Annotated in this window: 49 protein-coding genes (2 of these 49 running past the window's edge); 27 read left to right on the forward strand and 22 right to left on the reverse strand. The window is 71.7% G+C overall.

Features of this window, described 5'->3' with window-relative positions; all coding sequences use genetic code 11:
- The 9 genes from QSK37_RS19185 to QSK37_RS19225 form a co-directional block, all read left to right on the forward strand.
- Positions 1 to 321, forward strand: the 3' end of a protein-coding gene (locus tag QSK37_RS19185; protein ID WP_285622817.1) for a transketolase. 531 nt of this gene lie to the left of the window's left edge; only the last 321 of its 852 coding nucleotides appear in the window; its start codon lies beyond the left edge, outside the window; it ends in the stop codon at positions 319 to 321.
- Complete coding sequence (locus QSK37_RS19190; protein WP_285622820.1) at positions 318 to 1,235, forward strand: transketolase family protein; 918 nt, start codon at positions 318 to 320, stop codon at positions 1,233 to 1,235. Before QSK37_RS19185 ends, QSK37_RS19190 begins: the two co-directional genes overlap by 4 nt.
- Positions 1,236 to 1,275: 40 nt before the next feature.
- A complete protein-coding gene (locus tag QSK37_RS19195; protein WP_285622822.1) occupies positions 1,276 to 2,679 on the forward strand; it encodes a trehalose-6-phosphate synthase in 1,404 nt (467 codons plus the stop codon).
- Positions 2,676 to 3,467, forward strand: coding sequence for a cupin domain-containing protein (locus tag QSK37_RS19200; RefSeq protein ID WP_285622824.1), 792 nt, complete (start codon positions 2,676 to 2,678; stop codon positions 3,465 to 3,467). Before QSK37_RS19195 ends, QSK37_RS19200 begins: the two co-directional genes overlap by 4 nt.
- Entirely contained in the window at positions 3,464 to 4,105 is a 642-nt protein-coding gene (locus tag QSK37_RS19205) for an SIS domain-containing protein (RefSeq protein WP_285622826.1), read from the forward strand. Before QSK37_RS19200 ends, QSK37_RS19205 begins: the two co-directional genes overlap by 4 nt.
- 355 nt (positions 4,106 to 4,460) lie before the next feature.
- Entirely contained in the window at positions 4,461 to 4,835 is a 375-nt protein-coding gene (locus QSK37_RS19210; RefSeq protein ID WP_285572838.1) for a helix-turn-helix domain-containing protein, read from the forward strand.
- Positions 4,825 to 5,016 carry an aroma-sacti cluster domain-containing protein gene (locus tag QSK37_RS19215; protein WP_285622828.1) on the forward strand — a complete coding sequence of 64 codons (192 nt, stop codon included), beginning with the start codon at positions 4,825 to 4,827 and terminating at the stop codon, positions 5,014 to 5,016. Before QSK37_RS19210 ends, QSK37_RS19215 begins: the two co-directional genes overlap by 11 nt.
- A gap of 1 nt (position 5,017) precedes the next feature.
- Positions 5,018 to 6,805: an AfsR/SARP family transcriptional regulator gene (locus QSK37_RS19220; protein WP_285622830.1), complete on the forward strand. Its 1,788-nt coding sequence runs from the start codon at positions 5,018 to 5,020 to the stop codon at positions 6,803 to 6,805.
- Between the two features lie 339 nt (positions 6,806 to 7,144).
- Positions 7,145 to 8,329: a glycosyltransferase gene (locus QSK37_RS19225; RefSeq protein WP_285622833.1), complete on the forward strand. Its 1,185-nt coding sequence runs from the start codon at positions 7,145 to 7,147 to the stop codon at positions 8,327 to 8,329.
- A 101-nt stretch (positions 8,330 to 8,430) separates the two neighbouring features.
- On the opposite strand, the gene QSK37_RS19230 is transcribed toward QSK37_RS19225, so the two are convergent.
- The gene (locus QSK37_RS19230) at positions 8,431 to 9,816 is read right to left on the reverse strand and encodes a TfuA-like protein (protein ID WP_285622836.1); all 1,386 of its coding nucleotides are present in this window, start codon (positions 9,814 to 9,816) and stop codon (positions 8,431 to 8,433) included.
- Complete coding sequence (locus QSK37_RS19235; protein WP_285622838.1) at positions 9,813 to 10,943, reverse strand: YcaO-like family protein; 1,131 nt, start codon at positions 10,941 to 10,943, stop codon at positions 9,813 to 9,815. Before QSK37_RS19235 ends, QSK37_RS19230 begins: the two co-directional genes overlap by 4 nt.
- Positions 10,944 to 11,178: 235 nt before the next feature.
- Between QSK37_RS19235 and QSK37_RS19240 the strand changes: the two genes are divergently transcribed.
- The 8 genes from QSK37_RS19240 to QSK37_RS19275 all read left to right on the forward strand — a co-directional run bounded on the left by QSK37_RS19240 (position 11,179) and on the right by QSK37_RS19275 (position 21,724).
- Complete coding sequence (locus QSK37_RS19240) at positions 11,179 to 12,366, forward strand: radical SAM protein (RefSeq protein ID WP_285622840.1); 1,188 nt, start codon at positions 11,179 to 11,181, stop codon at positions 12,364 to 12,366.
- 2 nt (positions 12,367 to 12,368) lie between these two features.
- On the forward strand, positions 12,369 to 13,283 hold the full coding sequence (locus QSK37_RS19245; protein ID WP_285622842.1) for a DUF6895 family protein: 915 nt from the start codon (positions 12,369 to 12,371) through the stop codon (positions 13,281 to 13,283).
- Positions 13,283 to 14,632 (forward strand): MFS transporter, encoded by a 1,350-nt coding sequence (locus tag QSK37_RS19250; RefSeq protein WP_285622845.1) that lies wholly within the window; start codon positions 13,283 to 13,285, stop codon positions 14,630 to 14,632. Before QSK37_RS19245 ends, QSK37_RS19250 begins: the two co-directional genes overlap by 1 nt.
- A complete protein-coding gene (locus QSK37_RS19255) occupies positions 14,629 to 17,769 on the forward strand; it encodes an ATP-binding protein (protein ID WP_285622847.1) in 3,141 nt (1,046 codons plus the stop codon). The genes QSK37_RS19250 and QSK37_RS19255 overlap by 4 nt, the downstream gene beginning before the upstream one ends.
- Entirely contained in the window at positions 17,762 to 18,652 is an 891-nt protein-coding gene (locus tag QSK37_RS19260; protein WP_285622850.1) for a S8 family serine peptidase, read from the forward strand. The genes QSK37_RS19255 and QSK37_RS19260 overlap by 8 nt, the downstream gene beginning before the upstream one ends.
- On the forward strand, positions 18,642 to 19,277 hold the full coding sequence (locus QSK37_RS19265) for a GAF domain-containing protein (RefSeq protein ID WP_285622853.1): 636 nt from the start codon (positions 18,642 to 18,644) through the stop codon (positions 19,275 to 19,277). Before QSK37_RS19260 ends, QSK37_RS19265 begins: the two co-directional genes overlap by 11 nt.
- Entirely contained in the window at positions 19,270 to 20,301 is a 1,032-nt protein-coding gene (locus QSK37_RS19270) for an ATP-grasp domain-containing protein (protein WP_285622856.1), read from the forward strand. The genes QSK37_RS19265 and QSK37_RS19270 overlap by 8 nt, the downstream gene beginning before the upstream one ends.
- A 793-nt stretch (positions 20,302 to 21,094) precedes the next feature.
- Positions 21,095 to 21,724, forward strand: coding sequence for a TetR/AcrR family transcriptional regulator (locus tag QSK37_RS19275; protein WP_285622859.1), 630 nt, complete (start codon positions 21,095 to 21,097; stop codon positions 21,722 to 21,724).
- A 24-nt stretch (positions 21,725 to 21,748) separates the two neighbouring features.
- Here the strand turns inward: QSK37_RS19275 and paaE are convergent, their stop codons facing one another.
- From paaE to QSK37_RS19305, 6 genes are all read right to left on the reverse strand, one after another.
- Positions 21,749 to 22,840, reverse strand: a complete 1,092-nt coding sequence (paaE, locus tag QSK37_RS19280) for a 1,2-phenylacetyl-CoA epoxidase subunit PaaE (protein WP_285622862.1) — start codon at positions 22,838 to 22,840, stop codon at positions 21,749 to 21,751.
- A 205-nt stretch (positions 22,841 to 23,045) separates the two neighbouring features.
- Entirely contained in the window at positions 23,046 to 23,555 is a 510-nt protein-coding gene (gene paaD, locus QSK37_RS19285; protein WP_285622865.1) for a 1,2-phenylacetyl-CoA epoxidase subunit PaaD, read from the reverse strand.
- A complete protein-coding gene (paaC, locus tag QSK37_RS19290) occupies positions 23,552 to 24,469 on the reverse strand; it encodes a 1,2-phenylacetyl-CoA epoxidase subunit PaaC (protein ID WP_285572054.1) in 918 nt (305 codons plus the stop codon). The genes paaD and paaC overlap by 4 nt, the downstream gene beginning before the upstream one ends.
- A 10-nt stretch (positions 24,470 to 24,479) precedes the next feature.
- Entirely contained in the window at positions 24,480 to 24,773 is a 294-nt protein-coding gene (paaB, locus tag QSK37_RS19295) for a 1,2-phenylacetyl-CoA epoxidase subunit PaaB (RefSeq protein ID WP_285622867.1), read from the reverse strand.
- A complete protein-coding gene (gene paaA / locus QSK37_RS19300) occupies positions 24,770 to 25,732 on the reverse strand; it encodes a 1,2-phenylacetyl-CoA epoxidase subunit PaaA (protein ID WP_285572061.1) in 963 nt (320 codons plus the stop codon). The genes paaB and paaA overlap by 4 nt, the downstream gene beginning before the upstream one ends.
- 124 nt (positions 25,733 to 25,856) lie before the next feature.
- Entirely contained in the window at positions 25,857 to 27,413 is a 1,557-nt protein-coding gene (locus QSK37_RS19305; RefSeq protein WP_285622870.1) for a GMC family oxidoreductase, read from the reverse strand.
- A gap of 136 nt (positions 27,414 to 27,549) precedes the next feature.
- Between QSK37_RS19305 and QSK37_RS19310 the strand changes: the two genes are divergently transcribed.
- Complete coding sequence (locus tag QSK37_RS19310) at positions 27,550 to 28,032, forward strand: GbsR/MarR family transcriptional regulator (RefSeq protein WP_285622872.1); 483 nt, start codon at positions 27,550 to 27,552, stop codon at positions 28,030 to 28,032.
- A 7-nt stretch (positions 28,033 to 28,039) separates the two neighbouring features.
- Here QSK37_RS19310 and QSK37_RS19315 read toward each other — a convergent pair whose 3' ends face one another.
- Positions 28,040 to 28,519, reverse strand: coding sequence for an Lrp/AsnC family transcriptional regulator (locus QSK37_RS19315; protein WP_285572068.1), 480 nt, complete (start codon positions 28,517 to 28,519; stop codon positions 28,040 to 28,042).
- 150 nt (positions 28,520 to 28,669) lie between these two features.
- Between QSK37_RS19315 and pdhA the strand changes: the two genes are divergently transcribed.
- The 3 genes from pdhA to QSK37_RS19330 are packed head-to-tail and all read left to right on the forward strand — an operon-like array spanning position 28,670 to position 32,119.
- Positions 28,670 to 29,773: a pyruvate dehydrogenase (acetyl-transferring) E1 component subunit alpha gene (gene pdhA, locus QSK37_RS19320; RefSeq protein ID WP_285622875.1), complete on the forward strand. Its 1,104-nt coding sequence runs from the start codon at positions 28,670 to 28,672 to the stop codon at positions 29,771 to 29,773.
- A 1-nt stretch (position 29,774) separates the two neighbouring features.
- Positions 29,775 to 30,791 (forward strand): alpha-ketoacid dehydrogenase subunit beta, encoded by a 1,017-nt coding sequence (locus QSK37_RS19325; protein ID WP_285622878.1) that lies wholly within the window; start codon positions 29,775 to 29,777, stop codon positions 30,789 to 30,791.
- Positions 30,788 to 32,119, forward strand: coding sequence for a dihydrolipoamide acetyltransferase family protein (locus QSK37_RS19330; RefSeq protein WP_285622881.1), 1,332 nt, complete (start codon positions 30,788 to 30,790; stop codon positions 32,117 to 32,119). The genes QSK37_RS19325 and QSK37_RS19330 overlap by 4 nt, the downstream gene beginning before the upstream one ends.
- 104 nt (positions 32,120 to 32,223) lie before the next feature.
- Here QSK37_RS19330 and QSK37_RS19335 read toward each other — a convergent pair whose 3' ends face one another.
- From QSK37_RS19335 to QSK37_RS19375, 9 genes are read right to left on the reverse strand one after another with little or no spacing between them, the layout of a single operon-like run.
- On the reverse strand, positions 32,224 to 33,249 hold the full coding sequence (locus QSK37_RS19335) for an ABC transporter ATP-binding protein (protein ID WP_285622882.1): 1,026 nt from the start codon (positions 33,247 to 33,249) through the stop codon (positions 32,224 to 32,226).
- Positions 33,246 to 34,292 (reverse strand): ABC transporter ATP-binding protein, encoded by a 1,047-nt coding sequence (locus QSK37_RS19340; protein ID WP_285622884.1) that lies wholly within the window; start codon positions 34,290 to 34,292, stop codon positions 33,246 to 33,248. Before QSK37_RS19340 ends, QSK37_RS19335 begins: the two co-directional genes overlap by 4 nt.
- 16 nt (positions 34,293 to 34,308) lie before the next feature.
- Entirely contained in the window at positions 34,309 to 35,193 is an 885-nt protein-coding gene (locus QSK37_RS19345; protein ID WP_285622886.1) for an ABC transporter permease, read from the reverse strand.
- Entirely contained in the window at positions 35,190 to 36,116 is a 927-nt protein-coding gene (locus tag QSK37_RS19350; RefSeq protein ID WP_285622889.1) for an ABC transporter permease, read from the reverse strand. The genes QSK37_RS19345 and QSK37_RS19350 overlap by 4 nt, the downstream gene beginning before the upstream one ends.
- Positions 36,116 to 37,201, reverse strand: a complete 1,086-nt coding sequence (locus QSK37_RS19355; protein WP_285622892.1) for a LacI family DNA-binding transcriptional regulator — start codon at positions 37,199 to 37,201, stop codon at positions 36,116 to 36,118. Before QSK37_RS19355 ends, QSK37_RS19350 begins: the two co-directional genes overlap by 1 nt.
- 19 nt (positions 37,202 to 37,220) lie before the next feature.
- Complete coding sequence (locus QSK37_RS19360; RefSeq protein ID WP_285622895.1) at positions 37,221 to 38,768, reverse strand: ABC transporter substrate-binding protein; 1,548 nt, start codon at positions 38,766 to 38,768, stop codon at positions 37,221 to 37,223.
- Between the two features lie 13 nt (positions 38,769 to 38,781).
- Positions 38,782 to 39,153 carry a hypothetical protein gene (locus QSK37_RS19365; RefSeq protein ID WP_285622897.1) on the reverse strand — a complete coding sequence of 124 codons (372 nt, stop codon included), beginning with the start codon at positions 39,151 to 39,153 and terminating at the stop codon, positions 38,782 to 38,784.
- Between the two features lie 11 nt (positions 39,154 to 39,164).
- Complete coding sequence (locus QSK37_RS19370) at positions 39,165 to 40,100, reverse strand: DUF6772 family protein (RefSeq protein WP_285622900.1); 936 nt, start codon at positions 40,098 to 40,100, stop codon at positions 39,165 to 39,167.
- The gene (locus QSK37_RS19375) at positions 40,097 to 41,203 is read right to left on the reverse strand and encodes an exonuclease/endonuclease/phosphatase family protein (RefSeq protein WP_285572100.1); all 1,107 of its coding nucleotides are present in this window, start codon (positions 41,201 to 41,203) and stop codon (positions 40,097 to 40,099) included. Before QSK37_RS19375 ends, QSK37_RS19370 begins: the two co-directional genes overlap by 4 nt.
- 288 nt (positions 41,204 to 41,491) lie before the next feature.
- Here QSK37_RS19375 and QSK37_RS19380 point away from each other — a divergent pair, with 288 nt between their 5' ends.
- Positions 41,492 to 42,148, forward strand: coding sequence for a hypothetical protein (locus QSK37_RS19380; RefSeq protein ID WP_285622902.1), 657 nt, complete (start codon positions 41,492 to 41,494; stop codon positions 42,146 to 42,148).
- A gap of 42 nt (positions 42,149 to 42,190) precedes the next feature.
- Here QSK37_RS19380 and QSK37_RS19385 read toward each other — a convergent pair whose 3' ends face one another.
- The 4 genes from QSK37_RS19385 to QSK37_RS19400 form a co-directional block, all read right to left on the reverse strand.
- On the reverse strand, positions 42,191 to 44,185 hold the full coding sequence (locus QSK37_RS19385) for a serine/threonine-protein kinase (protein WP_285622904.1): 1,995 nt from the start codon (positions 44,183 to 44,185) through the stop codon (positions 42,191 to 42,193).
- A 227-nt stretch (positions 44,186 to 44,412) separates the two neighbouring features.
- Positions 44,413 to 45,342 carry a sugar phosphate isomerase/epimerase family protein gene (locus QSK37_RS19390; RefSeq protein ID WP_285622906.1) on the reverse strand — a complete coding sequence of 310 codons (930 nt, stop codon included), beginning with the start codon at positions 45,340 to 45,342 and terminating at the stop codon, positions 44,413 to 44,415.
- Between the two features lie 25 nt (positions 45,343 to 45,367).
- Positions 45,368 to 46,984: an OmpL47-type beta-barrel domain-containing protein gene (locus QSK37_RS19395; protein WP_285622908.1), complete on the reverse strand. Its 1,617-nt coding sequence runs from the start codon at positions 46,982 to 46,984 to the stop codon at positions 45,368 to 45,370.
- 91 nt (positions 46,985 to 47,075) lie between these two features.
- Positions 47,076 to 51,056: a ThuA domain-containing protein gene (locus tag QSK37_RS19400; RefSeq protein WP_285622910.1), complete on the reverse strand. Its 3,981-nt coding sequence runs from the start codon at positions 51,054 to 51,056 to the stop codon at positions 47,076 to 47,078.
- A gap of 420 nt (positions 51,057 to 51,476) precedes the next feature.
- Between QSK37_RS19400 and QSK37_RS19405 the strand changes: the two genes are divergently transcribed.
- From QSK37_RS19405 to QSK37_RS19425, 5 genes are all read left to right on the forward strand, one after another.
- Positions 51,477 to 52,436: a multicopper oxidase domain-containing protein gene (locus QSK37_RS19405; RefSeq protein WP_285622913.1), complete on the forward strand. Its 960-nt coding sequence runs from the start codon at positions 51,477 to 51,479 to the stop codon at positions 52,434 to 52,436.
- Between the two features lie 13 nt (positions 52,437 to 52,449).
- A complete protein-coding gene (locus tag QSK37_RS19410) occupies positions 52,450 to 53,631 on the forward strand; it encodes an ROK family transcriptional regulator (protein ID WP_285622915.1) in 1,182 nt (393 codons plus the stop codon).
- A gap of 179 nt (positions 53,632 to 53,810) precedes the next feature.
- Positions 53,811 to 54,998, forward strand: a complete 1,188-nt coding sequence (locus QSK37_RS19415) for an ROK family transcriptional regulator (RefSeq protein WP_285572117.1) — start codon at positions 53,811 to 53,813, stop codon at positions 54,996 to 54,998.
- A 29-nt stretch (positions 54,999 to 55,027) separates the two neighbouring features.
- Positions 55,028 to 56,545, forward strand: coding sequence for a sugar ABC transporter ATP-binding protein (locus QSK37_RS19420; protein ID WP_285622918.1), 1,518 nt, complete (start codon positions 55,028 to 55,030; stop codon positions 56,543 to 56,545).
- Positions 56,542 to 57,539 carry the 5' portion of an ABC transporter permease gene (locus tag QSK37_RS19425; RefSeq protein ID WP_285622921.1) on the forward strand. Its footprint extends 112 nt past the window's final position, so only the first 998 of its 1,110 coding nucleotides appear in the window; it begins with the start codon at positions 56,542 to 56,544; the stop codon falls past the right edge of the window. Before QSK37_RS19420 ends, QSK37_RS19425 begins: the two co-directional genes overlap by 4 nt.

Genomic DNA, 57,539 nt, shown 5'->3' on the forward strand with positions numbered 1-57,539 from the left:
CTGGTGGCCATCATCGACCACAACGACAGCCAGAGCGACGGGACGGTCGGCGACACCCTGCCGCTGCGCCCGCTGCCGGACAAACTACGCGCGTTCGGCTGGGACGTCGCCCAGGTGGACGGCCACGACCACGGGGAACTGCGCGACGCCCTGCGGCGGCGCGACCCCGGCCGGCCGTCGGTGATCATCGCCCACACGCGCAAGGGCAGGCTCGGCCCCGGACGGGTCCTGCTGGACGGCAGCCACAGCGACCTCCCCTCTCCGGCGGAGTACGCGGCCGCCGTCGACTACCTCGAAACCCTTCTCGAGTGCGGCGCATGAGCTCCACACGGGACTGGTTCGGGGCCGCGCTGGTGGAGATCGCCCGCGAGTACGACCACGTGGTGGTGGTGAACTGCGACCTCGCCAAGGCGACACGGACGCTGCCGTTCAAGGAGGAGTTCCCGGACCGGTTCTTCGAGTGCGGCATCGCGGAGGCCAACGCCATCGGCGTGGCCGCCGGGCTGGCGCAGGAGGGGTTCCGGCCGTTCGTCGCCAGCTTCGGCCACTTCCTGACCGGCAAGTTCCTGGAGATCTTCCAGTCGGTGGGGCTCAACGACGCGGGCGTGGTCCTGGTCGGCACCCACGCCGGGCTGGCGATCGGGCGGGACGGGCCGACCCAGATGGGGCTGCGGGACGTGGCGCTGATGCGCACCCTGCCGAACGTCCGGGTGTTCCAGCCCGCCGACGGCGCCGAGGTCTGGCAGATGATGGAGCACCTGGCGACCGACCGGCACCCGAGTTACCTGCGGCTGTGCCGGCAGCCGCAGCCGGAGGTGCACGCGGACGGGTACCGGTTCCGGTTCGGGGTCCCGCACGTGGTCCGCGAGGGCGGCGACGTGGTCGTCTTCGCGATGGGCGGTACGGTGCCGGTCGCGGTGGAGGCGGCCGGCCGGCTCGCCGTGGACGGGATCACTCCCACCGTGGTCAACGTGTCGTCGTTGCCGGTGGACCGCGCGGCGGTGGCACGGCTGGCCGGGGCGCACCGCCGGGCGGTCGTCGTCGAGGACCACTATCGCGTCGGCGGCCTCGCCGACGAGATCGGCCGGATCGTGCTGGGCCTGCCGGACCGGCCCCGCTTCGACGTGCTGGCGGTGCCGGACTACGGGCAGGCGGGCCCGCCCGAGGAGCTCTACCGCCGGTACCGGCTGGACGCGGCGGGGATCGCCGCCTTCGTACGGGAGGCCGCGAGGTGAGCCCGCCGTGGCCGATGCCGACCCGAGGACGGCGACCGGTTTGAGACTGATCGTTTGCAGCAACAGCGCACCGCGGTGGCAGGACGGCGCCGGCCTGCTCCCCCGTTCGCCGGGCGGCCTGGTGCCGCTGCTGGCCACGCTGCTCGGCCGGCACGGGGGCGACTGGGTGTGCACGATGCCGCCGGATGACGCCGCCGCGGCCGGCGACGGCCCCGTCGACGTGACCGGGCTGCCCGGCGGCGTCACGCTGCACCGGCTGCGCCTGCCCCGGGCGATGACCGACCGGCACTACGAGACGGTCGGCGTACGGCTGCTGCTGTGGCTGTTCCACTATCTGCTCGACACCGCGCGGCAGCCGGAGGCGGGGCTCGCGGAGGCGTGGCCGGCCTACGAGGCGGTCAACCGGGCGTACGCCGACCGGCTCGCGAGCCTCATGACGGGGTCGCCGGACGAGTTCGTGCTGGTCAACGACCACCACCTGTTCCTGGTGCCGGAGATGCTCGGGCGGCGGGCGGAACGCCGCGGCCGGATCGCGTTCTTCCAGGGGCTGCCCTGGTGCGAGCCCGACTACTTCGGCGTCCTGCCCGCTCACATCCGCGACCGGATCCTCACCGGCCTGCTGTGCGCCGACGTGGTCGGTTTCCACTGCACTCGGTGGGCACGCGCGTTCCTGGGCTGTTGCGCGCGCTTCCTGCCCGGCTGCGCGGTCGACGACGGGAGCGTGACGTACGACGGGCACCGGACCCGGGTGACCGTCGCCCCGTTCCCGCTGGACGTTGCGATGGTGGAGCGGCTGCGCGACGAGCCGGCCACGGCGCGGTGGCGGGCGCGGCTGGCACGGGAGGCGGGCGGACGCCGGGTGATCGCCCGCGCCGACCGCATCGACCTGTGGAAGAACCTGCCGCGCGGCTTCGCCGCGTACCGGAGCGTGCTGGAGCGCGAGCCCGGGCTGGCCGGAGAGTGGTGGTTCTGCGCGGTGGCCACCCCGCCGGGCCGCCCGACCGAGCGCACCCGGGAGCTCCAGAGCGAGTGCGAGGGCCTGGTGGCCGGCCTCAACGAACGGTTCGGCGCCCCGGGCCGGCCGGCCGTCTCGCTGGTCTACCCGGACCTGCCCACCACGCGTCACTGCGTGGTGGCCGCCCTGTCCGGCGCCGACCTGGCGCTGGTGAACCCGACGTTCGACGGGATGAACCTGGTCGCCAAGGAGGCCCTCTACCTCGGCGAGCGCGCCCGGCTGCTGCTCTCGGTCAACGCGGGCGCGTACGAGCAGCTGGCCGGCCATGTGACGCCGGTGCATCCGTTCGACGTCGAGGGCACCGCCTCGGTCCTGCGCGAGGCGATGGCCTCCGGGGCGGCCCCGGCGGAGCGCGCGGCGGCACGACGGCTGCTGCGCGAGCAGGACGCGAACCACTGGCTGGACCGGATGATGGGAGTGGAACGATGAGGACGACCGAGGTCACCACCGATTACGGGCGCAGCAGCCGGCTCGCCGATCCGGCCGCCGACGGCGCCTATCTGTTCGCGGAGCACACGATCGAGGCCGGGCGGGCCACCCCGTTCGGTTCCCACCCCCGCGACCACCGGAGCTTCGTGGTCATCGCGGGCCGGGTACGGCTGGAGACGCCGCACGGCGACGAGCCGCCGAGGACGTACGGGTACCTGGGCGGCTGGCACACCCTGCCGGGATGCGTCCACCGGATCGTCAACGCCGGCGCCGAACCGGCGGTCCTCGTCGAGGCCGGCTCCGTCCGGGGAGAGACGGTGACCGGCGCCGGCCTTCGGGCGGTGCCCTGCCGCTGCCCGGACGTCTCGGACTACACGGTGCACAAGCCCTGGGGCGACGAGGTCTGGTACACCCGCAACCTGCCCGACGTCCCGTACGCGCTGAAACGCATCCGGATGGCCGAGGGGCACCAGTCGTCGTTGCAGTCCCACCGCCGGAAGCTGGAGACGAACTACGTCATCGAGGGCGAGGCCACGGTGCTGAGCGGCGCGACCGCGCCGGACGACCTCGACGCGGTGATCGACGTGGGCGGCCTGACGACCACCGTCCACCGTCCACGCTCGGGCTGGACCAACCCGCCGAACGATCTCCATCGGGTGATCGCGCGAACCGACTACACCTCCATCGAGGTCTCCACGCCCGAACTCGACGACGTCATCCGTTGGCAGGACGACGCCGGGCGCGGGCACGGCCGGATCGAGTCCGAGCACGCGGGAGGCCGGTCGTGACCCTCGCCGAGACCATCGGGCTCTACCTCGCCGAGAAGCGCCGCATCGTCGATGAGTTCCCGGTGGCCGTCCTGGAACGGGCCGCCGAGATGCTGTTCGAGACCTACGACGAGGGCGGCACCGTCTACGCCATGGCCAACGGCGGGAACGCCGGTACCCTCGACCACTTCTACTGCGACTTCAAGCACCACCCGTTCGTGACGGAGGACAAGACCCGGCCGCTCCCGCCGGACGTGAGACGCCTGTCGTTCGTCAACCTGTGCTCGTCGGCCGCCGAGCTGACCGGGCTCGTCAACGACATCGGCGCCGACGACATGTTCGCCGCGTCCCTGGCGCCCTTCGTCACTTCCCGGGATCTGGTGATGGCCTACTCCGGCAGCGGCAACTCGCCGAACGTGGCGAAGGCCCTCCAGGTCGCGGTCGACGCGGGCGCGCGGACGTTCGCCATGACCAAGGGGGACGGCGGCACGTGCAGGGAACTGGCCGAGGTCTGCCTGGTGGTGCCCGGAACCTCCCGTTTCCCCGGGCAGGTCGGCAAGAACGACAACAATTTTCATTTCGAGGACCTCATGCTGTCGGTGAACCATATGCTCGTCGGCCTTCTCAAACAGCGCGTCGCCGAACGCGGAACGGACTGACCGAAAAAGACCTGTGGGTGATTCGCCGCCATGGACGGCGCGCCCTGCCGCGTACCCGATGGCCACCACCGGCCGACAAAAGGTACTTATCGGGACTACGTAACTTACGGAACTATGTGGACAATCAGGGTCTGGTAGCGATGTCAGCATCGTTGGCCTCGACAAGGACGGAGGCGCGGATGTGACGGCGGAGAACTCGCCCCATGGCCCCCGCGGTTAGCCTGGCCACCACCTCGGCGAGTGGTGAAGATGCCTTGATGACCGCCGCGTCGAAGATCGACTTATCTTTCCAGCCCCCGCACCTGCGGCACGTGATTCGATGACGGCCGGGGACGCGCACCACCGGCCCTCGCGAATGAGAACGGGGCCATGCCCGGCCTGTGGCTCGTACCAGCGGCCCGCGCCACCCCAGCCGCTGGCAGCGGCGCTGTCACTCACGCGGACGCTCACGCCACGGGAGCTCGCGGTCTTTCAGTTACTCGGTTTCGGCTACGACAACCGGTCGATAGCGCGCGAACTCAAAATCAGTGAACGCACCGTCAAACGGTATGTCACCGCCATACTCACGAAGCTGGAACTCCGGTCCCGGCTGCAGGCCGGACTGTCCGCATTGATCCTTTCGTGGTCCGCGGCCGCGGATGCCCAATGGCCCGAAGGTCTTATGGATTCGGCACTGACCGCAGGTGACGATGTTCCGGCACACGACCGTGGAGGGGACCATGACCTTTGACGCGCTTGCCGCCCTAAGGCAGGCCGGAAACCCGGTGGATCTGCTCACCGCGGCACAACGCGATGTGCTCGCCGACCTCACCGAGCAAGAGGTGGCCGTTCTCAACTCCGTCAAACAGCGTCTGGACAGCGTTTCGGACGCCGAAGTCGAAGGGCATTCCCTAGTAATCAAGATAGCGTGAGATGAACGCCGGTTTCGGAATTCTCGGCCCCCTGCAGGTGGTGGAGAACGGCCGTTCCGTCGATCTCGGATCACGGAAGCAACAGGTCGTCCTGGCCGCCCTGCTGAGCCGGGCGAACTCCCTGGTGTCGTTCGACGCGCTGGTCGAGGCGTTATGGGACGAGGCACCCCCGCAGACGGCGCGCAAGAACATCCAGGTGTACGTGTCCGCGCTGCGCCGGCTGGTCAGCGAGGGTTCCGGCTCGCGTATCAGCTACCAGACCGGCGGATACGTGTTCCACGCGGCCCCGGCCGAGCTCGACTCGCTGCGCTTCGAGCAGCAGGCCCGATCCGGGGCGCCGGCCGAGGCCCTCGGCCTGTGGCGCGGACCCGCGCTGGACGGGTTCCAGGACGTACCGCTGATCAGTGCCGCGGCCCAGCGGCTGGAGCGGCGCTTCCTCGTCGTCTTCGAGGACTGGGCGGAGGCGGAGATCGCCGCGGGCGGCGGGTCGGCCACGATCGAGCGCCTCACCGAGGTCGCCCAGCGGCATCCGCTCAGAGAACGACTGCGGATGTTACAGATGACCGCGCTGTGCCGGGCCGGGCGGCGTTCGGAGGCCTTGGCGGTCTACGACGAGCTGCGTCAGGCGCTGGCGCACGAACTCGGCCTCTCCCCCAGCCAGGCGCTGGTCGGCTTCTACCAGTCGCTGTTACGGGAGCCGGAGCCGACCGCGCCGGAACCGGACGCTCCCGCGCGCGGCAGGGCGCCGAGCCTGTTGCCCTGGGACCCGCCGGCGTTCACCGGACGGACGGCGGCGGTCCGGCGGCTGCGGGACGCGCTCGTCCGGGACGGAAACCGGCTCACCGTGGTGACCGGCCCGCTCGGCGCGGGCAAGACCGCGCTCGCGGTGCACCTCGCGCACCGGCTCGGTGACCACTTCCCGGACGGCCGCCTGTTCGTCCGGCTGCGCGGCGAGGACGGGACACCGCGCCCGTTCGAGGACGTGGTGTCACAGCTCCTGCCGGTGGACTCGCCCCGTTCGCTGCCGGAGGCGCGGCGCGCCTGGCAGCTCTGGCTGGCCGAGCGCCGGGCGCTGGTCGTCATCGACGATGCCCGCCGGGAGTCCGAGGTCCGGCCGCTGCTCCCCGAGTCCGGCGACAGCGCGGTCATCGTCACGGCCCGATCCCGGCTCGCCGGGCTGGAGGCCGGTTACCGGCTCCGGATCTCCTCCTTCGCGGTCGACGAGGCGGTCGCGCTCCTCGGGCGGACGATCGGCAGGGAGCGGGTCGCGGCGGACCGGCGCTCCGCCGAGCTGATCGTCACGGCGACGGGCCTGCTGCCGCTCGGAGTCCGGCTCGTGGCCGACCGGCTGGCGCTGCTACGGCACGTGCCACTACGGGAGTACGCCGAGCGGATGGTGGGCGCCCGAGCCCTGCTGGACGAGCTGACCGCGGGGGACGTGGCGATCCGGGCCCGGCTGGCCGAGGCCATCGGCGAACTGCCGGAGCCGGCGCACCGGGCGGTGCCGCGGCTCGGCATGCTCCCCGAGCCGGTCTTCACCCTCGAACAGGCCGCCGCCGTCCTGGACGCCGACGAGAACACGGCGGTACGGGTGCTGGAGAGCCTGCTGGAGGCCAGCATCATCACCGTCCCGGGCGTGGAAATGCTCGCGCACACCGTGCGTTATGAGATTCCGGTGCTGCCCTACGCGTACGCGCGGGAGATGGCGGCCAGCGCGAATCCGCCATTTACCACTATCAAACCAGTGGCTAATCATCTCCATACCGCGCGTCATTACCCTTCTTTCTAGAAATGGCGCAAAAGGCGCCAGCAGCGCGCAGGAGGACGACATGACCGAGCCCGAGGACAAGGCCCCAGAGCCCGCCGACACCGAGACCGAAGACGTCGAGGTCGTCGCGCACGGCGAGGACGGCGAGCTCAGCACCGGCTGCGTCATCAACTGACGCCGTCCACGACGAGCTCGACGCCGGCCTCGCCGGCGGTGGGCTCGCCACGACTTGACGACGGGCGGGACATCCGGTCCTCTCCGCCAGGTCACGCCGGTCCGGGGGGCCGGGTGACCGCCCGCCATCAGGGAGCACTCAGTGAGATCCGCCGTGAGGCCATCGCATCACCGGGCGCACGCCCCATGAAGGTCCTGCTCTGCCCGCTGAGCGACGGAGGGTACCTGTATCCGGCGATCGCGGTCGGGCGTGAGCTGCGCCGCCGGGGGCACACCGTGAGCGTCCTGGGCCGGTCGACGGCCGCTCCCGTGCTGGCCGAGGCCGGCCTGCCGTTCGCGGCGGCGGAGGACTTCGGCGAGCGGCGCGGATTCTCCGCGACCTGGTGGGGCACCACCGGACCGGCGCAGTACCGGGCGACGCTGCGCGCCGCCACGCAGGCACGGGCCGACCTGCTGATCACCTCGGTGCTGTGCAACGGTGCCCTGCTGGCCGCCGAGGTACTGGACATCCCGGTGGTGGTGCTGGGGCTGTCGGTCCACCTGTGGAACTACCGGGCCGGCGGCGAGGGCGAGCCGCACCTGGGCCGGGCCCGGGACGACCGGACCCGCGAGTCTCTCCGGCTCTACGCCGCCGTACGCGAGCAGGCCGGGCTGGGTCCCCGGCGGCCGGAGAATCCGCTGCTGGGCGACGCGCTCCTGCTCCGCGGCGACCCCGCGCTGGAGTACCCGGGCGCGGTGCTGCCCGAGCGGGTGCGCCACGTCGGGCCGCTGGCCTGGGAGCCGGCGGCCGACCCTGCCGAGATCGAGGCGATCGAGGCCCGGCTGGCCCGGTCCGGCAAGCCCGTCGTCTACGTTCACCTGGGCCGCTTCTTCGGCGGGACCGATCAGTGGCCGGGCCTGAACGCCGCCTTCACCGGCGGCCCCTTCCAGGCCGTGGTCGAGCAGGGACGGTCGACCGACCCGCACCCGGCTCCCGGCGCCGACATCCTGGTCGTACGCAAGCCGTGGATGGGACCGCTCATCGACCGCGCCGGGCTGGTGCTGACCAGCGCCACGTCGGCGCCGGTACTGTCCGCTCTGCTGCGCGGCCGGCCGCTCGGCGTCTCACCCAACGGCTCCGAACAGCCGCTGCTGGCCGGGGCGTGCGTACGGGCCGGCGTGGCGGTACGCGTACCGAGCACCGCGACGCCGAACCCGTCGCCGATCCTGGAATCGGCGTGGCGAGACCGCGGACTACGGGCACGCGCCGGCGAACTCGGCCGCAGGCTGGCCGCGACGGACGGCGCCACCCGCGCCGCCGACCTCGCCGAGCACGTGACGCGCGGACCCGTGCAGGAACTCACCACGACCGCAGCCACGCAGCGTTCGTGACAGGGCCCCCGCCCGCCCGAGTCGGCGGAGGGCCGCACACCGCGACGCCGGACTCAGCCGCAGGCCGACCACGACGGACGGTTCGCGACCTGCGGAGGAACTCACGGCAAGCGCGGCCAGGCGACGTCCGTGACACGGTCGCCGCCCACGCCGATCGTGCCCGTCGGTCGGCTCTTCAGCAGGGCGACGAACGGCTCGGCGAGGCGACGGAGTGCCGGCAGGTCGGCGATTCCCCGGTCCCAGGCGTGGCCGGTCAGGTCGCCGGGGTCGCAGCCCCAGTGGCCGGCGATGACCTGGTCGGTGACCTCCGCCCTGAACCGGCGGCGTGGCCCCCCGTCGGCCGGGCCGAGCAGGCGGTCGTGGCATCGGCGCGCGGCGGTGACGACCTCGCGGCCCCACGACATCATCGCCGGGGTTCGCAGGTCCGGAGGCAGGTCCCACCGGGATCGCGAGCCGCCGTGCACCACGCCGAAGGCCCGTACCAGCAGCGTGGCGAGCGCCTCGTCCTCCGGCAGGGCCAGGTCCCGTGCGGTGAGCCAGTCCGTACTCGCGGGGTCCGGGCCGGGGACCCGCAGTCCCTTGGCCCGCGCGGCCGCGACGGCGCCCTCGGCCAGCGCCGGATGGTCCGGGTCGAGTCCGGCGACCCTGGACAGGACGTACCGCCGATGCAGGTCCGGGAACGCGGGATGGACCAGGCGGAGCGCGGCGGCGGCGTCGGCGTCGGCCACCCACTCGTCGCCGGTCCCGGTGCCGTGGAACCGGTGCTCCCACCTGTCGAACATCCACGTGTGCACGTTCCGGACCGGCCAGTCGCCGGGGCCGGCCGGGCACAGCGCGGAGTCGCCGGTCGCGGCCGCGGCGAGCAGGAGCCGGGCGTCGGCCGCCTTGGCGTCGGTGTCGTACGCCGATCGCCATGTTCGGAACGCCTCGACGGACCGGGCCGGGACGTGCGCGCGTACGGCCGACTCCAGCGCGCGGAAACCACGGGACCGGAACGGGATCGCGATGGCCACGTCGAGCATCAGCCCCGCGTCACGGTCGCTGATGGCCCCGGCCGCCGCCGCGTCGCGGAGCGCGATCCTGATGCCGACCAGGGGGTCGCTGTAGGCGCGGTAGTCGTCCTCCGCCGTGCCGTGCACGATCGCGACCTCGTCGTCGCCGTCGATCTCACCGTCCCGGTAGAGCCGGAAGATCTCCCCGAATCCACGCATGCCGTACGGCCACAGCTCCGCCGCGCGCAGCGCGCCCATGCTGGAGCTGCCGGCCACGGTGACCCCGCGCTGCAGCAGGTACATGATCTCCCGGTGCCGGACCGACGCGGCCTGGAGGAAGAGCCCGTCGATGATCAGGACGGTGTCCCCGGCGCCGGCGTCCAGGCGCAGCAGGTCCCCGTGGCGTACCGGCGGCAGGATCCGCGCGGCCGGCAGCAGCGCGGCGACCTCGGCGCGCGGAAGGGTCGGGCCGACGAACACGACGGGGGCTCTCACGGCCTCGCCTCCCACGCGGCGTGGGCGGTGCTCAACCCCGGAGCGATCACCTTGACGGCGGGAATGCCGAGGTCCTCGTGGTCCAGCCGGACCACGAACGGTTCGGCGCCGGTGACCGAGGCGACCCGGGCCGCGCAGTGCCGGACCACCGACCGCAGGTCGCCGTCGTCGGCCCAGGAGACCCCGTCGCGGACGGCGACCGGTGCGACGGGCTCCTCCGGACGCGCCATCTCGCGGTACTCGCCGCCGTCGATGTCGTCGCGCGCCCCCGAGATCACGGCCAGCCGGGTCAGCACGGCCTCCGACAGCGCGCGCCCGAGCGCGATCGAGGGATCCACATGGCAGGCGTACCCGGCACACCGCATCGGGACGTCCTCGGACCAGATGGTCGCCGCGTAGCACGGCAGCTCCTCCGGCCCGGTGATGTCCCGGACCGTGACGGTGCAGTCCGCCGCCCGCAACGCGTCGAAGACGTACCTGGTCACCGGTTCGCGGCAGCTCCCGGCGTCCACGTAACGCCGCCGGGAGAGGGGACGGTCCCGCGCGGCGGCCACACTGGCCCGCTCGACGAGCTCGTGCAGGGCGTGCAGCACGGCCTCGGCCTCGGTGTTCCCGGTCGCCAGGCCTCCGCTGGTCGGCCAGAAGAACACCGCCGCCCAGTCGCGCGGCCCGGTGCCGTCCAGCCGGATGGCGTCGATGGGGGCCAGGATCTCCCGGCCCGTCAGCAGGCCGCGCCCGCTGACCCAGTCCAGCACCACGGCCGAGGTCAGCGGGGCCCGCGGGACGAGGTTCAGCGCCCGGACGTCATACCCGAGGTCGAGCGCCGAGGCGGGGGCACGGGCGGCCACCGGGAGCCGGAGGTTCTCGGCGTGCCAGGTCTCGATGCTCTCCATGACCGCGCCGACCCGCGACTGCGCCGCCGTGGTCCCGGTGCCGATGCTGACCGCGTAGGTGAGCCCGGCCGGCCGGTAGGCCACGTGGACCGGCAGCCCGATGTCGTCCAGCCTGGTGATGTCGGCCACCCGGGTGATGCCGAAGCGGGGCAGCATCGGCCGCACCCGCTGCCAGGTCTCCTCCGGGCCGGCGGTCCGGTAGGTGCCGGTCCGGTAGGCGATGGTGTCCGGCATCAGCGCTCCTCGGTAGGCAATGGCCATCCTCGCCCGCTGCCGGAAACGGCTCCATGAGACCTTCGGGCCAATGCGTTTCAGCGCGCTTCGAGGGCTGTGGATTTACCGTTGCCGAACCGGTGATTAATCGCCTCCATACCGCGAATATCTAGCGTTCGGATTCGCCGGGTCTGAACGAAGAGCGCCGCCTTTCCCCGACCGCCACCGAACCGGGCGCCGGCAACGTGGAGGGCTAGTGAATCTGGAAGAGGCCGGCCGTACGACCGGTGCACGGCTCCTCAGGGGCGAGCGGAACTGGTGGTTTCTCGGACCGGGAGGGGTGGCCCGCCTGCGCGCCGGGCACCTGACCGCCGACGGCGGGCTGCGGCCGGACACCGAACGCCGGCTGGGCGAGCGCGGACTGCTGTCCGCAGCGCCGAACCACGCCTATTCGCTGACCGTCCTGACGAGCACCGACTGCAACCTGGGCTGCGCCTACTGCTTCCAGAACACCGCCCAGGATCCGTCCGGAGGCGGCCGCCCGCCACGGATCACGCACGCGCGGCTGACGTCACAGACGATCACGTCGATCCTCGACTTCGCCGGCCGGCAGATGGCCGCGGCCGGCCTGGACCGCCTCGCGCTGCTGCTGTTCGGCGGGGAGCCCCTGCTCAACCCGCGCGGCTGCGTGGAGATGCTGGCCCGGGCGGCCGACTACAACCTGTCGTCCGCCTGGATGATCTCCAACACCACCCTGCTCACCCCGAAGCTGGCCCGGCGGCTGTCCGACCTCGGGCTCGACTCCATCCAGGTCACCTTCGACGGCGACCGCGAGGACCATGACCGGATCCGGGTACGGCGGTCGAACGGCGGGACCTTCGACGCCATCGTCGGCAACATCGCCCGCGCCTCCGACGCCGCGCCGCTCCGGTGGATCGTGCGGGTGAACGTCTCCCACCACAACTTCCGCGGGATCGACGCGCTGGTCGAGCGGCTCGCGGAGGCCGTCGATCCCGACCGGTGCACCATCTACTTCACGCGGGTCGGTGACGTCGGCGTCGGATACGCGAACGATCTGCTGCACACGGGCGAACTGGCGACCTGCTTCACCCGGTGGCAACGCCGGGCGCTCGAAGTCGGCTTCCGCGTCAACCGCCCGCGCGCGCACCGCGTGTGCCCCACCTGCGGTCACACCGACGGCCGCTACGGCGCGGTGGTGAACGCGGACGGCACCCTGTCGAGCTGCTGGGAGACCGCGGGGAAACCCGACTGGAAGGTCGGCACGGTCACCGGCGGGTACCTGCCCGGCGCGGTGACCCGGGACCGCTGGATCGCCTGCGAGGACCTCTACCGGTACGGCGAGGAGGGGCGGGTGCTCGCGGACTTCCACGACACCGTGGACGCGGCCCTGCTCGACCACCTGGATGAGACGGGGCGCCTGTAGCCATGCCGCCGACTCTCGACCGGCTGTCCGCGGGCACGCTCGACTGGCTCGGGCGGAACCTGGACTACTTCGACCCGTACTCGGAGAATGCCCGGTCCTCGGCGCACGGGAAGGTGAAGGCCGCGCTGGAACTGGCGCTGCTCTGCCACTGCTGGACGCGGCTGGACCCCGGCGACGACCGGCTGAACGAACCGGCCGCGCTCATCCGCCGGCTCTGGCCGCGTCCGGACTTCCAGCGGCTCATCGCCTCCCAGCCCGACTTCGCACCCCAGTACGGGCTGATCTACGCCGCGCTCGCGCCGCCGGGGATCGACGACCGGCTGTGCCGGGCCACGCTCGCACGGCTGGCCGCCGAGGGCTTCCTGTCACCGCTCGGGAAGTCGCCGTACCAGCGCCTGGAGACCCGGTACTACGCGGACAAGGCCGGCGTCGACCACGGGATCGAGCCGTACGAGGAACTCTTCGAACAGAGTCCGCTGGTCAAGCCGCCCGTCGCGGCGCCGGCACCGTCCGGTGCGCCGCTGGCCACCCAGGACGCGTACGCCGTCACGCATTCCAGCTTCTTCCTCAGCGACTTCGGCCGCCGGAGTCCGGGGCCGGCCCACGCCCTGGCGCGGGCGGAGAAAGTCACCGGCCGGATGCTGGACCACTGCGTGCGGCGCGATCGGTGGGACCTGACCGCGGAACTCGTCATGACGTGGTTCTGCCTGGGTCACGACCCGCTCGGCACGCCGTCGGGCGTGGCCGCGATCGAGTGCCTCACGCGGGCGCAACGTCCCGACGGCGCGATCCCCGCACGGTCGGCCGAACTGCGGGCGGCGGGTCCCCTCCCGGCGGGCGAGTCCTTCCGTAAGGCGTACCACACGACGCTCGTGACGGCCCTCATGTCGTTGATGGTCACGTCGGTGCGTCCCTGATGGCGCTCCGGCTGACGCTCATCGATCGGAACTACACCCGCCTGTGGTTCGGGCAGGCCGTCTCGTCGGTCGGGGACGCCGTCTTCAGCACCACCCTGGTGCTGTGGGTGGCCGTCGTCCTGGCGAAGGGGAGGCCGTGGGCCCCGGCCGCGGTCAGCGGCGTGATGCTGGCGATGGGCGGCGCGGTGCTGCTCGTCGGGCCGGTCGCGGGCGTGTTCGTCGACCGGTGGAGCAAACGCGGCACCATGCTCCGCACCGAGGTGGTCCGCGGCGCGCTGGTGACGGTGCTGACCGCCGTGTCGTTCCTGCCCGTCCACGCCCTTCCGGCCGGAGTGTGGCTCGCCCTCATCTACGTGATCGTGTTCGCGCTGAACGCGGCCGCCCAGTTCTTCTCCCCGGCGCGCTTCGCGGTCATCGGGGACCTGGTGACCGGAGAGGCCGACCGGGCCCGCGCGGCCGGCATCGCCCAGGCGACCGGGCAGACGGCCTGGCTCGTCGGACCGCCGCTCGCCGCGCCGCTGCTGTTCACCGCCGGTCTGCAGTGGGCGCTGCTGTTCAACGCGCTGTCGTACGCGGTGTCCTATTTCGCCATCCGGTCGGCCGAGATGGGGCCGGAGATCGTACGACGGGGCGAGCCGGCCGGCGAACGTGCCGGGCTGCGCCGTGAGTTCGTGGCGGGGCTGCGGTTCTTCGCCGGCAACCGGTTCCTGATGGCGCTGCTGGCCCTCGCCGTGATCGGCCAGTGCGGGGTCGGCTCCCTGAACACGCTGAACGTCTTCTTCGTCACCGGGAACCTGCACGCGTCCGCCCACCTGTACGGCTACCTCGGCATGGCCCTCGGCCTCGGCGGCGTCGTCGGCGCGCTGTGCTCGGGCCAGGTCGTGCAGCGGATCGGGGCGCGCAGGACGACCTGGATCGGCCTGCTGGTCAGCGGTGTCCTGCTGATCGCCTACGCCCGCCAGGCCCACCTCGTCAGCGGCATCGTGCTGCTGTTCGTCTTCGCCGTCCCGCTCACCATGCTGAACACGGCGATGTCGCCGCTGCTGCTCGCGGCGGCGCCCCGGGGATACACCGGACGGGTGATGGCCGTGTTCTATCCGGCCACGCGGCTGGCGCAGATGCTGGCCGCGCTGGTGGCCGGCTGGCTCGCCAGTTCCGGCCTGCGCGGTTTCGCGGGTTCGGCGGCCGGCCTGCGGTTCGGCCCCATCGACACGATCTTCGCGGTGTCCGGCGTGCTCGTCGTGATCGCCGGTGCCTGCGCGGGGCTCACCCTCCCGCCGCCGGAGGCCGAACCGGATCCCGCGCCCGAGGCGGCGCCCGCGGCGCGGACCCTGGGCGGCACCCGGTGAGCTGCACCGCCTGCGGGCGGCACACCGGCGAGTCCGACCGGTTCTGCGCCGGTTGTGGCGCGCCGCTGACGGCCGCCGCCGCGCGTCAGGAAACCCGCAAGAAGGTGTCGATGCTGTTCCTGGACATCGTCGGGTCGACCGCGCTCGCGGAACGCCTGGACCCCGAGCCGTTGCGGCAGGTCATGGACCGGTACTTCGCGGCCTGCGGGGCGTGCGTCGCCGAGCACGGCGGGGCGGTGGAGAAGTTCGTCGGGGACGCCATCCTCGCCGCGTTCGGCGCCACCGTCGCCCACGAGGACGACGCGGTTCGCGCGGTCCGCGCCGCCGCCGAGGCGCTCGCGGCCCTGGAGGGCCTGAGCGCCGAACTCACCGCCCAGTACCAGGTGAAGCTGGAGGCGCGGGCCGGAGTCTGCACCGGTGACGTCGTGGTGATCACGATGCCCGGCGACGACTTCCGGGTCGTCGGCGACTCGGTCAACACGGCCAGCAGGCTGCAGACCGCCGCCGCTCCCGGCGAGATCCTGCTCTGCGCCGACACCGCCGCCATGGTCCGCGGCCGGGTCGGCATCGAGTCCGTACCTCCGCTGCGGCTCAAGGGCAAGGCCCACCCCGTTCCGGCCTGGCGGCTCACCGACGCCGCGCTCCGGGACGAGCGCCCCGGCCCGGCCACCCCGTTCATCGGCCGCTCCGACGAGCTGGAGGAGCTGCGGCACGGCCTCCGGCGTGCCCGGTCCCGGCGGCAGGTCTGCCTGGTCACGGTGCTCGGCATGCCCGGGATCGGCAAGTCACGTCTCGTCCAGGAGTTCCTCGCCACGCTGCCGGACGGCGAGGTGACCGTGCTGTCCGGGGGCTGCTCGGCGTACGGCCGGGGCATCACCTACAAACCGCTGACGGAGATGCTCGGCTCGTTCCCCGGAGGATGGGCGGAGCTCACGCGACGGCTCGTGGAGGAGCCGGATCCGGCCGACATGGCGGCGAACCGCCTGGCGGTGCGCAGCCTCGCGACCCTCATGGACGATGACGGCACCGCCGGCGGGGCCGGCGTCGAGGACATCGCCTGGGCGATGCGGCACCTGCTCGGCGTCCTCGGCCGGGCCCGCCCCGTCGTCATGGTCTGGGAGGACCTGCACTGGGCGGAGCAGACGCTGCTGGACCTGGTCGACGAGATCGCGACCTGGCTGGACGACGTGCCCGTCCTGCTGCTGTGCGTCGCCCGTACCGAGCTGCTGGACGCCCGGCCCGCCTGGGGCGGCGGGAAGCCGTCCGCGATGACGCTGGAGCTCGGGGAGATGACCCGCGAGCAGAGCGCGGAACTGGTCAGCGCGCTGGCCTTGCGGAACGACGTGTACCCGCAGGAATATCAGGACGTGTACCGCCGGATCGCCGTGCAGTGCGACGGGAATCCCTTATTCGCCGAGCTGCTCCTGGACGTCTTCACCGAGACCGCCGCCGGCATCCACACGCCGCCCACGATCCAGGCGATGCTGGGCGCGCGGCTGGACCGGCTTCCCGGCACCGAACGCTCCCTGCTGGAGATCGCCGCCGTGATCGGGCGGGAGTTCACCCGCGACCTGCTCCAGGCGATGGCCGACGCGGACGGGATCGGCGGGGCCACGATCGACGAGCTGCTGGCCCGCCTGGTACGACGGCGCGTCTTCCAGCGCGGCCCGGCCGGCACGTTCCGGTTCGCCCAGTCCCTGTTGCGCGACACCGCCTACGAGTTCACTCCCAAGACCCGGCGTGAGCACTGGCACGAGTTCGTCGCCGAGTGGTTCTCCCGGGAGCGGCCGCAGGACGCGATGGCCGTGGCCTACCACGTCGAGGCCGCCCGCCGGCTGCGCCGGGAGCTGCGGCCGGGCGACCGCAGCCTGCCGCGGCTGGCCGAGAGCGCGGCGAACGCCCTGATCGCGGAGGGCACGAACGCGCTGGACCGCAAGGACCTGCCGGCCGCGGTCCAGCTCCTGGAGCGCGGCCGCGAGCTGCTGCCGGCCGGCGACACCAGGCACACGGCGCTCGCGCTGCACATCTGCGACGCCGGGCTCTGGCTGTGGGACGAAGAACGGTGCCTGACCGCGCTGGCCGCCGCCGAGGCCGCGCTGCCGGACGATCCGCGCAACACGGCCACGTGCGCGATCCAGCGCGGCATCGTCGCGCTCCGGCTCGGCCGGGCGCCGTCGGCGACGGTGGCGGCGGACGCGGCGCTGATCGAGGCGGACCTGCTCGGCGATCCCGAGGACGACCTCAGCTGGTGCCGGCTGCAACAGCTCCTGGCCTACCTGCGTCTCGTCGACGAGCGCGCGACGTCTGCCGAGACGTCGCTGCGGCTCGGGCTGGCGCGGGCCCGGGCCATGAACGACCGGTACGAGGAGGACCGGCTGCTCTGCGCGATCTGCGAGCTGGCGCAGTGGGCTCCGACTCCGGTCATTCGGGGGCTGGACCTGTGCGTCATGCTCGCCATGCGGTTCGCCGCCAACCGCGCCCTGCTCGTCCCGGTTCTGGTGACGCGGGCGCGCCTGGAGGCGCTCGACGGTGACCTCGACGGCGCGCGGCGTACCCTGGCCGACGCGTTGTCCTACTCCCGCGACCTGCACCTCGACCTCGCCGACGCGGCGGTCATGGACGCGGCCGGCCACGTCGAGTCGCTGGCCGGCGCGCATGAGACGGCCGAGGCGCGGTACCGCCGGAGCCTCGGCATGCTGCGCGTGAGCCCGCACGCCCCCGACACCCAGAACACCGAGGTCGCGATCGCCCGGGAGCTCTTCTACCAGGGCCGGACGGCCGCCGCGGCGTCGGCCCTGGACGGCGTCGAGAGAGAGGGTGCCCTCACGAGCCTGCGCGCGCGGATCGGCTCGGCCGCGCTGAGGGGCCGCATCGCGTCCGCACGGGGACGCCACGACGAAGCGGTCGCCGCCACCGAGGCGGCACGCGCCCTCAGCGCGGACGCCGACGACCTGTGTCTCGCCGGAGAGACGCTCTTCGACCGGGCGATCGTGCTCAGGGCGGCCGGGATGGCCGAGCAGGCGATGGCCGAGGGGACGGAGGCGCTGCGGAGGTTCCAGGCCAAAGGCGCCACGCTGCCGGCCGCACGGGTGCGCGAGTGGCTGCGCGATCGAGGTCCGGACGGCAACGGTGACTGACCTCCCACCCTGGCGGAGGCCACCGCGCGACCACTTCCCCGGCGTGCCCGCGTGGAGCATGCCGGCGTCCGTCGTGCCGCACGAGCGTTTCGAGGTGAGCCCGCTCGGCCCGGTGGTCACCCGGGAGTGGGCGTGGGGCGGCGCCGACGGTTCGGGGATCCGCGTGTGCGTGCTCGACAGCGGAGTGGACACCTCACACCCGCTGGTCGGCGGGCTGGAGGCGTCCATGGACGTGGTCACCGGCGACGACGGCGAAGCCGCCGTCGTACCGGTGGAGCCCGGTGACGAGGCGGGTCACGGCACCGCGTGCGCGAGCGTGATCCGGGCGATCGCTCCCGCGGCGTCGCTCACCTCGGTGCGCGTCCTGTCCAGTGGCAGCCACGGCACCGGCGCGGCCCTCCTGACGGGGCTGCGCTGGGCGATCGACGAGGGCTTCGACGTCATCAACATGAGCCTGTCGACGACGAAGCCGGAGTTCCGCGACGCGCTGCGCGAGCTGTCCGACGCCGCCTACTTCCGGCGCTGCGTCATCGTGGCGTCGGCCCACAACATGCCGGTACGGAGCTATCCGTGGCCGTTCGCGTCGGTCATCTCGGTGGCCAGCCACGACGGGCCCGACCCCATGGCCTACTACTACAACCCGTCGCCTCCCGTGGAGTTCTACGCGCGCGGCGTCCGGGTACGGGTGGCCTGGACCGGCGGCCGGGAGATGCTCACCACCGGTAACAGCTTCGCGACCCCGCACATCGCGGGCATCTGCGCGCTCATCCTCAGCAAGCACCGCTCGCTCACGCCGTTCCAGCTCAAGTCCGTCCTCTACCTGACCGCCGAGAACGTGGCCGGCTCCGCAGCCACGGAGAATGGAGGTGCGCGTGTTGACTGATCCGCCGGAGAGCACCGACATCACGCAGCGGAGACTGCTCCAGTCCATCGTGGAGGTGGCCCGGAGCGTCTTCGGCGCGGCCGCCGCCTCCGTGTTCTTGGTGGACCGGGCGAACGGGGACCTGGTCTTCGAGGCGGTCGCGGGCGAGGGCGAGAACCAGCTGCCGGGGACCCGGTTTCCCGGCGGTACCGGCATCGCCGGCTGGGCGGTCATGGGCGGTCAGCCACTGCTCGTCGACGACGTGGCGGAGAGCCCCCGATTCGCCCGGGCGGCCGCCGAGTCGACCGGCTACGTACCGCGCAGCATCATGGCCGCGCCGCTCATCGCGGACGGCGAGTGCATCGGCGTCCTGGAGGTGCTGGACCGCGACAGCCGGCCGCGCGGCGACCTCGGCGACATGGACTCGCTCGGCCTGCTGGCGACCGAGATGGCCACCGTCCTGGAGCTGCTCGTACGCCTCCGGCACGACACCGGCGCCGCCCGTGCCGTCGAGGTCGCCCGGTTCGACCTGCCGCTGCTGCAACGTGTGGCCGAGCGACTGCCCACGGCGTCCGAACAGGTGGGCGCCACGGTGACCAAGCTGCTGACCATGGCCGACGAACTACTGGCCGGTGGCGGTGCCTGACGGTGCCGAGGCGTTCTTCGGCCAGCTCTCCTCCCCCGCCCGCGTGTTCGACGTCCGGCCGGGGCCGGTGCCGTGCGTGCTGTTCCTCAGCCGCTCATGTGACTCCGAACTGGACGCGGTGCGGGATCTGCTCGGCCGCGCCGGCGTGCGGTCGGCCCGTCTCAACGCCGACGAGCTGGCGGCCACGACCGGGCTGACGGTCGACCCGGCGACCCGCACGGCGTGCGTGAACGAGCGCCGCCTCGCCCCGACGGTGACCTGGACCAGGCATTTCTCGGCGAACGCGATCGAGGGCGGGGACGACGCGGCGCACCGCGTGTTCGCCCGGGAGTCCTGGCAGGCCGCGGCCGACGAGCTGGCCGCGATCTCCGGGACGAGTCTCGGCGCGCGGCGTCCCGCTCTGCTGGCCCAGTTGCGGCTCGCCCGGCACCACGACGTGGCGGTGCCACGGACGATCGTGACCACCGACCCGGGTCGCGCCCGGGACGCCTTCGCGTGCCCACGGCTGGTGATCAAGGCCGTGCACCGGCACTTCGTCGAGGCCGCGCCGGGACGGCTGAGCGGGATCTTCCCCACGGTCGTCGAACGGCGGAGCCTGCCCGCCGATCCGTGTCCCGGTCCGCCCGTCATCGTGCAGGAGTACGTCGAGCACGAGACCGAGTGGCGCGTGTACTACGTGGGCGGGCAGGTGCACGGGTTCGAGCTCCCCGGCGGACACTCCCCCGCCGACCTGTGGACCGCCGGCGGCCGGGTCGAGGTCCGGTCCGGGGAACCGCCCCCGGCGGTGGCCGCCGCGGCCACGCTGCTCGCCTCCGCGATGTCGCTCCGCTACGGCGCGTTCGACTTCCTCGTCCGCGAGGGCACGCCGGTGTTCCTGGAGGTCAACCCGGACGGCGACTGGCGCTGGGCCGAGCGGAGGACGCGTACCACCCTGGTCACGAACGCCGTGGCCGCGCTGCTCGCCGGGCTGCACCGGGAGGCGCTGCCGGGGACGGGCCTTAGTGGTCCTCCCGGTACACGGTGACCGTGGGTCCCGCCTGCCAGACCAGGCCATACGCCGTCGGGACGACCGTGACAGCCCTGTCCCACGTGGTGACGTCGGCTGCGGGCCGTCGACCTCGCCAGCGGTGAACAGCTGTGGTCCCTGGAGAATCCGGAGAATGCCGCACACCGATCGCTGTCCCGGTCGGTGAAGCCGATCATCCACACCGAGTCGAACGCCACGATGCCCCCGGAGGCTGCGGACACTCGTGCAGACGACGCACGACTCGTTTGATGCCGACCAAAGTTCGGTACCGCTCCCGGTCCTCGAACTCCCGCCAGCTCCATATGGCGGGGTACCCGGCCTCGGCACACAAGTGCAGGATCTGATCGTCGCCGGCGCAGACTCCCACGTGAGCACCCCACGCATCCTGGGTGGCGTTGAACAGGACCAGGTCCAAAGGACAGGCCGCTGCCACCCGCTCGGTGAACTCCGCATCAGCCCAGAGCTCACTCGACCGCAGGTCAGGCAGGTCGAGTCCGAACAACCTGAGCACCTCATAGGCGAACAGCTGGCAGTTGGCCCCATCAGCGAGCCCAGGTCTGTCGGCCACCAGCGGCGACCCCGGAAAGCGATCACCAACATACCGAGTGGCCCACAGACCATCCGGCAACTTCTCCAGCACGGTCCCCTCCGGCTCATCGGCACTCGATCGGGCCGCCCAACCGACAACCGCAGCCCTGCCCCGTCATGGGAACGACCGTGACCACGAGCCGGTCGTGCACCAAGCCGTTAGCCTGCGGCGGGGCTTTCCGGGCGACCTTATGCTGCATCTGTGACGTCAACGGGGCCCGCCGCACCGACTCCGCGCCGTCGGCGTGGCCGTCCGGGCTATGACCAGCCGGCGATCCTGCGCGCCGCGGTGGAGCTGTTCAACCGCAAGGGGTACGACGCGACGAGCGTGGGCGACCTGGCCAGGGAGCTGGGGCTGACCAAGCCGGCGATCTACCATCACGTCACGAGCAAGGAACAGCTGCTCGGCCAGGCGCTGGACGACGCTCTCGACGAGCTCACCGCCGCCGTCACCGAGGCCTCCCGCGAGCGGGCCGGGACGACCGCCTACGAGCGGCTGCGCGCGATGGTGCGGCGCAGTGTCGAGGTCCTCGTCGCGCACCAGCCGTCCGTCACGCTCCTCCTGCGCGTGCGGGGCAACAGCGAGGTCGAGCTGGCCGCCCTCGAACGCCGGCGCTGGCTCGACGACCGCCTCGCCGCGCTCGTCGCGGACGCGGTCGCGGAGGGCGCCCTGCGCGACGACGTGCCGCCGAAGCTGGTGAGCCGGCTGCTGTTCGGCATGGTCAACTCGCTGGTCGAGTGGTACCGCGCGGACGGGGCGTACGATCCGGCGACGGTCGCGGACGCGATCATCACCATCGCCTTCGACGGTCTCGCCCGGTACGAACCCTGACCGGCCGTCCGGCGGGACACCGGCTCAGGCGTCGTAGTCGACGGTCACCCGGTCCCCGACCGGGAACGTCTGGCAGGTGAGAACGAATCCGGCGTCCACCTCGGCCGGTTCGAGGGCGTAGTTGCGGCGCATGTCGACCTTTCCCCCGCGGACGACGGCACGGCAGGTCCCGCAGACGCCGCCCTTGCAGGCGAACGGCAGGTCGGCGCGCGTGGCCTGGGCGCCCTCGAGGATCGTCGTCTCCCGTGAGACGGTCGCGGTGGTGCGCAGACCGTCCAGCACCGTCGTGAGCTCGGTCGTGGCGCCGGGGGCGATGCCGTGCTCCTCCCGCCTCGGCCGGGGCGGGGGTTCGTCGACGTAGAAGAGTTCGACGTGCACGCGGTCGGCGGGCACGCCGAGGTCGGCGAGCACGGGACGCGCGTCCTGGATCATCTCCAGGGGACCGCAGAGCCAGACGTGGTCGAACACCTCGACCGGGACCAGACCGGTGAGGACGCGGCGGAGCCGGTCGCCGTCGAGCCGGCCGGAGAACAGTTCGACGTCGCGGGGCTCGCGGGAGAGCACGTGGGCGATCTGGAGGCGGGGGCCGTACCTGTTCTTCAGGTCGCCGAGCTCCTCGGTGAACATCACGGTGCGGCTCGTCCGGTTGCCGTACAGCAGTGAGACATGGGCGGCGGGATGGGTGAGCACGGTCGAGGCGACCGACAGCAGGGGGGTGATGCCCGATCCGGCGGCGACGCACAGGTGCCGTTCGCCCAGGGCGGGGTCGGCGTGCCACGAACCGGTCGGGGGCTGCACCTCGATCCGGGTGCCGGGCGCCACCTCGCGTACGAGCCAGGAGGAGAAGAGCCCGCCGGGGACCTCGCGGACGCCGATCCGCGGCGCGGCGCCGGCCGGCGCGCAGATGGAGTACGACCGGCGGTGCTCCCGTCCGTCGACGACGCGGCGCAGCGTGAGCGACTGCCCCGCGCGGAAGGCGTACGTCTCGCGCAGCTCGTCGGGTACGGCGAAGGTGATCGCCGCCGCGTCCTCGCACAGCCGGTCCACCGCCGCGACGGTCAGCGGGTGGAAGACCGCGCGCCGGGCCGGCACCGCGCTGGGCGCGAGCGTGGTCATGAGTCCTCCTTCGTCGGAGGATGTGGCCACCGGGACGCGCCTTCGATTCCCTCGCTTCGCTCGCTCATGAATCCTCCTTCGTGGGAGGACGTGACCACCGGGACGCGCCTTCGATTCCCCCGCTTCGCTCGCTCATGAGCCCTCCTTCGTCGGAGGACGTGACCACCGGGACGCGCCTTCGATTCCCTCGCTTCGCTCGGTCATGTCAGATCTCCTTGACGTGCTCGAACGGTTCGAGGCAGTCGGTGCAGCGGTAGAGGGCCTTGCAGGCGGTGGCGCCGAACTCCGACGTCAGCCGGGTGGCCGCCGAGCCGCAGCGCGGGCAGGGCGGGGCGGGCCGGGGCGGGCCGAGCGTGAGCATCACCGGCCCGGCCGGGTGGGCGGCGGGACCGGGCGGCGACAGCCCGGCCTCCCGCAGCGCGGCGCGGCCGCGCTCGGAGATCCAGTCGCTGGACCAGGGCGGGTCGAGGACGACCCGCACCTCGACGCGGGCGAACCCGGCGTCGTTCAGCCGGTGCACGAGGTCGTCGCGCATGGTCGCCATGGCCGGGCAGCCGGTGTAGGTGGGGGTGATCGAGACGATGACGGCCTCGCCGTCGTCGTCCGGCCGCACCTCGACGCCGCGCAGCACGCCGAGGTCGGCGAGCGTGAGCATCGGCATCTCCGGGTCGCGTACCTGCCCGGCGACCTCGATGGCGCGGTCGCGGCCGCTCACCAGCGCCCGCTCGGGTGTGCGCGCGCGACCACCTGCATCTCGGCGAGCAGCCGGCTGAGGGCCTCGGTGTGCGTGCCGTGACGGCCGGTCCGCCCGCCGACTCCGGCGAGCGGCGCGCGGTCCGGGCGGTCGACGCCGCTCACGGCGAACACCTGGTCGAGGACGGCGTCCACCTCGTCGCGGGTGGACGCGGGGTCGACGCCGACGCCCGCCCGCGCGAGGGAGCGTTCGAGGGGGTGCGTGGCGACGAGCTCGTCCTGGAGGGGCCACAAAGCGTCGAGGGCAGCGACGAGCCGGCGGTGCGACTCGTCGGTGCCCCGCGCGAGGGTGAGGAACCAGCGGCCCGCCCAGTCGCGGTGGTAGGCGACCTCCTTGACGCCCTTGGCCGCCACCGCGGCCAGCACCTTGTCGGCGCTCCCGCGGAGCCGTTCGAGCAGCGCGAGCCGGGCCGCCGAGAACAGCAGCAGGCGCACGACGACGTGCGCGAAGTCGCCGTTCGCCACTTCGGCGAGGCGTACGTTGCGGAACGCCTCCGCCTCGCGGAAGAAGGCGAGCGCGTCCTCCGCGGGCACCGGCGAGCCGTCGGGCAGGGCGGGTACGACGCCGGGGTCCGCGGCGGCCGCCCGCGCGAGCAGCAGGCGGGCCTGGCCGAGGAGGTCGAGGGCCATGTTCGCCAGCGCGATGTCCTCTTCGAGGTCGGGCGCGCGGCTGCACCATTCCGACAGGCGCTGCGACATGATCAGGGCGTCGTCGCCGAGCATCAGGCAGTAGCCGGCGAGCTCGCCGTGGTCGACGCCGTCGGGCACCGTCGTGTCGACGCCCGCCAGCGGGTCCTCGAAGTCGGTGCCGAAGGCCCACTGGGAGGAGTCCCCGCCGATCAGGCCGTCGAAGATGCTCCCACTTTCGTCGCTCATGGGTCTTCTCTCACATGTGCGGGACGTCGCCGGGAATCTCATAGAACGTCGGGTGACGGTAGACCTTGTCGCCGTTCGGCGCGAATAGCGGGTCCTTCTCGTCCGGGCTGGACGCCGTGATCGCGTCGGCCCGTACGACCCAGATGCTCACGCCCTCGTTGCGCCGGGTGTAGACGTCGCGCGCGTGCCGCAGGGCCATCGCGTCGTCCGGGGCGTGCAGCGATCCGACGTGCACGTGGTTGAGCCCGCGCTTGCCGCGGACGAACACCTCGTACAGCGGCCACTCCCGCCGGTCGCCGCTCATCGCGCACCCGCCCCGGCGGACCGCTCCGCGAACGCCGTCGCCGCCTCGCGCACCCAGGCGCCGTCCTCGTGGGCCGCCCGGCGGTGGGCCAGCCGCTGCGCGTTGCACGGCCCGTTTCCGGCGATGACCGCGGCGAGCTCCTCCCAGTCGGGCTCGCCGAAGTCGTGGTGACCGCGCTCCTCGTTCCAGCGCAGGTCGGGGTCGGGTAGCGTCACCCCGAGCGCCTCCGCCTGGGGAACCGTCATGTCGACGAACTTCTGACGCAGCTCGTCGTTGGAGTTGCGCTTGACGCCCCAGGCCATCGACCGCGCGCTGTTGGGCGACTGCGCGTCCGGCGGGCCGAACATCATCAGGCTCGGCCACCAGAACCGGTCGACCGACTCCTGGACCATGGCCCGCTGCGCGTCGGTGCCGCGCATCATCGTCATGAGCAGCTCATAGCCCTGCCGCTGGTGGAAGGACTCCTCCTTGCAGATGCGGATCATGGCCCGGCCGTACGGACCGTACGAGGTGCGGCACAGCGGCACCTGGTTGCAGATCGCGGCGCCGTCGACGAGCCAGCCGATCGTGCCGACGTCGGCGTAGGACAGCGTCGGGTAGTTGAAGATCGAGGAGTACTTCTGCCGGCCGGCCAGGAGCAGGTCGGTCAGCTCGGCGCGGGAGACGCCGAGGGTCTCGCACGCCGAGTAGAGGTACAGGCCGTGCCCCGCTTCGTCCTGTACCTTCGCCAGGAGGATCGCCTTGCGGCGCAACGACGGGGCGCGTCCGATCCAGTTGCCCTCGGGCTGCATGCCGATGATCTCGGAGTGCGCGTGCTGGGCGATCTGGCGCACGAGCGTCCTGCGGTAGGCGTCCGGCATCCAGTCGCGGGGCTCGATGCGGTCGTGGCGCGCGATGGTCGCGTCGAACCCGGCCCGCAGCCGCTCCTCCGGGTCCCGCTCCGTGGGAGTCGTGGTCATCTTCCCTCCCGAGGCAATTACTTATCGCTCGGTCAGTAATAAGGTCGCACGGACCGGGCCGTCCGCGCAACCACTGATGGAGACCAGAAAAGCAGGACGGGACGGGTGGAGGAGCCGGGACGGCTCAGCCGAGCCGGTCGGCCATGAGCTCGCCGACCATGATCGAGGCCAGGTTGGTGTTGGCCCGCGGGACGGACGGGAAGACCGACGCGTCGACGACGCGCAGGCCGTCGACGCCGAGGACGCGGCACGACGGGTCGACCACCGCCGAGGCGTCATCAGGCGCGCCCATCCGGCACGTGCTGGTGCCATGCTGGGCGTCCACCACGGTGGCGAGCAGGTGGTCGTCGAGCCCGGCGTCGTCGTCCAGCACCGCGAACAGGCGGCTGTTCCGTGCCTCGATCGAGCCCTCGACGATCGGGGCGAACTCGGCGCCGCGGGCCAGCTCGACCAGGGCGCGGACCCCTTCGCGCAACCGCTCGCGGTCACGGGCGTCCGACAGCATCCGCTCCCGTACCTCGGGCTGGGCCTCGGGGTCGGCGGACGTCAGCGTCAGCACGCCGCGCGAGTGGTTGTGGTTCAGCCACACGCCCAGGCCGCCGGCGGGCCACCGCGTGTCGGCGGCCTGCATGGACAGCACGTTCTGGTTCATCGAGACGAACATCAGGTCGTACGGCACGGCCCCGCTGGTGTAGCGGACGCAGACGTTGGTATGCCGGTCGTCCGCCGTCCGGATGGCCGCCTCCTCGGTCAGCGGCAGGTCGACGACGACCATCGGGTGGTCCTGCATGCCGAGGCCGACCGGGAGGTCCTGCCGCACCGTGATGCCGAGCCGCCGCAGGGCGTCCGCCGGGCCCACGCCCGACCGCATCAGGATCGCCGGAGAGTGGATCACTCCCGCGCTGAGCACCACCTCGTCCGCGTACTCGGTCACCGCCGTCCCGGCCACGACGACCCGGACGCCGACGGCGCGGTCACCGGCGAACACGACCCGGTCGACCAGGGCGTCGCCGCGGATGGTGAGGCCGGGCCGGGATCGGGACGGTTCGAGGTAGGCGTCGTTGACCGAGACCCTGCGCCCGGAGCGCGAGTTGATCGGGTACGGCGAGACCCCGCTCGCCCGGGGCGCGTTCACGTCCGGCGCCCAGGGGTGGCCCGCCGCCAGCGCGGCGGCGCCCAGGGCGGCGTCCACCGTCCCCCATCGCTCCCGCGGCGTCCGGAAGATCGGAGTCGGCCCGCCCCGTCCGTGGTACGGCTCGTCGCCGAACTCCTCGTCGTCCTCCAGCTTCACGAAGTAGGGCAGCACGTCCTCGGCCGACCAGCCGGCGCAGCCGGCCGCGGCCCAGTCGTCGAAGTCCTCCATCGGCGGGCGGATCGCGATCTGCCCGTTGATCGACGAACTGCCGCCCGCACCCCGGCCGCGCCAGTACGGGGCCGGGGCCTGCCCGTCGGTCCGCGAAGAGTCGACGCCCGCCCACACCAGGTGTTCCCCGGCGCCGGGGTCGAGCAGCGCGCGGGCCGGGTTCGGCGACCGCCACACCTCCGGCATCTCCGCCGACCGGTAGTCGGGCCCGGCCTCCAGGAGCAGGACGCGCCTCCCTCGCTCGGCCGAACGGGCGGCGAGCGTCGCGCCGGCGGAGCCCGCGCCGACGACGATGACGTCCCAGCTCGTGTCCGTCATGGCGAGCCTCCTGCGTCCGGCCGGGGAATGCGGCTGCGGAGACCTCCGAACCGCCGTTGGCGGTAGACTCTGCCTCCAGGGGAAAGTTCAGTCAAGAGTGAAAGTTCATTTTTTGCTGAGCGATTGGAGCCCGATCGTGCCCAGCCCGGCCGGCGACCACGATCCCGGTGACGTGAACGCACTGATCGACGACTTCGGCCTGCACATCGGCCGCGCGATGGGCTGGCCCCCGATGGCCGGGCGCACCGCGGGCGTCCTGATGCTCAGCGAGACGCCGATGACGATGGCGGAGCTGCGGCGCGCGCTCGACGCGAGCAAGGGCTCGATGTCGGAGACGACACGCCTGCTGATGGTGAGCGGGACCGTACGGCGGTTCAAGGAACCGGGTTCGCGGCAGTACGTGTACGAGTGGCGCGACGACGCCTGGACCGGCTGCCTCCAGCACCAGCTGGAGCAGACGACCGAGCTGCTGACCCTGGCCGAGAACGCGCGGGCGCGCGGGGCGGGCCTGCCCGGCCGCCAGCGCGGCCGCATCCGGGAGATGCACGAGTATTACACGTTCATGGTGCGGCGCCTCGAAGCGCTCCTCGGGGAGTACGAGGCGTCGCGGGACGGGTGACCCTCGCTCACCTCGCCTCCTTCCCCCAGTCCGCGCCCCGGCCGCGGGCCTCGTCGAACACCAGCCACGTACGGGTGGCGCGGACACCGGGGACGTCCTGGATGCGTTCGAGCACCACGTGCCGGAGCGCCGCGTTGTCCGGCGCCCGGACCAGGACCAGCACGTCGTAGTCACCGCCGACCATGGCGAAGTGCTCGACGTAGGGGATGTCCTGGAGCCCGGCCGACACCGCGCGCCAGGCGTTCTGCTCGATGGTGACCGAGACGTACGCGCTGGTGCCCAGGCCCGCCTTCTGCGGCGCGAGCTCGATCGTGAAACCGGTGATCACCCCCTCGTCCGTCAGCCGGGAGAGCCGCGCGTAGGCGTTGGCCCGGGAGATGTGGACCTGCTCGGCGAGGGCCCGCACCGAGATCCGGCCGTCGTTCAGCAACGCGGCGATGATCGCGCGGTCCACCTCGTCCAGCGGACCGGCAGAACGTCCGGCCAAGCCCCCGCCAACGCCCTCTTCGGACGACATTCGGTCCACCTCAAGCCCGCTTGAGACCTATTTGTCGCTAATTGTGCCCGATGTCTTGAACGGATGATGCCCGAAGCGGACGCTGCTCCTGTCAAACGTCCAGAGAAAGGGAGCGTCGCCATGTCCGTGACACATCGCCAAGTGGTCGACGACCTTCTTCCTTCACCCGTCCCGGTGCGGTTCGTCGCCGAGGACGGCACGGCCGTCGAACCGCCCGCCGGCTACCCGGCGCCGGAGGACGAGCAGCTGCGGGAGGCGTACCGCCGCATGGTGCTCGGCCGCCGCTTCGACCGTCAGGCGACCGCGCTGACCAAGCAGGGCCGGCTCGCCGTCTACCCGTCGAGCCGCGGCCAGGAGGCCTGCCAGATCGCCGGTGTGCTCGTGCTGCGCCAGAACGACTGGCTGTTCCCGACCTACCGCGACTCGATGGCCCTGATCGCCCGCGGCATCGACCCCGTCGAGGCCCTCACGCTCCTGCGGGGCGACTGGCACTGCGGGTACGACCCCGCGGCCACGCATGTCGCGCCCCAGTGCACGCCGCTGGCCACCCACACCCTCCACGCGGTGGGCCTGGCCGAGGCGCTGCGCCGCAAGGGCGAGGACGGCGTCGTGATGGCCTTCATCGGGGACGGCGGCACCAGCGAGGGCGACTTCCACGAGGCGCTCAACTACGCCGCGGTCCTCCGCTCCCCCGTCGTGTTCCTCGTGCAGAACAACCAGTACGCGATCTCGGTGCCGCTGGCCCGGCAGACCGCCGCCCCCGCGCTCGCGTACAAGGGGATCGGCTACGGCGTCCGGTCCGAGCAGGTGGACGGCAACGACCTCGTCGCGACGCTGTCCGTCCTGACCGCGGCGGTGCGCCACGCGCGGGCCGGAGACGGCCCGTTCCTGGTCGAGGCGCACACGTACCGCATGGACCCGCACACCAACGCCGACGACGCCGGCCGCTACCGCGATCCGGAGGAGGTCGCCCGGTGGGAGGCGGCCGATCCCCTCGCCCGGCTGGAGACGTACCTGCGCGACCGGGGCCTGCTCGACGCGGAGAGCGTCGCCTCGGCGCACGAGGCCGCCGAGGAGTTCGCCTCACGGGTCCGGGAGCGGATGAACGCCGACACGCGGACCGACCCGTACGAGCTGTTCGACCACGTCTTCGCCGAGCCCACCCCCCAGCTGCGCGAGCAGCGGGCCTCGCTCACGGCCGAACTCACCTCACCGGAGGACTGACATGGCCGCGATGACGATGGCGCAGGCGCTGAACACCGCGCTGCGGGACGCGCTGGACGCGGACGAGCGCGTGCTCGTCTTCGGCGAGGACGTCGGCCCGCTCGGCGGGGTCTTCCGCATCACCGACGGGCTGACCAAGGAGTTCGGCGAAGAACGGTGCTTCGACACCCCGCTCGCCGAGGCGGGCATCGTGGGCCTGGCCGTGGGCATGGCGATGGGCGGTTTCCGCCCCGTGGTGGAGATGCAGTTCGACGCCTTCGCCTACCCGGCCTTCGAGCAGATCGCCTCGCACGTGGCCAAGACGCGCAACCGCACCCGCGGCCGGCTGTCGCTGCCGATCGTGATCCGCATCCCGTACGCGGGCGGCATCGGCGGCGTCGAGCACCACTGCGACTCCAGCGAGGCCTACTACGCCCACACGCCGGGCCTGAAGGTGGTCACGCCCGCGACTCCGGACGACGCGTACTGGCTGCTGCGCGACGCCATCGCCGACCCCGATCCGGTGATCTTCATGGAGCCCAAGCGGCTGTACTGGTCCAAGGGTGAGACCGACCCAGCCGACCGCCGCGCCGCGGGGTTCGGGCGGGCGGCGGTACGGCGCGAGGGGCGCGACGCGACGCTGGTCGCCTACGGGCCCGGCGTCCCGGTGGCGCTCCAGGCGGCCGAGGCCGCGGCCCGGGACGGCGTCGACCTGGAGGTGGTGGACCTGCGCACGCTCGTCCCGTTCGACGACGAGACCGTCGTGTCCTCGGTGCGCGGGACGGGCCGCTGCGTGGTGGTCCAGGAGGCCCAGGGGTTCGCCGGAGTGGGCGCGGAGGTCGCGGCGCGCGTACAGGAACGCTGCTTCCACTCGCTGGCCGCCCCCGTGCTGCGGGTCACGGGCTTCGACATCCCCTATCCGCCGCCGAAACTGGAGCACGCGTACCTGCCGGACGCCGACCGGATCCTCGACGCGGTGGACCGGCTGCAGTTCGACGACGAACCCGACGTCCTCCACCTGGACCGGGAGGCGTCATGACGACCGTCCTCACGCGGCAGGTGTTCCGCCTGCCCGACCTCGGCGAGGGCCTGACCGAGGCCGAGATCCTCGAGTGGAAGGTCGCCGTCGGCGACCCGGTCGAGGTCGACCAGGTCGTGGTGGAGGTGGAGACCGCCAAGGCGGCCGTGGAGGTGCCGGTCCCCTACGCCGGGACCGTACGGCGACTGCACGCGGAGCCGGGCACCGTGCTGGCGGTGGGCGAACCCCTCATCGAGATCGGCCCCGCCGCCGGCGAGCCGGCCGACGCCGCGGGCGGGGATCCGGGCACGCACCCCGACGCCGCCCGCTACCGGGAGGAGGAACAGGCCGGCTCCGGCAACGTCCTGATCGGCTACGGCACGGGCCATACGGCCGGGACGCGCGGGCGGCGCCGCGGCTCCCGGTTCGCCGGCCGGAAGACCGCCGAGGCCGCGCCGCCGGCGCCCGCCCCCGAACCGCCGCGCGCGCTTCGTGTGATCTCCCCGCTCGTCCGCAGGATGGCCCGCGAACACGGACTGGACCTCGCCGCCGTCCGGCCCACCGGACCGCACGGCGTGATCCTCCGCCGCGACGTCGAACAGGCCATCGCCCAGGGCGCGCCCGAGGAGCCCGCCGCCGCGCCGGTGAGGGCGCTGAGGGCCGAGCGCATCCCGCTGCGCGGCCTGCGCCGGGCCGTGGCCGACAAGCTGAGCCGCAGCCGCCGGGAGATCCCGGACGCCACGACCTGGGTGGACGTCGACGCGACCGGGCTGCTCGACGCGAAGAACGCGCTCGCGCGGGTCCGCCCCGACCTCGGCATCGGGCTGCTCGCCCTGCTGGCCCGCATCTGCGTGGACGGCCTGACGCGGTTCCCCGAGCTGAACTCCTCGGTCGACACCGACCGCGCCGAGATCGTCCGGCACGGGCACGTCAACCTCGGTTTCGCCGCGCAGACCGACCGGGGCCTCGTCGTGCCCGTGGTCCACGACGCGCACCTGATGACGACCGCGCGGCTCGCCGCGGAGCTGACCCGCCTCACCGGCCTGGCACGCTCGGGGAGGCTGCCACCATCGGCGCTGACCGGAGGGACGTTCACGCTCAACAACTACGGCGTCTTCGGCGTGGACGGATCCACCCCGATCATCAACCATCCGGAAGCGGCGATCCTCGGCGTCGGCCGCATCATCGACCGGTCCTGGGTGGTCGACGGCACGGTCACGGCGCGCAAGGTCGCACAGCTGTCCCTCACCTTCGACCACCGGGTCTGCGACGGGGGCACCGCCGGGGGCTTCCTGCGGTACGTGGCCGACTGCGTGGAGAACCCGGCGATCCTGCTCGCCCACACGTAACCTCCCACCCGCCCACGAATCGCCGCGGCGGCGGGCGACAATTGGTCGGCCCGGCACCTCCCGCCGCTCGGCGGTGGGGTGCCGGGCCTCGGCCGTGCTCGTGGTCAGCTTCCGGTGGCGGGGTTCTCGCCGGCGAAGTGGCATGCCGCCGCGTGGTCGGCGTCGCCGCGGACCCGCAACTCGGGTACGTCGGCGGCGCAGACGTCGGCCGCGATCGGGCACCGGGTCCGGAACCGGCACCCCGACGGCGGCGCCGCCGGTGACGGGACCTCGCCGGTCAGCGCGGACTCGTTCGTACCGCCCGGACGGTCGTGGATCGACGGGGCCGCCGACAGCAACGCCCGGGTGTAGGGGTGCCGCGGGTTCTGGAAGACCTGTGCGGCGGTGCCGTGCTCGACGATGGTGCCGAGGTACATCACCGCCACCTCGTCCGCGATGTGGCGCACCACGTCGAGGTCGTGCGAGATGAACAGGTAGGCGACTCCCAGCTCCTGCTGCAGGTCCATGAGGAGGTTGAGGACCTGCGCGCGTACCGACACGTCGAGGGCGGAGACCGCCTCGTCGCACACGATCAGCTTCGGCCGCAGGGCCAGGGCTCGCGCGATGCTCACCCGCTGGCACTGTCCTCCCGACAGCTCGTGCAACCGGCGTCCGGCGTAGGAGGAGTCCAGTTCGACGAGGGAGAGCAGGCGGTCGACCTCGGCCGCGTGCTCGCCGGCGGGGAGCACGCCCCGGTGCACGTGCCAGCCCTCGGCGATGACGTCGGCGACGCGCATCCGCGGATTCAGGGAGGTGTACGGGTCCTGGAAGACCATCTGCAGGTCGCGGGCGACCCGGTGCCGCTCACGCCGTCCCGCCGCGGACAGGTCGACGTCCCCGAAGGAGATCGACCCGGCGAACGGGTCCAGCAGGCCCACGACCGACCGGGCCAGAGTCGACTTGCCGCAGCCGGACTCGCCCACCACGCAGAGGGTCTGGCCCGCATGGACCGTCAGGTCGACGCCGGCGACCGCGTCGACGCGGCGCCGGCCGAACCCGGACCGGCCGCGGGTGGCGTATCCGGCACGCAGGCCGCGGATCCGCAGCAGTGCGGTGCCGGCCTCGGGAACGCTTGCCTGTGCGGTGTTCACGAACGCGCCTCCGGCTCCGTGCCGAGAATCCGGGCACTGTGGTGACATGCTGCGACGTGGCCGGTGGAGGTGCCACGGCCGGGTACGGGAAGCGTCGCCGGGTCGTCGGTCCGGCACACCTCGGTGGCGAAGCGGCAGCGTGGCGCGAAGGCGCAACCCGCCGGCAGGTGGCCGGGAGCCGGCGGTTGACCCTCGATGGGGACGAGCCGGCCGGGGCGGCCGGGGTCGGGCATCGCGTCGAGCAGCCCGCGCGTATAGGGATGCGCCGGGGTGGTGTAGACCTCGTCGAGGGTGCCGGCCTCGACGATCCGCCCGGCGTACATCACCGCCACGTGCTGCGCGACGCGGGCCACCACTCCCAGATCGTGCGAGACGAGCAGCATCGCCATCCGCGCCTCGGCCTGCCGGGTCGTGAGCAGGCGCAGGATCTGCGCCTGCACCGTCACGTCGAGGGCCGTGGTGGGTTCGTCGGCGAGCAGCACCTCCGGTTCGAGGGCCAGCGCCATGGCGATCATCGCGCGCTGGCGCATCCCTCCGGAGAACTCGTGCGGGTAGGAGTGGTACTTGTGCTCGGCGTCGGGAATCCCGACGGTCCGCATGAGCTCGATCGTCCGGGCCCTCGCGGTCCGGTGCGAGACGCCCTGGTGACGCCGGAACGTCTCGGCCACCTGCCACCCGACCGTGAACGACGGGTTCAGGGCGGCCATCGGGTCCTGGAAGACCATCGCGATCTTCGGCCCGCGCAGGCGGCGCCACTGCGCGTCGGTGAAACCGGCCGTGTCCTGCCCGTCGATCTCGACCGACCCGGCGCTGACACGCGCGCCGCCGGGCAGCAGGCCCATGAGGGCGAGTGTCGTCAGGGACTTTCCGCTGCCGGACTCCCCGACCAGGGCGGTGACCCGGCCCGGTACGAGGTCGAGTTCGACGCCCCGGACGACCGGGCGTTCCCTCCCCGGGGCGCCGAAGCCGATGTGGACTCCGCGCAGCCGCGCGACCGGGGTCGCCTCGGTGGCCCCGGCGACCTCCTCAACGGTGGAAGACATCGGTCGCTCCTCTCATTCAGATCTGGGACCGGGGGTCGGACAGGTCACGGAATCCGTCGCCGACCACGCCGACCGCGGTGACGACGAGCGCGAGGGCGGCGGCCGGCACCGTGGAGATCCACCACGCCGACCCCAGGTAGTCCCGCCCGATCGAGACCGTCGCGCCCCAGGAGGCCGTGTCGACCGGTACGCCGAGACCGAGGAAGCTCAGCGACGCCTCGGCGACCATCACCAGGCCGACCTGGACCGTCGCCGCGACGAGCAGCGGCTGCCAGCAGGACGGCAGCACGTGCCGGACGAGGATGCGGAGGTGCCCGCAGCCGAGGACGCGGGCGGAGTCGACGTACTCCAGCCGTCGCGTCGACATGGCCGACGCGCGGACGATGCGGGCGAAGATGACCCAGCGGGTGATCGCCAGGGTGATGACGATGTTGGTGATGCTCGGGCCGAGGACTCCGGCGAGCAGGATCGCGAGCAGGATCGAGGGGAAGGCGAGTTGCACGTCGCCGACGCGCGAGAGGACGGTGTCCAGCGGGCCGCCGAAGTAGCCGGAGACCAGGCCGACGACGAGACCCACGGCGCCACCGACGACGACGGTCGCGCCGGCGACGAGAAGCGTGATCCGGGCCCCCGCGAGCAGGTTGGCGAACAGGTCGCGGCCCACCTGGTCGGTGCCGAGCCAGGCGATCGATCCCGTGGCGGTACGGCCGCCGGGCGCGAGGAGCCGGTCGGCCAGATGCGTCGCCACCGGATCGTACGGCCACAGCAGCGGGCCGACGAGCGCGGCGAGGACGAACAACGCCAGCACCCCGGCGCCCACCCACACGCGTACAGGGACGCGCCGACCGCCGGTCTTGGCGCGTGCTGCGGCTCCTTCAGCCGGCACGGTAATGGCTGTCATGCGTTCTCCGGGGTGAGGCGCGGGTCGAGGGCGAAGTAGACGACGTCCACGAGCAGGTTCAGGGCGATGTAGGACACCGTCATCGTGAGGACCGCGGCCTCGACGACGGCGTAGTCGCGGTTCGTGATCGCGTCCACCATCAGCGACCCGATGCCGGGCCAGGAGAAGACGACCTCGATGATGACCGCGTTGGCGATGAAGTTGCCCATCAGGAGGCCGAGCACGGTGACGACCGGGACCGCGATGTTCCGGCCCACGTGCACGTACTGGACCAGGCCCTCCGGCACGCCCTTGGCGCGGGCCGTACGCACGTAGTCCTTCGCGCCCTCCTCCAGCGCGCCGTTGCGCACCAGGCGGGCGAGCCAGCCGATGAACGGCAGCGCGAGGGTGAAGGCCGGCAGCAGGACCCCGGCCAACGACCCGTCCGCGGTCGCGGGCAGCCATCCCAGCTCGCGGGCGAACAGCAGGATCAGGACGATGCCGAGCCAGAACGACGGAACGGCCTGCCCGACCAGCGACCCGGTGGACACCAGCAGGTCCAGCACCTTGCCGGGCCGGCGTGCGCACAGCATCCCGAGCGGGAAGCCGAGCAGGATGGTCAGCACGAGCGCGACCAGCGACAGCGTGAGAGTGGCGGGGAAGCGTTCGAGCGTGTCGCCGAGCGCTGAACCGCCGAGGCGCCACGAGTCGCCGAGGTCGCCGTGCAGGACTCCCCCGAGATGCTCCAGGTACTGCCGCCACAGCGGATGGTCGAGGCCGAAGTCCGACCGTACGTGCTTGAGCTGGTCGGCCGAGGCGTCCGGGCCGAGGATGAGCTTCGCGGGGTCTCCGGGCACGACACGGACGATGATGAAGACCAGCGTCAATGCTCCCCAGGCCACGATCACGGCCTGTCCGAGCCGCTTCGCGACGAACGCTCCCATCAGTGCTCACCTCCGGCGGTCCCGGGCACGGATGCGCGCACGACGAGCTCGGGAGGCAGCAGCGTGTGCGTCGGGCCGGTCACGGCGCCGTCGGGTCCACCGGATCCCGCGGCGGTCTCGACGTGTTCGAGCAGCCGGTCGATGCCGGCCCGCCCCACCTCGGGCGCGGGCAGCCGCACCGTGGTCAGCGCCGGGTCGAGGTAGGCCGAGAAGGGATGGTCGCCGTGCCCGATGACGCCGACGTCCACGCCCACCCGCAGGCCCTGTTCGGAGAAGGCGCGGCACAGACCCAGGGCGTGGTAGTCGTTGCCGGCGAGCACGACCGCGCCGGGTCCGGCCCTCCGGGCGAGGTCGGCGCCGAGCCCGTACGCGGGGCCGGGGTCGAACGGTATCGACACGGAGACGTCCTCCGGTGAGTCCACGCGGACGACCGCGTCGTCGGGGGCGCCGAGCCCGTGGGCGGCGAGCGTGTCGCGGAACCCGCGGATACGCTCGGCGACCGGCGAGATGTCCAGGTCCTCTTCGACCAGGTACAGCTCGGTGGCGCCGGTGCTCAGCGCGTGCTCGGTCGCCGCGCGGGCGCCGGCGTAGTAGTCGACGCCGACCAGGTCGACGTCGAGGCCGGGCAGGTCACGGTTGAGCAGGACGAGGGGGACGCCGGACTTGCGCAGGCGTTCCCAGTGCTCGGCGCCGTGCTGGACCGGGATGGCCAGCACTCCGTCGACGCCCCACCGCATCAGCTCCTCCGCGGCGCGGCGCTCGTTGTCGACCGAGTCCTCGGTGACCATCAGCATGAGCGAGTAGCCGCGGGTGCGCCCGCGCTCCTCGATCGCGGAGATGAGGCGGGCGTAGAACGGGTTGGACGGGTTCGTGATGACCAGCCCGAGGGTCATCGCGTTCTGCAGGACGAGCGAGCGGGCCATCGTGTTGGGCACGTAACCGAGGCGTTCGGCCTCGGCCTTGACGCGTCTGCGCGTCTCCACGCCGACCGCGTCCTTGTCGGCGAGCGCCCGCGAGACGGTGTTGACCGACAGGTCGAGCGACTCGGCGATGTCACGCAGCGTCGTACGGCGTCGTGGGCTCATCGGATCCTCCGGCACGGTGTCATCGGCGCCTCACCGCCGCGAGGTCGGGCTGGTTGTTCGGAGCAGGCGTGAAGCCGGTGAGCCGGCTCGAACGCCCATACCCGGTGACGAGGGTGAGCGGGAACAGTCCGACGGCGTCGGACCAGATGATCTTGCACGCCTCACCGTAGAGGCCGTCGCGCTCCGAGCCGGACGGTGCCGCCGCGGCGCGCGCCAGGAGCTGGTCGAGGGCCGGGTTCTTGTAGCCCATCCGGTGGGCCTTGGAGGTGTACAGGCGGCCGACGGTGAACGCGGCGTCACCCGTGGTCACCGTGTTCGTCTGGAGGTTCATGTCCCAGTCGAGGCTGTTCAGGCGTTCGAGCCACTGCGCCTTCTCGATGCTCTGCGGGCGGACCGTGACCCCGATGTCGGCCCACGAGGAGATCATCGCCTCGGCGAGCTCGCGGGAGAGCGGGCCGGTGGCGTCGAACCACATCATCGAGGTGGTGAAACCACGACCGAGCCCGGCCGCGGCGAGCAGGCGCTTCGCGGCGGCCGGGTCGTAGGTCCAGGGCTCCTGCGCGGCGTACCCGGCGACCGTCGCCGGGATCGGCGCGCGCATCTGCTGTCCGCCGCGGCCGAACAGCCGGTCCACGATCTGCGGCAGGTTGACGGCCTGGCACATGGCCCGCCGCACGTTGGCGTCGGTGAACGGCGCGCGCGAGCAGTTGAACCAGTTGAGGTAGTACGTCCACGAGGGGACGGGCTCGACGGTGACGCCCTTCACCCCGGTGACCTCCGGCAGCTGGTCCGGTGGGATCGGCCACAGCAGGTCGATGTCCCCGGTGCGCAGGGCGGTGATCGCCGATGAGGTCTCGGCGATGTACGGCATCGAGATCCCGGGCAGGTCGGACCGGCCGCCCCAGTAGTCGTCGAAGCGCGCCAGCTCCACCGAGGTCGACGGCGTGAACCCGGTGACGCGGAACGGCCCCGACCCGATCGGACGGCGCTTCTGCTCCGGATCGGCGACCCGGGCGGCCGGGACGACGAAGAGCAGGGTGAGGTTGACCGGAAGCGAACCGAGCGGGCCGTCGGTGGTGAAGACCACCGTGTGGTCGTCCCGTGCCTCGGCCTTGGTGACCGACGCCCACAACGGCGTCTGCGCGGAGGCGACCGCCCGCGTCCGCTTCAGGCAGGCCGCGACGTCGGCCGCGGTGACGGGCGTCCCGTCGTGGAACCGGGCGCCGCGCCGCAGCGTGAACACCCAGGTCGTGTCGTTCGTCCGCTCCCAGCCGCTCGCCAGCCCCGGGACCAGCCGGTCGCCCTGGCGCCGCACGAGCGTGTCGAACACCAGGCGCTTGACGATCAGCGACGCCTCGTCGACCGCCGTCGCGGCGTTGTACGGATCCAGGTCGGTGACCGGCTGGCCGAACGCGGCGCGCAGCGCACCCTTGGGAGCGCCGCCGCCACCGCCTCCGAATCCGCAGCCGGACACGAGCACGCTCGCGGATCCGAGCCCGGCCATGGCGAGGAAGTCCCGTCGCCCCATGTGCGTGCCGCCGGCGCCCGGCCTGCCTGTCGTCCTCATGCCGCCGCCCCGGTCATGCCTTCAGCGCCAGGTAGATGAGGACCTTGAGCCGCGCGGACTCGTCCGGCGCGGGGTCGGCCGCCTCGTCGACGACGGTGCCGCGCAGCCTGAGCCAGCCGCCGAACCCGGTCGCCGGCCAGCTGTGCACGGGGCCGTCGGCGGGCGAGATGCTCTGGTCGGTCTCGTCCAGGTCGCACCAGTGCAGGCCGTCCGGCGAGATCTGCGTGCGCGCGACGAGGCGGGGGCGACGCCCGGCGGCGTCGAGTACGCGGACGAACCAGCGGGCCTCACCGGCCCAGGCGGCCTCGTAGGGCTCGGTGGTGAACTCGCCGGTCAGCGTCGTGTTGCGCTCGATGACGGCGGTGAGTGACTGTCGCATGTTCATCGGGGCCTTTCTCACCAGTCCACCGAGATCAGTACCGAGTCGAGGTACAGGAAGTTCCGGACATCGGTGTGCGTGCGGACGGAGACGTAGAAGTTGAGCAGGTTCTGCAGCGACCCGTAGTGCTCGTCGTACGGCGGGACCGGGACGTCGGACATGTCGTGGACGACGTCGTTGAGCTGGAGCTCGACGTTCTTACGGGTGCTGGTGTCGATCACCCAGCGCAGGTAGTGCCAGTTGACCTTGGTGGGGACCTCGTTGAAGCACATCTCCTGCGGCTCGCCGAACGGCTTCCAGTCCTCCGGGTTCGGAGCGGTGAAGTCCGCCGTCCGCGGCAGCTTGACCTTGCCTTCGAAGTGCTCGCGCGGCGTCGGCTCGGGGACGGTGGGATACACCCACTGGTGCCGCACCTGATGATCCAGGTCGGTGTTCAGGTACCGCGCCACGGTGTGGTACCGGACGCCGTCGCAGATGTCGGTCGCGACGGTGAACGCGCCGAACTGCTGTTCCGACGGGTGGTTGTTCGCGTCCCACCGTCCGCCGCCGGCCGCGGTCGCGGCGCCGTTCTCGGCCGAGGCCGCCTCGGCCTTGTACGCCAGGTACGTCTCGAACTGGACCCGGCCGCGGCCCGACATGGTGAGCCGGCGGATCGCGACGCCGGTGTGCCCGGCGACGGGGCGGGTGGCGACCTTCAGCGCGTACGTGCCCGACATGGCGCCGTGGGTGCCGACGTCGAAGAAGCTGCAGGAGCTGAGCTGCGGTGGGCGGAAGTCGGACATGTGCTCATCGACGGTGTCGAGGTCACCGTGCTCATCGTGGTTGCCGATCAGCTCGACCCACCCGTGGGTGCCGTCGTTGAAGTCGTCGTGCACGAGGATCCGGCGCAGTGGGTTGAACTTGGCCAGCTTCGGGTCGAGCAGACGCGGATCGACGTGCGGCGTGGTCGTCAACGGGACGTTCCTTTCAGGCGGAGGTTCGCGTAGGAGAGGTTGTGGTCGGAACGGAGCAGCTCCGCCGGCGCTCCGGACGTCTCGGTCGTCTGCGGAACCAGCACCCAGTCGCGGACCGGGGTGCCCTTCCGGACGAAGATGTGGTCGATCTTCTCCCCGGCGGGAAGCGGGATCTTCCCGCCGTTGAAGGAGGCGTACTCGTCGCCGACGCGGCGGGCGGCGACGGCGTGCGCGTCGACGAAGCCGACGTCGGAGAAGGCGTCGACCGCGCTCGCGCCGTCCGCGGTCGAACCGGAGTTCATGTCCCCGGCGAACACGATCGGCAGGTCCCTGGTCTGGGGGTTGTGGAGGGTGAGCTCCTCGGCGGTCCTCCGCGCGTCGCCGTACCGGACCTGGTCCCAGTTCTTGGTCCAGCCGTTGGGATCGGTCGCGCCGTTCTTGCGGTACTCCAGGTGCATGTCGACCACGACGAAGCGGACGCCGCTCGCCCGCTCACGCAGGACGTTCCAGGTCATGGTCTTGCCGTAGATCTCGGTCGAGTCGGGCAGCCAGAACAGGTCGTGGGGCAGCGCGCGTCCGTGCTCGTCGAGGTGGGAGTAGCGCGAGGCGTCGTAGTAGGTGAACCGGCCGGCGCCGGACTTGAGCGGGTAGCCGTACCAGGGGTGGCGGGCGTTCGCGTAGTCGGCGGGCGCCTCGGCGTACCCGTGCTTCGCGAGCGCCGCGGTCAGCGGGGCGCGGTAGGACTCGACGTCGACGCCGGCCTGCGTCGGCGTCGGGTTGTTGCCGATCTCCTGGGTCGCGACGACCCCCAGCCCGGCCGCGTCGATGTCCTCGGCCACCGCAGCCGCCCGGCCGTCGGCCCAGGGCTTGAGCTTGGTCGCGCAGTCACGGCCGATGACCCGCTCGCAATCCTCCTTGGTCGGCAGACAGCCGTGGCCGCAGACGTTGTAGCTGCCCACCCTGACGTCGATGGATCGCGCCCGGCCGTTGTCCTTACCCGCCCCGGCGGCCATGGCCGCGGATGCGTTCGCCAGCACGAGTAGGGCCGCGGCAGCGGGAACCGCGGCCTTCGTCCACCTGCGGGAGAACCGTTTCTCTGGCATCGCGCGTCCTTACATTAACGTTCACGTGATCGTTGAGGTGATACAGTAGCCCCGATTTCAGGGATGTCAATGGTGTGTTACGCGAAAATTGCACGCTTCAGGGCCCGGGAACCGCCGTTCCAAGCGTGCGGAATCTGCGGGCCGCCGAACACTCCGCTGAGCCGGCCCGCGCCGGACGGGCACTCGGACCGACCGCCGGCGGAGGCCCGGACGCTCTATGATCCCCGATGGCGAACGACGTTCGGACAAACGCCACTGGGGCGCCGGCCCGTCGGGGAGGGAAGACGCATGACGCGCGGGCGTTTCCGCATCGTCCTTGCCGGGGCAGTGGCGATCGTGACCGCAGGGTGCGCGACCACCGGCTCCGGCGGGGAGGTGTCGCCGAGCCGGACGTCCATCGGCTCATCCGCGCCGATCGCCCCGTCGCCGTCTCCGACATTCCGGCCGGGCGAGATCCGATCGGTTCCGGACCCCCGCACGCTGTTCAGCCCGGCTCTGCGCAAGGCGTTGCGGTTCGACGAGTACGACGGGTCGGAGTGCAAGCAGGACAAGGGCGATGCCGAACGCGCCGAGTACATCGATGTCTGGAGTTGTGACCTGTTCACCCCGCGTGGGCGGGAGGCGGACGCCGACCTGCTGGCCGTGTACACCGAATTCCATCACCCGATTCCTCACGAGGACGCGACCACGTTCGCGACCAGCGACTTCGCCGTGACCCGTGAGAACTCCGGTCCGGAGTGGTCTCCGGTCGCGCTGGGCGATGAGGCCCTCCAGGCACCGGCGTCCGTGGGTGCCGGCCGCATCCGGCTGCGGGTCCGCAACGTCACGCTGGAGGTCAGCGCGTACACGGGCGACTGGAAGCGGCGGTCTTCGACGGAGGAGGATCGCCGCGCCCGGCGAGCCGCCACGGATCTGGTCCGGTCGCTCACCGGGCTCGCACGGTAAGAGCCGGGGCCACGGTGGCGACCGGGAGGGGATCGGTGACGGTCAGCGGGGACGTATCCCGTACACCGTTCGGGCGTCCGGGTCGCCGCCGCACACGACGGTGACCACGTCGCCGGTGACGGCGACCTGCTCGGCCCCGGCGGCGCGGTAGCTCCACAGCAGACGCCCGGTCCGCGCCTCCAGAGCGTAGATCATGTCGTCGTAGAAGCCGTTGAGGTAGACGACGCCGTTGACGGGTCCCCACACGCCGCGAAAGTCCCTCCCCTCGAACTTCCAGCGCTGGGCTCCGGTGGCAGTGTCCAGGGCCCGCAGTACGTTGTGGCTTCCGTCGATGACGTAGAGGGTCGCCTGGTCGACCGTGGGAGCGGCGGTGCCCTGCCCGACCGCGGACTTCCAGCGGACGGCGCCGGTCATGGCATCGAGGGCGTACAGAGGTGTGCCGTCACCGCCGCCGACGTACACGGTGTCGGCGGTGGCGATCGGCCGGCCGAGCAGGCGGCCGGCCGTGAACCGCCATCGTTCCTCGCCGGTGGTGACATCGAGGGCGTACACCCGCTCGGGTCTGACGCGGCGGGAGTCGATGCTGTCGCAGAAGGCCACCACGGTGGAGGACATGCTCAGCGCGCCGGTGTAAGCGGTCGCGGGGGCGCGACGGGTCCACCGTTTCATACCGCTGGCCGGATCCAGGCAGGAAAGCGTCGGCGTGAGGCGCGCCTCTCCCCCGAGCCAGGCGACCAGCGCCCGGTCGGACACGGCGAACTCGTCAAGGACCACCTTGGCCGACCAGAGCTGCCGGCCGTCGCTCGGATCGATCGCGAACAACTGGACTCCGCAGGCGTACACCGTGGCCGGGAGTGCGCCGATGGAGGAGATGATCCCCACGGTGGGGCCCGTCCAGGACCAGCGCTGGACCCCGGTCACCGGGTCCAGCGCGGCCAGCACATTGTGTTCCGAACCCTGGATGGTCAGGACCGCGTTCGTCGTGACGGCACTCTCGTTGATGGTGGGCGCGTGCCACAGCGTCTTCGGCGGATTGACTGGGCGTGCACCGGCCGACTTCGCGCTCTTCGCCTTCGAATCGGTCAGCAGCGAGGGGGCGTAGATCGCAGCGGCCACGGCGACGGCGGCCGCGCCGCCGACGGCGAGGACGCGGCGGCGATTGTGCGCCCCCGCGACGGGGAGGGTCGCGGTCCTCGTGCAGGCGACCGTGTGCGCGACGGCGGTCGGGGCGACCATGGCGGGGGGCGTGACCGTGGCCAGGAGCTGGGGAACGGTCGGCCGGGCCGCAGGCCGCTTGTCCAGGCACGCGGCGACCAGCGGCAGCAGGGAGGCCGGCACTCCGGTCAGGTCGGGGGCGTTGTGGACGATGCGGTACAGCAGCACCGGAGTCGCGCCGGCCCCGAACGGGGACCGGCCGGTCGCCGCGTACGCCAGCACCGCCCCGACGGAGAAGACGTCGCTCGGCGTCTCCACCGCCTCGCCGTTGATCTGCTCCGGTGACATGTAGCCCGGTGATCCGATCGTCACCCCGGTTCGGGTCAGCGCGCTGGCCTCTGCCGCCCGCGCGATGCCGAAGTCGATGACCCGCGGGCCGCCATCGGCCAGCAGGATGTTCGAGGGCTTCAGGTCCCGGTGGACCAGCCCGGCGGCGTGGATCGCGCCGAGCGCGTACGCCAGGCCCGCGGCCAGCCGCCGCAGGTCCTCCTCGCCCATCGGCCCGCGGTCGATGACGTGATCGACCAACGACGGACCGGGGATGTAGGCGGTGGCGAGCCAGGGTGACTCGGCGTCCGGATCCGCGTCGAGGACCGCCGCGGTGTAACGGCCGTCGACCGCACGGGCCGCCTCGATCTCCCGGGCGAACCGGCGGCGGAAGTCTCGCTCCTCGGCCAGCTCCGGCCGGACGACCTTGATCGCCGCCTGCCTCCCGTCGCCGGTGCGACCGAGATAGACCCGCCCCATTCCGCCGGCCCCCAGACGGCCCAGCAGCTCGTACGGCCCGATCCGCGCAGGATCCCCCGGCGTGAGCGACTCCACCACATCTCCCTAGACACCGGGCCATCTACTCCAAGCGGACCTTCCAGGCCACCTTAACGATCACGGTGGGCCACCGCGGGGAGGTCGAAGACACCGAGGCGGGCGTGTGGCGCGGTGAGCCGGGAGACCCCCGCGTGCCGTGCACCCGCACCACCCGGCGGAGCGGTCCCGCGCGATCTCGCCTACGGCCGGACCGGCGGGACGTGCTCCGCTGGGATGACGCGGGGTCAGAGCTTGAGCGTGGCCAGGTAGTCGTGCATGTGCGCTGCCCGGGAGTCGGTCAGTGGGTTGCTCTGGTCGTCGTTCTCGATGATGAACTCCCGCATGCCGAGCCGGGTCGCCCCGCTCAGGATCGTCTTGTAGTCGACGATGCCCGTGCCGAGGTCGGCGAGGCTGCCGTCCGGGTGCAGATCCTTGACGTGGGCCAGGAGCATCCGTCCCTTGTTCGCGGCCATGAGGTCGAGGTTGTCCTGGGCGCTGAGGCCGGCGGCGCTCGACCAGCCCATGTCGAGCTCCATGTGGAGCAGATGGGGGTCGGAGCTGTCGAGCAGGATCTGGTAGAACGTCCGGCCGTCCGGGCCGTGGCCCTGGAACTCGCCGGTGTGGTTGTGGTAGCCGAGCTTCATCCCGGCGGCGCGGATCTTCTCCCCCGCCCGGTTGAAGGCGGGGCCGGCCTGGGCGAAGCCATCGGCGGTGTCGGGCACGCCGCCCGGGCACACGATGTACTTCTGGCCGAGGATCCGCGCCATCTCGATGAGCTGCTTCAGCCGGTTCTCGTCGGTGAACTCGCTGTAGCTGTGGTGGCTGGAGATCGCCACCAGGTGGTACTTGTCGAGCATCGCGCGGATCGCCGGGGCGTGGGCCGGGTCGGTGCCGCCCGGCAGCCCGGCGAACTCGACCTTGCGGTAGCCGGCTCTGGACAGGGCGCGCAGGACGGCCTCCGGCTGGGCCATGAACGCGTCGCGTACGGAGTAGAGCTGAAGACCGATCTTGTCGTTCGGGATGTGCCTGCCATGACCTCGGGAACCGGCCGTGTCGGCGAAGGCGCTCGGCGCGAGGCCGCCCACCGCTCCGATCGCGGTGACGCCCGCCGCGGTGGCGGCCACTCCCCTGAGGAACCTCCGCCGGTCGAACGTCACGCGCTCGTTACCACACATGGGCAATCGCTCCTTCTGTTCGGTACTACGAACCGCTCTTGACGACCCGGAACTTCGCCGTGCCGACGTCGGAGGTGTTTCCTGCCTTGTCCGTGGCGCGGAACCGCACCGTGTGCGCGCCGGGCTGGCCGACCGCGAACGGCTTGGTGTACGCCGTGAACGGCTGGCCGTCGAGCGCGTACTCCACCGTGGCCACCCCGGAGTCGTCGTCGCTCGCCGAGATCGTCACCGTGGCCGAGCCGACGTAGTTCCAGGCCCAGTCCTGGTCACCGGTGGCCTGCACCGAGACCTGCGGTGGGGTGGTGTCGCCGCTCGGCGGCGCGGCCACGGTGAACGACACCGAACCCTCCGGCGAGGTGTTGCCCGCCTTGTCCGTCGCCCGGTACTTCACCGTGTGCGCACCGGCCTCGTTCACCGAGACCGGAGCCGAGTACGCGGCGTACGGCGCACCGTCCAGCGCGTACTCCACCGTCGCCACCCCGGACTCGGTGTCACTCGCCGACACCGTCACCGTGGCCGACCCCACATAGTTCCCGTCCGCGTCCTTGTCCCCCGACACCGACGCCGACACCTCCGGGGGCGTCGTGTCCTTCCCCGGAGGTGTCGCCACCGTGAACGACACCGAGCCCGCGGACGAGGTGTTCCCCGCCTTGTCCGTCGCGCGGAACTGGACCGTGTGCGCGCCCGGCTGGTCGACCACCACCGGGTTCGCGTAGGCGGTGAACGGCTGGCCGTCGAGCGCGTACTCCACCATCGCCACCCCGGACTCGGTGTCACTCGCCACGACCGTGACGGTGGCCGAGCCCGCGTAGGTACCGTCCGCGTTCTTGTCTCCCGACACGGTCGCCGACACCTGGGGCGGGGTGGTGTCGCCGCTCGGCGGCGGAGCCACGGTGAACGACACCGAACCCTCCGGCGAGGTGTTGCCCGCCTTGTCCGTCGCCCGGTACTTCACCGTGTGCGCACCGGCGTCGCTCACCGAGACCGGAGCCGAGTACGCGGCGTACGGCGCACCGTCCAGCGCGTACTCCACCGTCGCCACCCCGGACTCGGTGTCACTCGCCGACACCGTCACCGTGGCCGACCCCACATAGTTCCCGTCCGCGTCCTTGTCCCCCGACACCGACGCCGACACCTGCGGCGGCGTCGTGTCGGTGCCACCGCCGGCGGTGACCACGAGCTCGCCGCTCATCTGGTGGCCCGGCATGGCGCAGTAGTAGCGGTACTTGCCGGGAGTGAGGTTCGCCTGGACCTCGTGATGGCCGCCGTTGGCGTCGTACGGGCTGGAGATGATGTTGAGGTTGACGTCGTGGTTGTAGCCGGCGGTGGCGGTGTCGAAGGTCAGGGTGTGCGTCATCCCGGTGGTGTTGCCGCTGGCCGCGCTGTTGTCGAAGACGATCGTCACGGGGCCGGCGGTCGCCGTGGACGGCGCGGACTTGTAGGCGGTCATGCTGTCGTCGGCGGTCCAGGTGAGCACCTGGTCCGCCGCGGCGTGGAGCTTGTGGTCGTACGCGCCCGCCGCCGCACTCGGCGCCAGCCACAGGGCCGAGATCATCGCGCTCAGTATCGCCACGGCCACCGCGGCCAGGGCGCGGGGCGTTCTCCGCCGGGCCGGCAGGGTGGGAAGGGGTCTGGGTCTCATCTGTCGCTCTGCCTCTCACAATCAGCGAGGTGGGCCGCCGGAGCGGCGCCGGGACGCGGGGCGATGCCCGCCTCCCGGCACCGGCCGGCCACTAGAGCTGCCGCACCCGGATGTTGCGGAACTCGGCCAGGTCGTTGTCGCTGTGGTTCTGCAGCCCGACGAACCCGCTGATGAACTGGCGCAGGTCCGTGGGCGGATCACCGTCGCGCGTCGACTTCTTGCCCGGGGTGTTGTCGAACTCGTTGATCACCACACCGTTGCGAATGATCGTGTAGTGCTGGCCGACCACGCGGACCTCGTAGTCGTTCCACTTGCCCTTCGGAGTCACCCGCGCCTGGCTCAGGTCGTTGGCCTTGAAGTTGTAGACCGAACCGGTCTTCTGCGGCTCTCCCGTGTCTCCGTCGTAGATCTGGATCTCCTGGCCGCAGTAGACCGCGACCCACGTGGTGGACGAACGGGCCGAGCCGACGGTCCCGCATCCGGGCGGCCGCTGTTCGAGCGGAGTCCGGAGGTCGGGGAACCGTACGAACACCCCGGTGTTGGCGCGGTACCCGTCGGGTGCGACGTCACGGAACTGCAGTCGCACGGAGAAGTCGGCGTAGGCCTTCTTGGAGTACCACAGCAGGCCCATGCCGCCGGAGCTGCGGATCGTGCCGTCGCTTTGCAGGTTGAACCGGCCGGACGGGGATTGGGACCAGCCGCCGAGGGACTGCGCCGTCCCGTCGAAGATGGGCTCGTACCCGTTCGTCTTGCCGATCGGCGACTGGGCGCCCGCCTTCTTCAGCGTCTGCGCCTCGGCGACGGTGAGGACTCCTTCCCGCTGGAACTGGTTCACCAGGTTGTCGAGGTAGCTGACGAACTGGGCGTGGTTCGGCCAGGTCCGCTCGTCGTCGATCATGTCGTTGATCGTGCAGCCGCCCCCGACGGCGCGGTTGGCCACGCCCGTGTCGGTGTCCAGCAGCCGGACCGTCTTCCGTGCGTCGGGCGCGGAGCAGCCGACCTTCACGTTGATCTTTCCGGTGGTCACCTCGCCGTTCGCATAGGTGACCTTCAGGGTGGCGTGGTAGGTGCCGAAGCTGAGGTACGTGTGGGTGGGGTCGGCCGCGTGGGAAACCTTGCTGCCGTCACCGAAGTCCCAGGTCCACGACACACCGCCGGCCTTCCTGCTGGAGAACGCGACCGTGTTCGGCGTGCTCTGCTGAACCGCACGCGTCGTGGCCTCGCTCGGGTTCGGCGTCGCCGCCCCACCGTGGTAGGTGATGCGGATCAGCTTCTGGTTCGGGTCGAGGCTGAAGAAGCCGCCCGCGTAGTCGAGCATGTAGAGCGCACCGTCCGGACCGAACTTGGCGTCCATCCAGGACTGGAGCTGGGTGTCGCCGCCACCGGGCTGGATGATGCTGCGCAGGTCCTCGGCGAAGGCCGGCGCGCCGTGCTTGGCGACGGTCTTCGGGTCGACGGTGACGGCGACGCGGTTCTGCGCGTTGGACTCGTCGCCGATGAACCACTTGTTCTCCCAGTACGCCGGCCAGGCCACGCCGCTGTTGGTGTTGACCTCGGCACGGTGGTAGGTCGGGCCGTCCATGATGGCCTGACCGCCGCCCTTGAGGTACGGCTCGGTGAAGGTCTCATCGCCCAGCTTGTACGTCGGGAGGCCGCTGCCGTCGGTGCGCTGCGGGTAGACCGGGCCACCGCCCTGCGGCGAGTACCAGATCATGTTGTCGCGCGCCGCCGGAATGTCGGTCCGGCCGGTGTTGCGCGGCGACTGGTTCTTCAGGTGGGCACAGTCGTACCAGCCGGCCGGCTGACTGGCGTCGACGTTGCTGCGGTCACGGTAGGGCTGCCGGTCGCCCATGCAGTACGGCCAGCCCTGGTTGCCCGGGGAGTCGATGATGGTCGCGGTCTCGTACTTGGCCGGGCCCCAGGTCGGGTCCGGGACTCCCGCGTCCGGTCCGACCCATCCGGCGGTCAGCCAGTTGTTCTGCTTGTCCCAGGCGATCCGGGCGATGTTGCGGACGCCCATGACGTAGATCTCCGGGCGGGTCTGCGGGGTGCCCGGCTTGAACAGGTTGCCCTTGGGGACCGTGTACGTGCCGTCCGGCTCCGGGTGGATCCGGATGATCTTGCCGTTCAGGTCGTTGGTGTTGCCGGCGGTGCGGCGGGCGTCCTGGAACGAGACGCCCTTGTAGTCCTGGGTCCAGTTGTTGCCGGAGTAGCCCGGCCCGGCGCCGCCGGAGGAGTTGTTGTCGCCGGAGCCGACGTACAGGTTGCCCTGCTTGTCGAAGGCCATGCCGCCGCCCGCGTGACAGCAGCTGTGGATCTGCGCGGTCCAGTGCAGCAGGTCCTTGCGCGTCGCCTGGTCGATCGACTGGGTCGTGCCGTCGTAGGTGAAACGCGAGATCGTCCGCTGGCCGAGCTGCTTGTCGCGGTCGATCGACTCGTGCGGCATCCAGTAGACGTAGATCCATCCGTTCTGCTGGAACTTCGGGTCGAGGGTGATGCCGACGAGGCCCTCTTCGTTCTTGACCAGCTCGTCGCCGCTGCCGCGGTTGCCCATCACCGGCAGGGTGGTGAGCAGCTTGACCTGCTTCGTCTTCGGGTCCCACTGGTGGATCGTGCCGCAGCCGAGGCCGACCTTGGGGTCGTTCCAGTCGACGATCGGTCCGGTCGGGCAGGCGGCCTTGCCGATGTAGAAGACCTTGCCGTCCGGGGCGACGGTCAGGCCGTGCGGCTCACCGATCTGGTCGAGCTCGCCCGTCTTGTTCTTCCCGGTCAGCCGCTCGGTCGTGTAGTTCGACGCGATGGTCGCCTTGCAGTCGCCGCGGACCATGCCGGTCGTCCACTCGATCGCGCCGAGCAGGTGCTTCTGGAACTTCTTGTCCGTCGTGTAGCTGTCCGCGGTACGGCCCATGCCCGTGTAGAAGGACCGGCCGCCGTCGTAGTCCCGGCACCAGGAGATCGGGTGGAACGCGCCGTTGCCGTTCGGGCCGGCGTCGTAGGTCTTCTCCTCGACCTGTGCGATCGTCTGCACCTTGCCCTGTGGGCTCGGGCTCCAGTTCATCCACTGGTCCGACCGCTTCCAGGTGAGCGGCAGCCCCTTGTTCGCCGGGTGCTGACGGTCGGTGACGTCCACGGTCGCCTGCTGGACCTTGTCCTCGGGAGGAGGCCCGGTGGTGGGGCCGAACAGCCGCAGCTCCGCCAGCTGGGTCAGCGGCTCACCACTGTTCGCGGTGACGTCCAGCCGGTAGTAGGCGTACTCCGTGGTGTTCTTGAAGGTGTACTCCTTGGTCTGGAACCGCTGGTCGAAGCTCTCTCCGCTCCGCTTGTCCAGGTCGGTCCAGCTCTTGCCGTCCTGCGAGCCCTGGAGCGTCCAGTCCTTCGGGTCACGTCCGGGGTAGTCGTTCGCCGAGGTCAACGCGTAGTGGGCGACCGCGACCGGCTTCTCGGCCTTCGCCTGCACCCAGCCCGACTTCGCGTGGGCCAGCCACTTGGTGTCGTTCTTGCCGTCGAAGAGCTTGTCCTTGGTCTCGTTCGGCGGGTTCTCGTCGCTCGCCGAGACGTCGGTGACCTTCTCGGCGTTCGGCAGGCTGTCCGCGGGCCGGGTGCCGATCAGCTCGGTGAACCAGGAGGAGTCGGCCTGCGCGCGAGCGGCGTCATGGACGCCGACGAAGCCGTTGCCCTGCTCGATGTAGGTCTGGAACGCCGCCTGCTGGTCGGCGCTCAGCGTCACGCCGTCGGCCGACAGGAACACCACGGCGCGGTAGTGCGCCAGCGTCGCGGCGTTGAACACCCGCGGGTCGTCGAACTCGTCGACGGAGAAGTGGTTCTTCTTCCCCAGCTTCTCCACCGCGCCCGCCGCGCTCGCGACCGGATCGTCCTGCTTGTCGGCCGGCCCGTGGAACACCAGCACGCGGACCGAGTCGCCGCCTGCCGCCGCCGCGTCGCCGGCTTTCGCCTGCGCCTGAACGGCGGGCAGCGTGGCCAATCCCAGCATCAGCGCACCGCTCGACACGACGGTCAGCACGCGGCGCCAGGTGGATGGTCGGGGCGGGGGGAAAAGGTCTCTTCGACCCATCGTTGCTCCTTAGTCGGAGAGCTTCAACGGCACCTTGCGGAAGAGCCATGGGGTCATGCCTTGCGATGCGGGCACCTTCGTGCGGCGTCGCGGATGGTCGACCACGGCCGCCCGGGGCTCGGTCGGGCGGGCAGCGGACGCGGGCGCCGACCGGGTACTGGTGGTGACATGCGGCACTCCAGAACGGTCGGCGATGTGCCCCGCACACTCGGGGCGCGGAGGAGCTTTGTCCGGATGCATCCGAACTCTGGGCGGAGCTTCCGGCTCTTTTGCTCCTGCGTCAAGAAGTAGCGCCGCAAATGGCCGGACTTTGTCATCTCACTAGAAAAAGTCCCGCCTCGCGGTTACGGTAAGGCCGATTTTGAGTGGTATGAGCCTTTTCCGCAGGTCCGAGTCCCGCCGCCACCCGATTGGGGAACCATGACCGAGGTTGGCAGAGGCGTGCCGCGAGGCGCGCTCTCCCGGCGCGCCTTCGCCACGGCCGCCGCGCTCACTCCGCTGGCCGTACCGGGCCAGGCGTCCGCCGCGACGGCGGCCGGCGACAAGCCGACCCCCATCCGCCGTATGACCCTGTACGCGGAGAAGCTGCCGAACGGCCAGATGGGCTACGGCCTGAAACCCGGCAAGGCCACGATCCCCGGCCCGCTCATCGAGATGACCGAGGGCGAGACCCTCGAGATCACGATGGTCAACAACCTCGACGTGGCCGCCAGCCTGCATGTGCACGGCGTCGACTACGACACGGCCAGTGACGGCACGAAGATGAACGCCAGCGTCGTCGAGCCGGGCGGCAGCCGCACCTACGTCTGGCGCACCCACAAGCCCGGCCGCCGCACCAGCGGCGTCGTCGAGCACGGCAGCGCCGGCTACTGGCACTACCACGACCACGCCGTGGGCACGGACCACGGCACGGGCGGCATCCGGGCGGGGCTGTACGGGCCGCTGGTCGTCCGGCGCAAGGGTGACGTACGGCCGCACAAGCAGTTCACCGTCGTCTTCAACGACATGACCATCAACAACCGCACGGGCGACGACACGCCGCAGTTCGTCGCGAAGATCGGCGAGCGGGTGGAGTTCATCGTGATCACTCACGGGGACTTCTTCCACACGTTCCACGTCCACGGGCACCGGTGGGCCGACAACCGCACCGGCCTGCTGGAGAGCCCGACGGACCCGACCCGGATCATCGACACCAGGACCACCGGGCCGGGCGACTCGTTCGGCTTCCAGGTCGTCGCCGGCGACCGCGTCGGGACGGGAATGTGGATGTACCACTGCCACGTGCAGAGCCATGCCGACATGGGCATGGCCGGGGTGTTCATGGTGACCGACAAGGACGGGACCATGCCCGGCGATCCGCCGGGAGGCATGCGGCACTGACGCGTGTGGCGCGATGACCGGGCGGCCGGAGAACGCGCACCAGGCGCGGCTGCTGCGCCTGCTTCGGGACAAGGGCGGGCGGCCGCGGGCCGAACTGGGCGATGTCGTCGGCCTCTCCCGGTCCCGGCTGTTCGTCGAACTCGACCGGCTCGTCGGGTGCGGGCTGGTCGAGCGGGCGGCGCCGGCCGCGTCGCGGGGCGGCCGGCGCTCAGGCGTCGTCCGGCTCTCGACGCGGTTGCGGTTCGCCGGCATCGACATCGGCGCGACCTCGATCGACGTCGCGGTGACCAACGCGGAGCTGGAGATCCTCGGCCACGTCTCCGCGCCCTGCGACGTGCGCGAGGGCCCCGACGTCGTCCTCGGCCGAGCGCTCGCCATGGCGGAGAAGCTGCGTGGCGAGGGCCTGTTCGACGAGCTCCACGGCGTCGGAATCGGCGTGCCCGGCCCGGTCGGCTTCCGCGACGGAGTGCCCATCGTGCCGCCGCTGATGCCCGGCTGGGACCGGTTTCCGGTCCGCGAGGTGGTCGGCCGGCAGCTGGGCTGTCCCGGCCTGGTCGACAACGACGTCAACATCATGGCGCTCGGCGAACTGCACGCCGGGTCGGCCCGCTCGGTCCACGACGTCCTGCTGGTCAAGCTCGGGACCGGTGTCGGATGCGGGATCCTCATCGACGGCGAGATCTACCGCGGGGCGTCCGGCAGCGCGGGCGACATCGGGCACGTCCGGGTCGACGACGACGGGCCGCTCTGCGTCTGCGGCAACACCGGATGTCTCGAGGCGTACTTCGGCGGCGCCGCCCTGGCCCGCGACGCGACGGCGGCGGCGCGCTCCGGCCGTTCGCCGTACCTGGCCGAGCGGCTCGACCAGGGCCCCGCGCTCACCGCGGCCGATGTGGCCGCCGCGGCGGCGGCCGGTGACGCCGCCGCCATCCGGCTGGTCCGGGAGGGCGGCCGGCGGGTCGGGCAGGTGCTCGCCGGCGTGATCAGCTTCTTCAACCCCGGCCTGGTCGTCATCGCCGGCGGCGTCGCCCGGCTCGGGCACCCGCTGCTCGCGGAGATCCGCGCTGTCGTGTACCAGCGGTCGGCGCCGCTCGCGACCGGGAACCTGCCGATCGTCCTCTCCGAGCTCGGGGACACCGCCGGGGTGATCGGAGCGACCCGGCTCATCAGCGACCGCGTGTTCTCCGCGTCCTGAGACGTCACGGCGACGCGCGCGCCGACCACCGTCCACCAGGCGTGACTCCTCTCCCCTCCGGTCACCTACAGCGGCTTTGTCTTCTAAGAGGAGAAAGTTTGGCCGTATCAGGACATAGGCCTCCCCGGTCTCGACAAAGTCGGATACGTTCACGCCGTACCCCCCGGGAGGACGGCGAGATGCGGATGACGGCGCGGCCGGAGAACGTGCACCAGACACGCCTGTTGCGCCTGCTGCGCGACGAGGGTGCGCGGTCGCGGGCCGAGCTCGGCGACGTCGTGCACCTCTCCCGCTCCAAGCTCGCCGTGGAGCTCGACCGGCTCGTCGAACTCGGACTCGTCGAACCGGCCGGCCTCGCGGCGTCCCGGGGCGGACGCCGGTCGAACATCGTGCGGCTGTCGCGCCACCTGCGGCTGATCGGCATCGACATCGGCGCCACCTCCATCGACGTCGCGGTCACCGACGGCGGGCTGGAGATCCTCGGCCATGTGTCCATGCCGTGCAACGTGCGCGAGGGCCCCGACGTCGTCCTCGACCATGCCCTCGACCTCGTCGGCAAGCTGCGCGGCCAGGGGCTGATCGATGAGATCCACGGCGCCGGGATCGGCGTGCCCGGCCCGGTGAGCTTCCGTGAGGGCGTGCCGGTGGTACCACCGATCATGCCCGGGTGGGATCGCTTCCCGGTGCGTGAGGTGATCAGCCAGAAGCTCGGCTGCCCCGTACTCGTCGACAACGACGTGAACCTCATGGCGCTGGGCGAGGTGCACGCCGGCCTGGCCCGGTCGGCGGAGGACTTCCTGCTGGTCAAGATCGGCACGGGCGTCGGCTGCGGCATCGTGGTCGACGGCCGGATCTACCGCGGGATGTCCGGCAGTGCCGGCGACATCGGGCACATCCGGGTCGACGACAACGGGCCGACGTGCGTGTGCGGCAACACCGGCTGCCTGGAGGCGTACTTCAGCGGTGCGGCGCTCGCGCGGGACGCCCTCGCGGCGGCACGGTCGGGGCGCTCGGCGTTCTTCGCGCAGCGCCTGGAGCAGGCCGGCGCACTGACCGCACTCGACGTCGCGGACGCGGTGGCGGCCGGCGACCCGGTCGGCGTGCGCATGGTCCGCGAGGGCGGCCGGCGCGTCGGGCAGGTGCTCGCCGGGCTCATCAGCTTCTTCAACCCCGGCCTGGTCGTCATCGGCGGTGGCGTCGCGGGCCTCGGGCACGTGCTGCTCGCCGAGATCCGCAGCGTCGTCTACCGCCGCTCCCCGCCACTGGCGACGGGGAACCTTCCGATCGTGCTTTCCGAACTCGGGGACACCGCCGGGGTACTTGGGGCGACCCGGCTCATCAGCGACCACATCTTCTCGGCCACATAGGCGGTCCCCCCGCCGGTACAGGAGAGCCGATGCCCGAACCGCAGCTGCTCGTCATGCGCGGCATCGTGAAGGAGTTCCCCGGCGTCCGGGCGCTCGACGGAGTCGACCTGGAGGTCCGCGAGGGCGAGGTCCACTGCCTGCTGGGCCAGAACGGCGCCGGAAAGTCGACCCTCGTGAAGGTGCTGTCGGGCGCCCACCGGCCCGACTCCGGCGACATCCTCTGGCGTGGCGCCGAGACGGCGGAGCCGACCGGGCCCACCGCGGCCCTGCGGCTCGGCATCGCGACGATCTACCAGGAGCTCGACCTCGTCGACGGCCTCTCGGTCGCGATGAACATCTTCCTCGGCCATGAGCAGGCGACGCTCGGCTTCACCCGCCGAGGCGAGATGAACCGCGCGGCGCGCGCCCTGCTCGTCCGCCTCGGGCACGGCGAGATCTCCCCGTCCACCGAGGTCGGCCGGCTGTCCGCGGCGGCCCGTCAGATCGTCAGCATGGCGCGCGCCCTGTCGTACGACGCCCGGCTCCTCGTCATGGACGAGCCGTCGGCGGCACTCGCGCACGACGAGGTCAAGAACCTCTTCCGTGTCATCCGCCAGCTCACCGCGGCCGGCGTCGCGGTCATCTACATCTCACACCGCCTGGATGAGATCCGCGAGATCGGCGACCGCGTCACCGTCCTGAAGGACGGCCGGACGGTGGCGGTCGGCCTGCCCGCCCGTACGACGCCGACGGACACGCTGGTGGCGCACATGACCGGGCGCCGGTACGAGTACGTGTTCCCGCCACGGCCGGAGGCCGACGCGTACGAGAACGCGCCGGAGGTGCTCCGTGTGGAGGATCTGGCCCTGCCCGGGGTGTTCTCCGGCCTGTCGTTCTCGGTACGCGCCGGAGAGATCGTCGGTCTCGCCGGGCTGGTGGGCGCGGGCCGGTCGGAGATCCTGGAGACGGTGTACGGCGCGCGGCGTCCCTCGGCGGGCCGGGTGATCCTGGACGGCCGGCCGGTGCGCACGGGCAGTGTCGTCGCCGCGGTCCGCGCCGGCATGGGGCTCGCTCCCGAGGAGCGCAAGTCGCAGGGACTGCTCATGCTCGACACCGTCGCGGGCAATGTCAGCGTCGCCTCCCTGCGCCGCTACTCGCGCCTGGGCTGGCTGGACCGGCGGCGCGAGATCGCGGACGCCGAACGCGAGGTGGGCGGTCTCGACATCCGCCCCCGCGATCCGCGCCGCCCGGTACGGACGCTGTCCGGCGGGAACCAGCAGAAGGCCCTTCTCGCCCGGTGGCTGCTCAAGGACTGCCGGCTGCTGTTGCTCGACGAGCCGACACGCGGCGTCGACGTGGGCGCCCGCGCCGAGCTGTACGCCCTGATCCGGCGGCTCGCCGACTCGGGCGTGGGGATCCTCCTGGTGTCCAGCGAGATCCCCGAGGTGCTCGGCCTGGCCGACCGCGTACTGGTGATCCGTAAGGGCCGCGCTCTCCGCGACTGCGCCGCGACGGAACTCGACGAACACCAGGTCCTCGACCTCGTCATGGAAGGAAGCGACCTATGACCGGTCCGGAAGGTGTGCGCGCGGAGGAGACCGGCGCGACCGCGAACTCACCGGCGGTCTCCGCCGCGCCGCCACCCGCCGACGAGCAGGGACGGGTGGAGGCGGCCGCCGCCGCGACGGGGACACGCGGGCTCTCCCGCTTCCGCCTCGGCGAGCTGCGCAACCTCGGTCTGATCGGCGTGCTGGTGGTGCTGGTCGTGGTGGGAGCGCTGACCCGGCCGGCGGAGTTCCTGACCTACGACAACGTCGTCGTGATCCTCACTCTCGCGTCGGTCATCGGCGTGATCACGGTCGGGATGACGTTCGTCATCATCGGTGGCGGGATCGACCTGTCGGTGGGGGCCATCGTGGCGCTCGCGACCGTATGGGCGACGACCAAGGCCACCCAGGTCTACGGCACCGGTGGCGTGATCTTCTGTGCGCTCGCGGTGGGCGTCGGATGCGGCCTGGTCAACGGCCTGATCATCGCGTACGGCCGGATCGTCGCGTTCATCGTGACGATCGCGATGCTCGCCTCCGCCCGCGGCCTGGCGATCAACATCTCCGGCGGCCACACGCAGACGCTGAACTCCGACAACCAGGCGCTGGTGAACCTCGGCTACAAGGACCACTTCCTGTTCGGCCGGATCCCGCCCCTCGTGATCATCTTCGCGGTGGTCGTCGCGCTGGGCTGGGTCGTGCTGAACCGCACGACGTACGGACGCCGGACGTTCGCGATCGGCGGGAACCCGGAGGCCTCCCGGCTCGCCGGTCTCAACGTGCGGCTGCACACGCTGCTGCTGTACGCCGTGTCCGGTCTGTGCTGCGGGATCGCCAGCATCATGTTGATCATCATGACGAGCAGCGGGACCTCGGCCAACGGGAACCTGTACGAACTCGACGCCATCGCCGCCGTGATCATCGGGGGGACGCTCCTCAGCGGCGGACGCGGCACGCTGATCGGCTCGGTGCTCGGCGTGCTCGTCTTCACCACGATCAACGACATCTTCACCCT

Source organism: Actinoallomurus iriomotensis, from assembly GCF_030269445.1.
GTDB classification, from domain to species: domain Bacteria; phylum Actinomycetota; class Actinomycetes; order Streptosporangiales; family Streptosporangiaceae; genus Actinoallomurus; species Actinoallomurus iriomotensis.

Excerpts from the sequence above, each read along its gene's own strand:
- QSK37_RS19190 (WP_285622820.1), top strand. The coding sequence starts at position 318 with ATGAGCTCCACACGGGACTGGTTCGGGGCCGCGCTGGTGGAGATCGCC.
- QSK37_RS19200 (WP_285622824.1), top strand. The coding sequence starts at position 2,676 with ATGAGGACGACCGAGGTCACCACCGATTACGGGCGCAGCAGCCGGCTC.
- QSK37_RS19210 (WP_285572838.1), top strand. The coding sequence starts at position 4,461 with ATGAGAACGGGGCCATGCCCGGCCTGTGGCTCGTACCAGCGGCCCGCG.
- QSK37_RS19215 (WP_285622828.1), top strand. The coding sequence starts at position 4,825 with ATGACCTTTGACGCGCTTGCCGCCCTAAGGCAGGCCGGAAACCCGGTG.
- QSK37_RS19220 (WP_285622830.1), top strand. The coding sequence starts at position 5,018 with ATGAACGCCGGTTTCGGAATTCTCGGCCCCCTGCAGGTGGTGGAGAAC.
- QSK37_RS19225 (WP_285622833.1), top strand. The coding sequence starts at position 7,145 with ATGAAGGTCCTGCTCTGCCCGCTGAGCGACGGAGGGTACCTGTATCCG.
- QSK37_RS19235 (WP_285622838.1), bottom strand. The coding sequence starts at position 10,943 with ATGCCGGACACCATCGCCTACCGGACCGGCACCTACCGGACCGCCGGC.
- QSK37_RS19245 (WP_285622842.1), top strand. The coding sequence starts at position 12,369 with ATGCCGCCGACTCTCGACCGGCTGTCCGCGGGCACGCTCGACTGGCTC.
- QSK37_RS19250 (WP_285622845.1), top strand. The coding sequence starts at position 13,283 with ATGGCGCTCCGGCTGACGCTCATCGATCGGAACTACACCCGCCTGTGG.
- paaE (WP_285622862.1), bottom strand. The coding sequence starts at position 22,840 with ATGACCACGCTCGCGCCCAGCGCGGTGCCGGCCCGGCGCGCGGTCTTC.
- paaC (WP_285572054.1), bottom strand. The coding sequence starts at position 24,469 with ATGAGCGACGAAAGTGGGAGCATCTTCGACGGCCTGATCGGCGGGGAC.
- paaB (WP_285622867.1), bottom strand. The coding sequence starts at position 24,773 with ATGAGCGGCGACCGGCGGGAGTGGCCGCTGTACGAGGTGTTCGTCCGC.
- paaA (WP_285572061.1), bottom strand. The coding sequence starts at position 25,732 with ATGACCACGACTCCCACGGAGCGGGACCCGGAGGAGCGGCTGCGGGCC.
- QSK37_RS19305 (WP_285622870.1), bottom strand. The coding sequence starts at position 27,413 with ATGACGGACACGAGCTGGGACGTCATCGTCGTCGGCGCGGGCTCCGCC.
- pdhA (WP_285622875.1), top strand. The coding sequence starts at position 28,670 with ATGTCCGTGACACATCGCCAAGTGGTCGACGACCTTCTTCCTTCACCC.
- QSK37_RS19325 (WP_285622878.1), top strand. The coding sequence starts at position 29,775 with ATGGCCGCGATGACGATGGCGCAGGCGCTGAACACCGCGCTGCGGGAC.
- QSK37_RS19330 (WP_285622881.1), top strand. The coding sequence starts at position 30,788 with ATGACGACCGTCCTCACGCGGCAGGTGTTCCGCCTGCCCGACCTCGGC.
- QSK37_RS19340 (WP_285622884.1), bottom strand. The coding sequence starts at position 34,292 with ATGTCTTCCACCGTTGAGGAGGTCGCCGGGGCCACCGAGGCGACCCCG.
- QSK37_RS19345 (WP_285622886.1), bottom strand. The coding sequence starts at position 35,193 with ATGACAGCCATTACCGTGCCGGCTGAAGGAGCCGCAGCACGCGCCAAG.
- QSK37_RS19350 (WP_285622889.1), bottom strand. The coding sequence starts at position 36,116 with ATGGGAGCGTTCGTCGCGAAGCGGCTCGGACAGGCCGTGATCGTGGCC.
- QSK37_RS19355 (WP_285622892.1), bottom strand. The coding sequence starts at position 37,201 with ATGAGCCCACGACGCCGTACGACGCTGCGTGACATCGCCGAGTCGCTC.
- QSK37_RS19360 (WP_285622895.1), bottom strand. The coding sequence starts at position 38,768 with ATGAGGACGACAGGCAGGCCGGGCGCCGGCGGCACGCACATGGGGCGA.
- QSK37_RS19365 (WP_285622897.1), bottom strand. The coding sequence starts at position 39,153 with ATGAACATGCGACAGTCACTCACCGCCGTCATCGAGCGCAACACGACG.
- QSK37_RS19375 (WP_285572100.1), bottom strand. The coding sequence starts at position 41,203 with ATGCCAGAGAAACGGTTCTCCCGCAGGTGGACGAAGGCCGCGGTTCCC.
- QSK37_RS19380 (WP_285622902.1), top strand. The coding sequence starts at position 41,492 with ATGACGCGCGGGCGTTTCCGCATCGTCCTTGCCGGGGCAGTGGCGATC.
- QSK37_RS19390 (WP_285622906.1), bottom strand. The coding sequence starts at position 45,342 with ATGTGTGGTAACGAGCGCGTGACGTTCGACCGGCGGAGGTTCCTCAGG.
- QSK37_RS19395 (WP_285622908.1), bottom strand. The coding sequence starts at position 46,984 with ATGAGACCCAGACCCCTTCCCACCCTGCCGGCCCGGCGGAGAACGCCC.
- QSK37_RS19400 (WP_285622910.1), bottom strand. The coding sequence starts at position 51,056 with ATGGGTCGAAGAGACCTTTTCCCCCCGCCCCGACCATCCACCTGGCGC.
- QSK37_RS19405 (WP_285622913.1), top strand. The coding sequence starts at position 51,477 with ATGACCGAGGTTGGCAGAGGCGTGCCGCGAGGCGCGCTCTCCCGGCGC.
- QSK37_RS19410 (WP_285622915.1), top strand. The coding sequence starts at position 52,450 with ATGACCGGGCGGCCGGAGAACGCGCACCAGGCGCGGCTGCTGCGCCTG.
- QSK37_RS19415 (WP_285572117.1), top strand. The coding sequence starts at position 53,811 with ATGCGGATGACGGCGCGGCCGGAGAACGTGCACCAGACACGCCTGTTG.
- QSK37_RS19420 (WP_285622918.1), top strand. The coding sequence starts at position 55,028 with ATGCCCGAACCGCAGCTGCTCGTCATGCGCGGCATCGTGAAGGAGTTC.